The 57,671-nt window shown below is 62.8% G+C and carries 45 protein-coding genes and 4 pseudogenes (1 of these 49 running past the window's edge); 18 read left to right on the plus strand and 31 right to left on the minus strand.

The window, feature by feature from the left end; genetic code table 11:
- The first annotated feature begins 249 nt into the window (after positions 1–249).
- The gene (locus ABQJ48_RS21050; RefSeq protein WP_367839933.1) at positions 250–504 is read left to right on the plus strand and encodes a hypothetical protein; all 255 of its coding nucleotides are present in this window, start codon (positions 250–252) and stop codon (positions 502–504) included.
- A gap of 319 nt (positions 505–823) precedes the next feature.
- On the opposite strand, the gene ABQJ48_RS21055 is transcribed toward ABQJ48_RS21050, so the two are convergent.
- The 8 genes and pseudogenes from ABQJ48_RS21055 to ABQJ48_RS21090 all read right to left on the minus strand — a co-directional run bounded on the left by ABQJ48_RS21055 (position 824) and on the right by ABQJ48_RS21090 (position 11,947).
- Positions 824–1,414 (minus strand): hypothetical protein, encoded by a 591-nt coding sequence (locus ABQJ48_RS21055; RefSeq protein WP_367839934.1) that lies wholly within the window; start codon positions 1,412–1,414, stop codon positions 824–826.
- 13 nt (positions 1,415–1,427) lie between these two features.
- Positions 1,428–5,072: a type I restriction endonuclease subunit R gene (locus tag ABQJ48_RS21060; protein WP_367839935.1), complete on the minus strand. Its 3,645-nt coding sequence runs from the start codon at positions 5,070–5,072 to the stop codon at positions 1,428–1,430.
- A 9-nt stretch (positions 5,073–5,081) separates the two neighbouring features.
- A complete protein-coding gene (locus ABQJ48_RS21065; protein ID WP_367839936.1) occupies positions 5,082–6,362 on the minus strand; it encodes a restriction endonuclease subunit S in 1,281 nt (426 codons plus the stop codon).
- Positions 6,359–8,416 (minus strand): type I restriction-modification system subunit M, encoded by a 2,058-nt coding sequence (locus tag ABQJ48_RS21070; protein ID WP_367839937.1) that lies wholly within the window; start codon positions 8,414–8,416, stop codon positions 6,359–6,361. Before ABQJ48_RS21070 ends, ABQJ48_RS21065 begins: the two co-directional genes overlap by 4 nt.
- Before the next feature lie 395 nt (positions 8,417–8,811).
- Entirely contained in the window at positions 8,812–9,012 is a 201-nt protein-coding gene (locus tag ABQJ48_RS21075) for a hypothetical protein (protein ID WP_367839938.1), read from the minus strand.
- On the minus strand, positions 9,002–10,546 hold the full coding sequence (locus ABQJ48_RS21080; RefSeq protein WP_367839939.1) for an anti-phage dCTP deaminase: 1,545 nt from the start codon (positions 10,544–10,546) through the stop codon (positions 9,002–9,004). Before ABQJ48_RS21080 ends, ABQJ48_RS21075 begins: the two co-directional genes overlap by 11 nt.
- Positions 10,547–11,164: 618 nt before the next feature.
- The gene (locus ABQJ48_RS21085) at positions 11,165–11,440 is read right to left on the minus strand and encodes a hypothetical protein (RefSeq protein ID WP_367839940.1); all 276 of its coding nucleotides are present in this window, start codon (positions 11,438–11,440) and stop codon (positions 11,165–11,167) included.
- A gap of 7 nt (positions 11,441–11,447) precedes the next feature.
- Positions 11,448–11,947, minus strand: a pseudogene (locus tag ABQJ48_RS21090) (tyrosine-type recombinase/integrase).
- A 626-nt stretch (positions 11,948–12,573) separates the two neighbouring features.
- On the opposite strand from ABQJ48_RS21090, the gene ABQJ48_RS21095 reads away from it, so the two are divergent.
- From ABQJ48_RS21095 to ABQJ48_RS21130, 8 genes are all read left to right on the plus strand, one after another.
- A complete protein-coding gene (locus tag ABQJ48_RS21095) occupies positions 12,574–13,437 on the plus strand; it encodes a two-partner secretion domain-containing protein (protein WP_367839942.1) in 864 nt (287 codons plus the stop codon).
- Positions 13,434–13,640 (plus strand): hypothetical protein, encoded by a 207-nt coding sequence (locus ABQJ48_RS21100; protein ID WP_367839943.1) that lies wholly within the window; start codon positions 13,434–13,436, stop codon positions 13,638–13,640. Before ABQJ48_RS21095 ends, ABQJ48_RS21100 begins: the two co-directional genes overlap by 4 nt.
- A gap of 241 nt (positions 13,641–13,881) precedes the next feature.
- Complete coding sequence (locus ABQJ48_RS21105; protein ID WP_367839944.1) at positions 13,882–14,361, plus strand: DUF2846 domain-containing protein; 480 nt, start codon at positions 13,882–13,884, stop codon at positions 14,359–14,361.
- Between the two features lie 451 nt (positions 14,362–14,812).
- Positions 14,813–16,852: a filamentous hemagglutinin N-terminal domain-containing protein gene (locus tag ABQJ48_RS21110; RefSeq protein ID WP_367839945.1), complete on the plus strand. Its 2,040-nt coding sequence runs from the start codon at positions 14,813–14,815 to the stop codon at positions 16,850–16,852.
- A gap of 71 nt (positions 16,853–16,923) precedes the next feature.
- Positions 16,924–18,693, plus strand: coding sequence for a ShlB/FhaC/HecB family hemolysin secretion/activation protein (locus ABQJ48_RS21115; protein WP_473094168.1), 1,770 nt, complete (start codon positions 16,924–16,926; stop codon positions 18,691–18,693).
- 24 nt (positions 18,694–18,717) lie between these two features.
- Positions 18,718–19,593 carry a peptidylprolyl isomerase gene (locus ABQJ48_RS21120; protein WP_367839947.1) on the plus strand — a complete coding sequence of 292 codons (876 nt, stop codon included), beginning with the start codon at positions 18,718–18,720 and terminating at the stop codon, positions 19,591–19,593.
- Entirely contained in the window at positions 19,590–19,766 is a 177-nt protein-coding gene (locus tag ABQJ48_RS21125) for a hypothetical protein (protein ID WP_367839948.1), read from the plus strand. Before ABQJ48_RS21120 ends, ABQJ48_RS21125 begins: the two co-directional genes overlap by 4 nt.
- A gap of 644 nt (positions 19,767–20,410) precedes the next feature.
- Entirely contained in the window at positions 20,411–21,718 is a 1,308-nt protein-coding gene (locus ABQJ48_RS21130) for a solute carrier family 23 protein (protein ID WP_367839949.1), read from the plus strand.
- Positions 21,719–21,810: 92 nt separating this feature from the next.
- Here ABQJ48_RS21130 and ABQJ48_RS37870 read toward each other — a convergent pair whose 3' ends face one another.
- Together ABQJ48_RS37870 and ABQJ48_RS37875 are read right to left on the minus strand one after the other, a co-directional pair.
- Positions 21,811–21,984, minus strand: a complete 174-nt coding sequence (locus tag ABQJ48_RS37870) for a hypothetical protein (RefSeq protein ID WP_473094166.1) — start codon at positions 21,982–21,984, stop codon at positions 21,811–21,813.
- Positions 21,985–22,136: 152 nt separating this feature from the next.
- A pseudogene (locus ABQJ48_RS37875) lies at positions 22,137–22,721 on the minus strand (cation:proton antiporter domain-containing protein); the annotation flags it as partial.
- A gap of 253 nt (positions 22,722–22,974) precedes the next feature.
- Here ABQJ48_RS37875 and ABQJ48_RS21140 point away from each other — a divergent pair.
- Both ABQJ48_RS21140 and ABQJ48_RS21145 read left to right on the plus strand, forming a co-directional pair.
- On the plus strand, positions 22,975–24,252 hold the full coding sequence (locus tag ABQJ48_RS21140) for a sensor domain-containing phosphodiesterase (RefSeq protein ID WP_367839950.1): 1,278 nt from the start codon (positions 22,975–22,977) through the stop codon (positions 24,250–24,252).
- A 33-nt stretch (positions 24,253–24,285) separates the two neighbouring features.
- Positions 24,286–25,011 carry a copper homeostasis protein CutC gene (locus ABQJ48_RS21145; protein WP_367840085.1) on the plus strand — a complete coding sequence of 242 codons (726 nt, stop codon included), beginning with the start codon at positions 24,286–24,288 and terminating at the stop codon, positions 25,009–25,011.
- Between the two features lie 91 nt (positions 25,012–25,102).
- Here ABQJ48_RS21145 and ABQJ48_RS21150 read toward each other — a convergent pair whose 3' ends face one another.
- The 8 genes from ABQJ48_RS21150 to ABQJ48_RS21185 all read right to left on the minus strand — a co-directional run bounded on the left by ABQJ48_RS21150 (position 25,103) and on the right by ABQJ48_RS21185 (position 35,709).
- The gene (locus ABQJ48_RS21150; RefSeq protein WP_367839951.1) at positions 25,103–28,690 is read right to left on the minus strand and encodes an indolepyruvate ferredoxin oxidoreductase family protein; all 3,588 of its coding nucleotides are present in this window, start codon (positions 28,688–28,690) and stop codon (positions 25,103–25,105) included.
- Positions 28,691–29,061: 371 nt separating this feature from the next.
- Complete coding sequence (locus ABQJ48_RS21155; RefSeq protein ID WP_367839952.1) at positions 29,062–30,048, minus strand: ion channel; 987 nt, start codon at positions 30,046–30,048, stop codon at positions 29,062–29,064.
- 392 nt (positions 30,049–30,440) lie between these two features.
- A complete protein-coding gene (locus tag ABQJ48_RS21160; RefSeq protein ID WP_367839953.1) occupies positions 30,441–30,686 on the minus strand; it encodes a hypothetical protein in 246 nt (81 codons plus the stop codon).
- A gap of 61 nt (positions 30,687–30,747) precedes the next feature.
- On the minus strand, positions 30,748–30,978 hold the full coding sequence (locus ABQJ48_RS21165; protein ID WP_367839954.1) for a hypothetical protein: 231 nt from the start codon (positions 30,976–30,978) through the stop codon (positions 30,748–30,750).
- Between the two features lie 117 nt (positions 30,979–31,095).
- Positions 31,096–32,013, minus strand: a complete 918-nt coding sequence (locus tag ABQJ48_RS21170) for a carbohydrate kinase family protein (protein ID WP_367839955.1) — start codon at positions 32,011–32,013, stop codon at positions 31,096–31,098.
- Complete coding sequence (locus ABQJ48_RS21175) at positions 32,010–33,308, minus strand: AGE family epimerase/isomerase (protein ID WP_367839956.1); 1,299 nt, start codon at positions 33,306–33,308, stop codon at positions 32,010–32,012. The genes ABQJ48_RS21170 and ABQJ48_RS21175 overlap by 4 nt, the downstream gene beginning before the upstream one ends.
- Complete coding sequence (locus ABQJ48_RS21180) at positions 33,305–34,291, minus strand: LacI family DNA-binding transcriptional regulator (RefSeq protein ID WP_367839957.1); 987 nt, start codon at positions 34,289–34,291, stop codon at positions 33,305–33,307. The genes ABQJ48_RS21175 and ABQJ48_RS21180 overlap by 4 nt, the downstream gene beginning before the upstream one ends.
- Before the next feature lie 389 nt (positions 34,292–34,680).
- On the minus strand, positions 34,681–35,709 hold the full coding sequence (locus tag ABQJ48_RS21185; RefSeq protein WP_367839958.1) for a bile acid:sodium symporter family protein: 1,029 nt from the start codon (positions 35,707–35,709) through the stop codon (positions 34,681–34,683).
- Between the two features lie 463 nt (positions 35,710–36,172).
- On the opposite strand from ABQJ48_RS21185, the gene ABQJ48_RS21190 reads away from it, so the two are divergent.
- From ABQJ48_RS21190 to ABQJ48_RS21205, 4 genes are all read left to right on the plus strand, one after another.
- A complete protein-coding gene (locus tag ABQJ48_RS21190; protein ID WP_367839959.1) occupies positions 36,173–36,811 on the plus strand; it encodes a hypothetical protein in 639 nt (212 codons plus the stop codon).
- 842 nt (positions 36,812–37,653) lie between these two features.
- On the plus strand, positions 37,654–38,739 hold the full coding sequence (locus ABQJ48_RS21195) for a porin (RefSeq protein WP_367839960.1): 1,086 nt from the start codon (positions 37,654–37,656) through the stop codon (positions 38,737–38,739).
- 221 nt (positions 38,740–38,960) lie between these two features.
- The gene (locus ABQJ48_RS21200) at positions 38,961–39,893 is read left to right on the plus strand and encodes a LysR family transcriptional regulator (protein ID WP_367839961.1); all 933 of its coding nucleotides are present in this window, start codon (positions 38,961–38,963) and stop codon (positions 39,891–39,893) included.
- Between the two features lie 200 nt (positions 39,894–40,093).
- Positions 40,094–43,690, plus strand: a complete 3,597-nt coding sequence (locus ABQJ48_RS21205; RefSeq protein WP_367839962.1) for a methylmalonyl-CoA mutase family protein — start codon at positions 40,094–40,096, stop codon at positions 43,688–43,690.
- 19 nt (positions 43,691–43,709) lie between these two features.
- Here ABQJ48_RS21205 and ABQJ48_RS21210 read toward each other — a convergent pair whose 3' ends face one another.
- Positions 43,710–44,681: an NAD(P)H-dependent flavin oxidoreductase gene (locus ABQJ48_RS21210; protein ID WP_367839963.1), complete on the minus strand. Its 972-nt coding sequence runs from the start codon at positions 44,679–44,681 to the stop codon at positions 43,710–43,712.
- Between the two features lie 341 nt (positions 44,682–45,022).
- Between ABQJ48_RS21210 and ABQJ48_RS21215 the strand changes: the two genes are divergently transcribed.
- Positions 45,023–45,913, plus strand: a complete 891-nt coding sequence (locus tag ABQJ48_RS21215) for an alpha/beta fold hydrolase (RefSeq protein ID WP_367839964.1) — start codon at positions 45,023–45,025, stop codon at positions 45,911–45,913.
- Positions 45,914–45,969: 56 nt separating this feature from the next.
- Here the strand turns inward: ABQJ48_RS21215 and ABQJ48_RS21220 are convergent.
- A pseudogene (locus tag ABQJ48_RS21220) lies at positions 45,970–46,050 on the minus strand (Lrp/AsnC family transcriptional regulator); the annotation flags it as partial.
- Here ABQJ48_RS21220 and ABQJ48_RS21225 point away from each other — a divergent pair.
- Positions 46,047–46,166, plus strand: a pseudogene (locus tag ABQJ48_RS21225) (EamA family transporter); the annotation flags it as partial. The pseudogenes ABQJ48_RS21220 and ABQJ48_RS21225 sit on opposite strands and share 4 nt — an antisense overlap.
- Positions 46,167–46,535: 369 nt before the next feature.
- On the opposite strand, the gene ABQJ48_RS21230 reads toward ABQJ48_RS21225, so the two are convergent.
- The 6 genes from ABQJ48_RS21230 to ABQJ48_RS21255 all read right to left on the minus strand — a co-directional run bounded on the left by ABQJ48_RS21230 (position 46,536) and on the right by ABQJ48_RS21255 (position 50,719).
- Positions 46,536–47,456 (minus strand): MBL fold metallo-hydrolase, encoded by a 921-nt coding sequence (locus ABQJ48_RS21230; RefSeq protein ID WP_367839965.1) that lies wholly within the window; start codon positions 47,454–47,456, stop codon positions 46,536–46,538.
- Positions 47,453–47,926: a MaoC family dehydratase gene (locus tag ABQJ48_RS21235; RefSeq protein WP_367839966.1), complete on the minus strand. Its 474-nt coding sequence runs from the start codon at positions 47,924–47,926 to the stop codon at positions 47,453–47,455. Before ABQJ48_RS21235 ends, ABQJ48_RS21230 begins: the two co-directional genes overlap by 4 nt.
- Entirely contained in the window at positions 47,923–48,150 is a 228-nt protein-coding gene (locus ABQJ48_RS21240; protein WP_367839967.1) for a DUF1289 domain-containing protein, read from the minus strand. Before ABQJ48_RS21240 ends, ABQJ48_RS21235 begins: the two co-directional genes overlap by 4 nt.
- Before the next feature lie 4 nt (positions 48,151–48,154).
- Positions 48,155–48,676, minus strand: coding sequence for a YbaK/EbsC family protein (locus ABQJ48_RS21245; protein ID WP_367839968.1), 522 nt, complete (start codon positions 48,674–48,676; stop codon positions 48,155–48,157).
- An 87-nt stretch (positions 48,677–48,763) separates the two neighbouring features.
- The gene (locus tag ABQJ48_RS21250; RefSeq protein WP_367839969.1) at positions 48,764–49,690 is read right to left on the minus strand and encodes a hydroxymethylglutaryl-CoA lyase; all 927 of its coding nucleotides are present in this window, start codon (positions 49,688–49,690) and stop codon (positions 48,764–48,766) included.
- Between the two features lie 87 nt (positions 49,691–49,777).
- Positions 49,778–50,719 (minus strand): 2-hydroxyacid dehydrogenase, encoded by a 942-nt coding sequence (locus tag ABQJ48_RS21255; RefSeq protein ID WP_367839970.1) that lies wholly within the window; start codon positions 50,717–50,719, stop codon positions 49,778–49,780.
- A gap of 312 nt (positions 50,720–51,031) precedes the next feature.
- Between ABQJ48_RS21255 and ABQJ48_RS21260 the strand changes: the two genes are divergently transcribed.
- Positions 51,032–51,634 (plus strand): RBBP9/YdeN family alpha/beta hydrolase, encoded by a 603-nt coding sequence (locus ABQJ48_RS21260; RefSeq protein ID WP_367839971.1) that lies wholly within the window; start codon positions 51,032–51,034, stop codon positions 51,632–51,634.
- A gap of 9 nt (positions 51,635–51,643) precedes the next feature.
- Here the strand turns inward: ABQJ48_RS21260 and bioB are convergent, their stop codons facing one another.
- The 5 genes from bioB to ABQJ48_RS21285 form a co-directional block, all read right to left on the minus strand.
- Positions 51,644–52,723 carry a biotin synthase BioB gene (gene bioB / locus ABQJ48_RS21265; protein ID WP_367839972.1) on the minus strand — a complete coding sequence of 360 codons (1,080 nt, stop codon included), beginning with the start codon at positions 52,721–52,723 and terminating at the stop codon, positions 51,644–51,646.
- Positions 52,724–52,755: 32 nt separating this feature from the next.
- On the minus strand, positions 52,756–53,499 hold the full coding sequence (bioD, locus tag ABQJ48_RS21270) for a dethiobiotin synthase (RefSeq protein ID WP_367839973.1): 744 nt from the start codon (positions 53,497–53,499) through the stop codon (positions 52,756–52,758).
- Positions 53,496–54,680: an 8-amino-7-oxononanoate synthase gene (gene bioF / locus ABQJ48_RS21275; protein ID WP_367839974.1), complete on the minus strand. Its 1,185-nt coding sequence runs from the start codon at positions 54,678–54,680 to the stop codon at positions 53,496–53,498. Before bioF ends, bioD begins: the two co-directional genes overlap by 4 nt.
- On the minus strand, positions 54,680–56,041 hold the full coding sequence (gene bioA / locus ABQJ48_RS21280) for an adenosylmethionine--8-amino-7-oxononanoate transaminase (protein WP_367839975.1): 1,362 nt from the start codon (positions 56,039–56,041) through the stop codon (positions 54,680–54,682). Before bioA ends, bioF begins: the two co-directional genes overlap by 1 nt.
- A 651-nt stretch (positions 56,042–56,692) precedes the next feature.
- Positions 56,693–57,671, minus strand: partial view of a dienelactone hydrolase family protein gene (locus ABQJ48_RS21285; RefSeq protein ID WP_367839976.1) — the 3' portion only. The gene runs 305 nt beyond the window's last position; 979 of the gene's 1,284 nt are visible here — the last part of the coding sequence; its start codon lies beyond the right edge, outside the window — the gene reads right to left on this strand; its stop codon occupies positions 56,693–56,695.

A 57,671-nucleotide genomic window follows, 5' to 3' on the forward strand; every position in this document is an offset into this window, starting at 1 on the left:
ATGAAGCACCATTCGTCTTCGCCAATCCAACGGCCGTTTACTGGGCGGAGCCGACGTCTGAACGGCTGAACGACGCGACAGGCGAATGACGCTTCCTGGCCGATTGTTGCCGATCTCGGCACTTTTTGTGGTTGGATAGCTCCACGTAAATGCTGGGTCTGCTGCCCGCGTGCGGGCATTTGTTGCGTCGCGCGCGCGGCTTACGAGCGGCGAGCGAATTGGCCCACCAGCGCCCGACTTAGATCGTCAATGAGCGGCTCCAAGGCTGCGTCATCGAACCGTCCACAGTCGTTTGCGAGGTCCAGCGCACGCGAGAAGTACACCAAAGGCGTCGCGCACCGCGAGGCGAACGGAGGGCAATCGCTGACCGAGGCGGATGCACGTGCAGCCTGTGAACGTGGGCTTCTCAACGGCCTCGTTGATGCCGACGACGCGACGAGAATCGAGCACTGCCTGAACGAGCACGGCGCGATGCCGGTCGGGCTGGCTGTGCTATTCAACTGACGGAGCCGCAATGGCGAAAAAGGGCATCGCATCCCTGGGAGCGGCCCTTCATGCTGCTATGTTGTCCAGAGGGGACGTCTCTGCGCTGCGCGCTGAGATCGATGCGGATGAGCGCGTGCAGCGGGACTCAGCATCGATCCGGAGGTCGAGCGCTTGGTCGGCCGTTTTTCACTATCAAAGCTATGTCCGTCGGCCTCACCTTGCAGCATCACTACGACGGCCGGTTAACGCATCTGCTTGGCTGACCGCTTCAGGTTCGTATACGTGATATCCGAAAACGAATCATTGGGACGGCCTACGCGAGCTCGTTTGCGTCTGCTCAGCCATTAAAGAGATTCACACTGACGTGCACCACCCGAAACAGGTCATCGCTTGAATGCATATGCCTAGACTCATAGGCCCACTTCATCCCATGTGCTGCCGTATCGCCACGCTGATCGAGGGGCTTGTTCTTGTCTGCGTGCTCGCGCAGGCCCTTAACTAGAGTCGCGATTCCCTGATTCTTGACGTACTCGAACACGTACCCGGTTCGCATTCGCCCAGTGGAGTAACGCTTGATTAGTTGCTCTAGCGCTTTCGTATGGTAGGCCGGACCGTTGTAAATTTTCGCCTCCGCCAGTCGCTGCTGTCCACCAATGACGCCTTCCTGCCAGATGGTCAGATCAACCCGCCCATTGCTATAACTTTCTCGTCGCACGCAAAGGCCGGGATGCCGAAGCGAAGCCGCAAGGTAGGCGGAGAGCTTCTCCTCGCAGTCTTTGTTCAGGTGATGCGCTTCGGCCTCCATCTCGCTAATGCATTGTTCAATGTGCCGCTCGAGGTATTCATCGAAGGCAACGGAGTCACTTGCCTCCAGAATTCCGCGGAGCCCCGGAAACCAATCGAGTAGGGTTTTGAGATTGATCTGCATCGTATTTGACCGCCTACTTCGTGGAACCAAGCGTCCACCGAATGCTGAACTTGTCGGCCCATCCATCAGCCGGTTGAGTTTCCATCCGAGATTTGGCGCTTCGTAACACTTCGGTGATGCTGACTGGCCCGTCTGCACCGATAACCTGTCGCTCAAGGATTCCGACATCGTCGGCAGAAAGGAAATTCAAGACGGGGAGAAGCACGGATCGTGCAGGAATCCCAGCGTTCTGACTAACCGCGAGGAGCTCCGCGCGTGGCTGTTCAACCGATCGCGAATCCAACTCATCGAAGATAGCGTCCACAGCCCTCTTCCATACTGCATCTGTTCCGAATCGATCGTGCACTAGTTGCTGTGCTCGCCTTCGCGCAGCAGAAAGAACAGCATTTTCAGCAGCCCCCATTGATCGGACGCCAGCGACCTCTGATAAATCGATATCCTTGCCTTCTTTAAGCAGGTCGTAGATGAGCGCAGTGAATGGCGCCAGTGCTTGTTGGTCTTGTTTTAGAAGATGCTCCGCTTGTGCTTGGTGGGACAACATGGCCCGAACAACTGCCGCTTGGACCGTTCCCTTGATATTCCCATTCATGGCCACCTCGCGCGGGTTGTTTGCCACTTGGGCCATCGTGTTGGCATCCTCTCGGGCAATCATGGCGACCTGGTTGACCATAGCGACCTGATCGGCGAACGGAGTGGCCTCGCCAAAAATGGAGTTCAGCCGGGCGATAACCTGCGCTAGGTAAACCGGCACGGCCGCCTGACCGCCTCCGCCAGGTCCAATTGGCTTAAGGACGATCGAGTCGGGATCGAGCGTCTCTTCAGTGCCCGGTGCTTCCTTCGCCTTGATGTCGAATCCGGTGAGCACTATTGCGGATACATCAATCTGGTCTGGTGGTACGCCCTCTAGCCGCTTGGAGAGCAGCCTCGCGAAGCTGGCAAAGGCCTCCAAGTTGGCGTCGCCAAAATCGATGGTCTGCGCGATGTAGGTATAGAGCGTGCCGAACCGAGCCAACCCCGACTTGAAGTCAAGTAGCTGTTGGAGCACTTCGGCTGCCTCGTTGCGACGGGCGTCGGCGGCTTTCATACCGGTCTCGTTGCCTTGGGCCTTGGCGCCTTCATAGGCTCCCTCGGCCGTCAGGATTGCGGCGCGTGCTGCCTTGATCCTATCGTTGAACCTCTGGGTCGGTGCGCTGGTCGCAGCGTATAGCTCCTTGTGCTGCGCCCGCTCACCGGCTGCATAGGCTGCGGCCGATTTGAAGCGTACGACGGTGTAAGCCGCCACCTCGGCAGTCGTATAGATGCAGGCTTTGTCCAACTCAGTCTGCAGGTCGTAGACCACATTGGGATCCTGGACGGTCTGGATCCGGGCGCCGGCATCGTACTTGGCAAAGGCATCCAGTACCACTTGGGGCTCGTTGACGAAGTCGACGATAAACGTGGTGTCTTTGCCCGGGGCGATGCGATTGAGACGGGAGAGCGTCTGTACGATCTCCACCGGATTGGCGATCTTCTTGTCTAGATACATTGCAGACAGCTTGGGCTGATCGAACCCCGTCTGGAACTTGTTGGCCACGATCATCACCCGGAATTCAGGGCGGTCGAAGACCTTGCGCAGGTCTGAACCATACTGGCGCGGGTTCATCGTGCTTTCGGTGAACTGCTCGTCATTTTGGGCAGCGAAGGGGTCGTCTTTAAGCTGTTCGTCGGAGGGGTGCTTGACCTCCTTACCCGTCAGGGAGCCAGAGAAGGCTACTAGGGCTTGGAATGCCTTGTGCTGGGGGGTGGCCTCAATGTAGGCATCGAAGGCCCGTTTGTAGCGAACGGCAGCCGCACGCGAGGACGTCACGATCATTGCCTTGGCCGTTCCGCCCAAGAGCGGGGCGACGTTGGCGGCGAAATGTTCGACGACGAACTCCACCTTCTGGATGACGTTGGTCGCGTGCAGCGACAGCCACTTGGCCAAGGCACGCTTGGCGGCCTTGCTGTCCACGCGCTTGCCATCCTTGGCCGGTTCGCCCAAGTTGAAGGCGGTCTTGTAGGGCAAGTAGCCCGCCAAGACATCGAGGATAAAGCCTTCCTCGATGGCTTGGCGCATGGGGTACTTGTGGAAAGAGACGGGCAGGTTGTCATTGCTGGCCGGCCTAGTGGGATCGGCAGGCCGGCCAAACAAGGTCAGGGTGGCGTGCTTGGGCGTGGCCGTGAACGCGAAGTAGCTGACGTTGTTGGGCCGTACGCGCGAACTTTGGATCTTCTCCAGCAGTTCCTCGATGGTTAGGCCTTCCATCGCCTTGGCGTCACGCAGGGCAAGCGTGGCCTGCAGCTTGGAAGCGGCGGTGCCAGTTTGGCTGGTATGCGCCTCGTCGATGATGACCGCGAAGTTGCGATCAGCCAGCTTCCCGTTGGTCAGGATCTGCTCCATCGCGAAAGGGAAGGTCTGGATCGTGACCACGATGATGGGGGTCTGCCGTTCCAGGGCCCGGGCCAATTCGCCCGACTTGCTCTTGCCCGTATCCTTGTCGCCTATGGCGGCGATCATGTCGTGCTGGTGGTCGATCTGCCGGACGGCATCCTGGAGCTGTTTGTCCAGTACCGTGCGATCGGTGACCACAATAACCGAATGGAAAAGGTTGAGGCCATCTGCCGTACGCAGCCGGATCAGATCATGCGCCGTCCAGGCGATCGTGCTGGTCTTGCCAGAGCCGGCCGAGTGTTCGCACAAGTACGATTTGCCCGGACCATTGGCTTTGGCGTCGTCGATCATGCGCGTGACGGCATCCCATTGATGGAAGCGCGGAAAGATCAGCGTCTCCTTTTTATGGTGATTGCCGGCCAAGTCAACAACGTCCTTCTTCTCGGTATAGACGAAGCTGTAGAATATGCGAAGCCAGTTGTCGCGTTGACAGACCTGCTCCCAGAAGTAGGCCACCGGATATTCGCCATCGGCGCGTAGCGGGTTGCCAGCACGGCCTTCGCGGCCTTGATTGAAAGGCAGGAAGTAGCTGTTGGCTCCTGCCAACTTTGTTGCCATCTGGATATCGCTGTCCGACATCGCGAAATGGACGACCGCGCCGCGCTTGAAGGTGAGCAGCGGTTCGACGCGCCGGGTGGTCGGGTCTATTGGCAGACGGTCGCTCTTGTACTGCTCTACCGCGGCGCCCGCGGACTGGGTGAAATCGGTCTTGATCTCAACCGTCGCCACTGGGATGCCGTTGATGAAGAAGACCAGATCGATGGCCAACTGGCTACCAGGGCGGTACTTCAACTGCGGCACCACGCGCAGGATATTTGCCTTGTAGCGCTCCCAGGCTGAGGGGTCACGCTGGTCCTCAGGCAGGCCCTCGCTCAGGCTGATCTCGCCCGCGCCGGCCAGTTTGATGCCGCGGCGCAACACGTGGACCGTACCGTCTTTGTCCAAGGCTCGAGCCAGGCGGTCCATGAGCGTCGCGGTGGCCTTTTCTCCATTGCTCGATCGCAGCTTCTCCCAGCGTTTGGGCTGGGTGACTTGGATCCACGCTACCAAATCTTCTGGGTAGAGGGCATGATTCTGGTCGTAGCCCGAGGTGTCACCCGTGGACCAACCGCGGGTGACGAGCTGCTTGACGACGTAATCCTCGAAATACTTCTCGCGATGGGCGGTGTCGGTGAAAGCAGGGTGCATGGCGTGTCCTTAGGCGGCGATCCGCATGTCAATCTTGCCCGTGACGGCATCAGTGATTAGAGCGATGCGGTGTTCACGCAGAAGATCGATGGAGCGCTCGATCTTGGCGACTAGAGTGTCGATGCGCGAAGTAGCGCGGGCGAGATAGCTGGCAATGGCCTTTTGCTCTTCAATTTGAAAAGCTGGGAGCTTTACCTGACGGAAGTTGTTGAAATTGAGGTCTTGTCCGTCACGAATGAAAGTCGACGTCGCCTGCAGTCCGAAGATGTAGCCGGAAGACTTAAACAAATATGAGAAGTACGCAGGATCCACATGGGGACCAGCCACAAGCACGACATATGACGATCGGACGCAGCCCGGCGCCTTGACTCGCTCAATGCCGCCTTGGAAGCTCCGCATGCTGATGACGAAGTTATCGATGTCGGCATGCTTTCTCTTGTCGAGATGCATTTCCGCATGCGTTACCCGCCGCCCTTCCATTCTCTCGAACTCGGCTTTCGGAATCACCCCATACTTTTGAGTCGCAGAAAGCATCTCATCGTTTTCGTACGCGCGTGCGATGCTCTCCGAAAACAGCCACTGACTTGGGACTACGTTCCAATGAGCCGGCACCTCCCCCAGCCACTCGACCCCACTGTCCTTCATCGGCACTCCCGGGTTCAATCCTTTGGTCACGGCGTGTGTGATTAGGGCTTGGCGCTTTTCGCGCAGCAGCTCGATGAAGCGGGTCTTTTTTGCGACCAGGGTGTCGATGCGCGCTGTAGCGCGATTGAGGTGAGCAACAATATTTTGCTGAACCTCCCTTGGCGGAACATTTATAGGAATCGATCCAATCGTGTCTTGATCGAGACCAAATCGCGTTACGCCGGGCGTTTCGATCTCCAGATACTTGCGCGTCGTTTGCGCCTGAAGTGATCTGAAGAGGTACTCGGGAAGGATGCATGCATTGGCGCGAAGTTGCGTCAGGTGGTAGCCGCAAACCACGCCTGGGAGGCTCTCTGGAACCCACGCGGGTATGCCAATGTCATCAGCGGTTTCCGAGTCTTTCGTAATGATGACATCACCGGCCAATAGCTCAAATTTTTCGATCTCGGCTTGGCTAGCGGTAGCCTTCATCAACCCCTCTTTTGAGGTGATGCGTTCGTTGTAGTAGACATCGGTGTAATTGCAGAGAAGGACGGGGACCTGGTCGTCATACGATTTTTTGTCGACGTTGCTGTTCCGAATTGAGGCAACGAACCGAAGCCGGGTCGCGCGCCAGTCTTTCGGCATACTGTCCTGTTCGTTCATTCCGCCACCTCGTCGAGCAGCGTGGCAATCTCTTTTTCCACATTCTTCAATTCAGTGTCGATCTCGTGGAGGTCCCGCGGCGGAACGTATCTGAAGAAGTAGCGATTGAAGTTGATGTCATATCCGACCTTACCAATCCCGTGATCACGATCGTCGGTATAGCTGGCATCGATCCAGGCGTCGGGCACATGAGGCAGTACTTCGGTGGCCATGTATGCGTCGATGCTCTGATTTAGTGGCACCCTCTCGAAATCCTCCAACTCTTTGTCGGGGACTGGCGCGCCATCGACTTCCACGATGGACGCGTTGGGGTTACGCACGCCCAAAGAGCTTTCCAGCGCGGCGGCCAGGGGCTTGCCGAGCTTGCTGCTCAGGCCGGCTTTCTTGGCGGCGGCGGCCAAAGTGGCCAGCCATGCAAAGGGATGTACCTCGCCCAGATGCTTGCGGAGGAGGGCGAGCCAGCCGGCCTGCTCAGAGTCGTCCAGCTTGGCGAATGGTTTGCTTGCTTGGAGTGCCGCCAGGGCGTCCTCGGTGACGTGTACCGTGAGGCGGAGCGGACGCTGGACTTTGATACGGCGGTATCCGAAATCGCGGTAGTCCACGATGCGCGAGTTCTCGCTTTCCTCAAAGTCGGCATAGAGGCGGGCGATGACTTGGATTTGTTCGTCGCTGATGAAGCGCCGCTTGTTACCCTCGGATTTGCGCATCGGGGTGTGGAGGGAGGTCGCGTCGATCAACTGGACTTTACCCTTGCGGAAATCCGGCTTCTTGTTGGTCAGCAACCAGATGTAGGTGCCAATGCCAGTGCGGAAGAATATATCGGGCGGCAAGGCGACGATGGCGTCGATATAGTCGTTTTCGAACAGCCAGCGCCGGATTTCCGTCTCGCCTTGGCCGGCGTTGCCGGTGAACAGCGGAGAGCCGGACAGGACAATGGCCGCACGGCCACCGCCTTCGGCCGGGCGTTCCAGCTTGGCGACTAGGTGCTGGATGAATAGCATCGAACCATCCGACACGCGCGGCGTGCCAGCTCCGAAACGGCCCTCGAATCCTTTCTCTCTGGCCTCGCGCTCGACGGAGGCTTGGTCCTTCTCCCACTTCTTGCCGAAGGGCGGGTTGGAGAGGCAATAGTGGAAGCGCTTGCCGACAAAGGCGTCCTGGGACAGCGTGGATTTTGGGCCAGCGATGTTGGCCGAAAGGTCGCGGGCGGGCTCCGTCTCTAGGCGGCGCAACAGCATGTTAGCTAGGGCGACGGCGTGGGTCTCCGGTTCCAGCTCTTGGCCGAAAGGAATCAGCACGGGTGGCGCCTTACCCTGTGCTGTGTACCCGTCGACATGGTTCATCGCGTCGGTGAGAAAGCCGCCGGTGCCACAGGTGGGGTCGTAAAGGGTGCGGATCAAGCCCGGGTTGTTGCGGAACAGCTCGTCGTCCGGATCAAGCAACAGGGTCGTTGCCAGGTGGACCACGTCCCGCGGAGTCATGAAGTCTTCGGCCGCCTCGTTGACCTCTGCGCCGAAGCGACGGATCAGATGTTCGTAGATATTGGACATCACCCGGTCCGGAACGACGTCCGGATGCAGGTCAGTATTGGCGAAGTTCTGGCAGATTTTGAACAGGATGTCTGCTCGGGCCAGGCGGGTGATCGTATCGGAGAAGTTGAACTGCTCGAAAATGACGCGAGCGTTGTCCGAGAAGCCCGCGATGTAGGCGTCTAGGTTGGACTTGGTGTTGGTTGCACCCAAGGTGGCCAGCGAGTATTGCGACGTGTTGTAGAACGGCAGGCCCGCGGTCTGGCGGAGGATCAGGTCGATATCCAGACCTTTGACCTTGAACTTTTCGTGGGCTTGGCGAATGGCGTCGCGCGTAGGTTCGAGTACGCACTCGAGCCGGCGCAGCAGCGTGAACGGCAGGATGATCTTGCCGAAATCGGTGTGCTTGAAGTCGCCCCAGAGGTCCTCTGCGTTTTTCCAGATGAAGGCGGCTAAGGTCGTATCAGACGTTTTGGGGGCTTCGGCGGAGGTGGCAACAGTTTTGGTAGCTTGCTGATGGTTCATGTTTACTTCTGTTCCAGGGAATACTTCTTCGATGAGCGGGGCCGACCAGATCGGTTCGCCCGGCAATGGCGTTTCCCAAGTGAGCAAATTCAACCGTAAATTGTCGGCGTCGGCGTTGTGCTGCCAGCGACGGAATTGATTGAGCAGGAGCTTAACCGAACACGCCGAGCAGGGCCAACAATGAGGTTTTGCTGTTGCGCAATAATTAGGCAGCGGCGATTAGTCGCCGGTTTGCGCCCGTGTCTGGGCTTTGGGGGAAGGAAGTGTCCGTTCCCGATAGTCGCATGGAGCTTGCGCGAGATTGCGATCGCAAAATGTGATTGCAGTCACTAACGAACTGCTTTCAATGTATGATGAGAAAGCGAATAAGTAAAAAACCGCCTAAAGGCGGTTTTTTACTTTACCAAGTCTAAGATTCGTCTATTTATCGCTTCGACGTCCAAGGCTGCATTACGCCCCTTCATTTGCGAGCGATTCGAAAATGCAATTCGGATAACATTCGCCGAAAATTCCAAATCCGATTTCTGAGTTTCAATCGCCAACGCAGAATGACGATCAAAATCAAAAGATGCTTGCTTGTCATCTTTATTTTTCATCCTCATCTCCTTCGGACGACTTCACCAGACCTTGTTCCTTCAGCGACTGAGTAACCATTGCCTCTAACTTATACAAAGCCTCAAGCGATTTTTCGTGTCTTGGTTTTCGCTTATACTTTTGGACTTTTATAAGTCTACCAGATTCCTTCCTTTTTGTCGAGCCCATTTCAAAAAGCTCAAGGAAGCGCCGTGGTGCAACGCCCTCGTAGGCTACAATGCGCACCTTCTTTAAATCAGATGAATTCTCTGTGAGCGCATCGCTGTGCAATTTTATAGCGAGACTTTTTCTGTATGGTTCAATATAGTAAATATTTTTTATTCCCGCTGCAATTATATGGCGAGCGCAAGAGTGGCACGGATACGTAGTGCAAAAAAGACTTGCCCCAGAAATTTGTGAGCCCGCTACATGGCCGGCATTAATGATAGCGTGCATTTCCGCATGAACCGCTCTCGAGAACTCTATTAAACCCTTTAGGCGCGAGTTACCTTTAATGTTCTCGATAAGTTCCGCCTTCTTTGTCTTGTCTACAAATCCGGATTTAATTAACTCCCCCGAGATTAGTTTCGCTAGTTCAGCCTTTTCGTGATCGTTGTAACATTTTTCGCCATTATTCCAGCAGCGCTTGTCCTTTGTGTCGTCGGACAGATAAAGGCCGCCGCCGAACTTGGGCACATCGTTCCAGCCTACCGACAAGATATGCCCGTGACTGTCCGCAATCGCGGCACCTACTTGTCTCGACAGACAGGCGGAATTACTTGCAGCGGACCACGCCGCGTACATTGCTGCTTCATTCATGTGTGGAGTAACGACACTTCCCTCGAACAGAAGGCTAGCGAATCGGCCTACTTTTTGTTTTATCTCGTCGGCAGAGTTGTCCTCGACTCGGATGAAAAAATCTGCCTTTGGAAATGTGTCGGAAACTGTCTGTCCGTGTGCAATCTCCTCCCCTGAATCACGATCGATCAACGTATATACTTCGGCCGACGTCATTCCCATAGTTTCGAGGTTTTGAGCGCGCTGTTCTGGTGAGGAGAAGACGCCGACGAAGAACATTATCTCGGAGTAGACCAGGCGAAATATCTCGAGTTCGTGATTGTTCTTGATCGAATCGATGATGTAACATTTTCGACGAGACTGTGGTGAGTTGTCGGCCGCGGTCGCAGCTATACGATCAAATATGATCTTGTAAATTGCAAGTTCTGCAAGAACCCGCTCGCCATATTGATCGCGGAATTTATTTCCTAGCTCAATAAGGCTGTTAATTCGCTTGAATTCTGAGGATTCGTCTACGGTCGCTTGAAATACTTCTGGCGCTTTTAGGCTAAGAAATTCGCTTAATCTAATAACCTCAACATCATATCCATATTCGTGATTCAATATTTCTGCTATTTCTTGTCCGACGCGCTTAATGGGGGAGCCAATTGGGCCGCATAGCGCGATAACGAGCTCTTCGGTTTGCGTTTTTTTTACGCTGGCCGTCGAATCTGATGTCTTTTTGAAGTTGATAATCTGTGTTGCTGGCTGCGCACTCATTCTCGCTCCCCGAAAATCTTTGTTACACCGACTTTTTGCGGTGCAAGTTTGGTCATTAGATTAATATAGTACACGCTGCGGCGCTGGACGAGCACTACACGCTGATAGTTCGCGGAATCGGCCAACAACTGCGGAGCGAACGGTAAAAACGAATCTGAGCTCTGACGGGATATCGGAGAAACGCGCGGTAACTTGAGCCCCGGCTTGGACATGAGAGGCGGGTGCCAACGTGGCTCTTCTCTTAAAGACCAAATCTTTCGGCTGGCTGAGCGCAGCTCTGATGTGATCAAGCGCCATCACGCTCGACCAACTTGGTGCCATTGCTCGCGTCAAACGGAGCGAGAGTTGAACACTGCCTAACAGTGGCGCAAAGCGAAGAAAAGAGAAGACCACCGTCACTGCCAGCTCCTTGAATCTCACGGTGGAGTGTGATTGACGCCATTGAAACTGGGATGATGAGCCGTCGGTTTTCGCATAGTGCTGTAAAACGGGGGCGACTTTGGGGGTAAATCAGCAAAGGCGAGATTCCAGATGCCTGTCCAGAAGGGAATCTGATGGGTAGTTTGGTAGTCCTCCTCCCATCGCAGTGAAACGATTCCCCCCCGCGCATAGCTTTTTCTACGGCGAGCCGCCGGGTACGCGGTGCGCCAGGTGGTGCTCGATGACATCGGCAGGGAAGTGGCGACGCTCATGCAGAATCGTGCGCGCCATTGCGCGAAAACCATCGCCGGTGATTTCCATTTTCGTATCGTAAGCGAGTCGTTGAAGCGCGGCATTGATCGCCGCACCGCTCATCGGCTTTCTTCGATCGCGGCCCAGGAAAACGTAGCGGCACTGCCCGTAGAGCGCCTGGAATTCTCTCAGCATCTGGACTGACTGCGTAGCAAGCGGCACCAGATGCTCAGTCTTCGTCTTGGAAACGGTATAGCGCCATTGGGCCCTGCTCGAGGTCAACTTCCGCCCATTCGGCCTGCCTCAGTTCGCCGGGCCGCACGAACAATAACGGCGCTAACCGCAGTGCCGCGCGTACGACAAACGTGCCCGAACAGCCCTCAATGGCGCGGAGCATCTCGCCGACCTTCGCGGGATCCGTGATCGACGCGAAATGAGTATGCCGATACGGTCGCAGCGCACCACGTAAGTCGGCACTGACATCCCGGGCGGCGCGCCCGGTCGCAACGGCGTAGCGGAAGACCTGCCGGCAGGTCTGATGGAGCCGATGCGCGGTATCGTGAGCCCCTCGCGACTTTGCCCGACGCAGCACTTCGAGCACTTCTGGCGCGTGATGTCCGCAATCGGCCTCGACGCAAGCCACGGGAACAAGTCCTTCTTCAGGCGCCCCATAATCTTCCCGGAATGGCTGGCCGCCCAACGTGGAGCCTGTCTCTCAAACCACTCCAATGCAACTGCCTCGAAGGTCGGCTGGCAGGCTGATGGCGAGTATTACGTGAACTCTCGGCGGTATGGCAATCCGTAACACTGACCTGTAGGCACAGAGGAACCCACGGCAACACGGTTTCCTCTTTTTTGTCATCGCATCCAATGTCACACCACTGGCTATGCCGTCCCTTCGATCACCTTCGCTTCAGCGATATACACGATATTTTCGAATAGCTCGTTCTTGCAGATGTTGGGTTTGCCGAATACCGAATGAGATAGCGACCTGTCGATTAAAACGCGCTGAGGTTTAAATTAATGCGCATCGAATTATTAATCCGTCAGTTGTGCGCAACGTCATTTAACGAGTTCGTCAACCATTGTCACGCGCGGTCCTTGTAATGCGAATTGCGTGATAGCTTTGGCGCCAGCATGACGCGGTGAGTTGTTAAGGGAGCAAGGCACCGCAGTCAAAAAGTAAAAAGAACAAAGTAACCCACGCCATGAAGACGATCCATCGCGATATTTCGGCTCGGCTATTGCAGCGCGAGCTTGCACGCTTCAGTGCCTGGACTGCGCGCCGCTTTGCTGCGCCAGGGTGTGACGACGGTTCGCCGCGCGCACGATGGATGCGCGTGACGGCGTGCGTCATGGCAGTGGTGATGTATTTCGCGCCGGCCGTGCTGCTTGCCGATGCAACCGCGCATGCCGCGCCGATCGTCGATCCGCGTGTGCCGATTCCGTTCCAGCCGACCCTCACGCAGACGAGCACGGGCATTCCCGCCGTCAACATCACCGCCCCGAATTCGAACGGCCTCAGTCTGAACAGCTACCAGTCGTTCAATATCGACAGTCAGGGTCTTGTGCTGAACAACAGCCTGACCGGCGGAACACCGCTGCAGGGCGGCACGCTTGGCGCGAATCCGAATCTCGCGGGACGCACGGCTACCACGATCATCAATGAGGTGACATCCACTGGTCCTGCTTCCTCATTGCTGGGTCCACTCGAGGTGTTTGGAAACTCGGCCACGGTCATCATCAGTAATCCGAATGGTATTTCAGTCAACGGCATGGCGCTCACCAATATGCCGGGACTGGTGCTGACCACAGGATCGGTGCAATTTCTCACAGGCGTAGGCGGAACATCGACGAATTTCGCTAACGCTGGTGCGCTCGCCTATAGCGTGAATTCGGGCAACATTTCGATCAACGGGCCACCCGGGGTGAACGGGCCACGCGCTGGCATTGCAGGCACCGTCGGCAATATCGATATCATCGGCCAGACCCTTAACGTCAACGCACCGCTGCAGGCCGACAGTCGTGTCAACCTGGTCGCGGGCAGCCAGCTCGTCATGCCCACCGCGTCGGATTCCACCGGCACGACCTACGGCACGACGTCGAACGGGGCGGTCAACACGGCGACCGCAATCGGCAATGGCGGCGTCGCCATCGACGCGGACCAGTTCGGTTCGGTCACCCGGCTGCCGCGACCGGCATCACGTTCGTCACGGTGACGGGCGGAAACGGCAGCTTCAACAACACGGCGGGCCAGGTTCTTTCGCAGAACGTGACGACGCTGGCGCTGCCGAACCAGAGCATCGATCCGTCGACGGCCGCATTCGGAACGCTCAACGGTGGCAGCGGGGTGAACCTGTCCGCGCTGGTGGTGAACAACGCCGGTAGCCGCCAGGCGGCTTCACAAACCTTGACAGTTTGACCGGTGCAGCGCGGCTAGACTCGTGCATCCGCGGGCGGGAGACTGCTGCGCATTGCTCTTTAACCAAGCCGTGCGTGCGCTGGAAAAGTGTGTCGGGGCAAAAAATTCGATTAGCTGGACGGCAGGTTCATGAGGCCTGGCTGGTGCTCGCCGGTAACGAACTGGTTGGCTTTTACCTGCCCGGAGAATCGCATTTTTCCCCACTTGATAAACACGTTGTCATTACGCTAGGAGACCTTCAATGATTGCAAAATGCCGTGCTCTTTTTATCGCCAGTGCGGTTACGCTTCTGGGGGCTGGTTGTGCGTCGGGTCCGCAATATAAGGAAATGGCGAGTTCGATACCGACTCTGGCGCCTGATCATGGTCGGATTTACTTTTTCCGCTCGAATTCGATGTTCGGTGCGGCCATCCAGCCGCAAATCAAGCTGAATGGGACGAGCGTGGGTCAGTCGAAGCCCGGCGGATTCTTCTACGTTGATGAGCCCGCCGGACAGTATTCGGTTGCCACCGCAACAGAGACAGAAAAGACGGTTTCGTTTGCACTGGAAGCAGGCGCAACGAAATATGTACGTACCTCGATATCGATTGGTGTCATGGTGGGTCGTATCGTTCCGTCGCTGGAGGATCCAGCAGTAGCGATGAAAGAGATCGAGGAACTGAAGTACACGACTGGCGAAATTTCAACCTCAGATAATCAGGAGTCCAACCGGAAAAAATAGCGTACCGGTTGCGGATTGCAGACCTCCATCACGACACGCTTAGGTACGAGACACTTCTGAGTTCGTCAGGTCGCGTGGGGTCTGCATTCCTATGGGCGAGTGACGGAGTGGACTTGAATTCGTCGATTGCGTCGGTTCAATCATGGCCATCAATCTCGAATCAGCAATGCTGGACGTTTTGCCGTTGACGTGTCGCCCGACAGTTTGAATTGTTCAAATTTCAGTGTGATTTCTGCGTGATGATCAGTGCGTCACAGCGTACTGCTGAACGCAGGACGCGAAGCACAGCGAAATAGCACGATTGCTGTCGAATTAGTGAACGACTGGTCCACGCGTGAGGGCCACCACCCGAACAGCAAAACAATCCACGCACCCTATACGCGGCAAGCCACACGCAACACGCGCTCGGGAAACCTGTGAGGTTTTCCAGCGAAGGGGAGAGAACAACAACATGCGCATCAGACCGATACCGCTGTACCTGGTACTGGCAACCGCGGGTCTCTACAACCCGGCGAACGCCGCAGGGATTGTCGCTGACGGAGGTACAGCCACATCCATTGCAACCGCCGCCAACGGCCACCAGACCGTCAACCTCGCCGCGGCAGTCGGCGGCGTCTCGCGCAACACCTATTCGTCGTTCAACGTCAGCTCAGCCGGCGCCGACCTGAACAACACCGGCATCAACGCGAACACGATCGTCAACCAGGTTACCAGCACGAATCCCTCGCTGATCCAGGGCGCGATCTCAGTGTTGGGTCCACGCGCCAACGTGATTTTCGCGAACCCGAACGGCGTGACGGTCGACGGCGGCAGCTTCGTCAACGCGGGCCACGTCGTGCTCTCGACGGGACAGGTGAGCTTCAGCGACCTGACGCTCGCCCCCGGCGTCACGCACCGCAACGTCGTGCTGACCACGAATGGCGGCGCGATCACCATCGGTCGGGGCGGCCTGTCGGGCACGCTCGTGAATCTCGATCTGGTCGCGAAGCACCTCACGGTTAACGGTCCGGTCACGAACGATTACACCAGCTCCACAGGCGGCGTGCGCGCGACGGTCGGCGACAGCACCACCACCTGGGACACCAGCTTCTCTCCCTCGGACAACGGCCACGACTGGCTGGTCAGCAGCACCTCGCCTGGCACCACCAGCAACGCCCTCGCGATCGACATCACCGCTGCTGGCGGCCTGACGGGCGGCCACGTGCAACTGGTCGTCACCGACCAGGGCGCGGGCGTGCGCAGCCTCGGCAATCTCTACGCGAGCGCGGGCGACGTCGTCGTCAAGACGAACGGTGACGTGATGGCTGCAGACGGTTCGATCAAGGCCGAACGCGACATCGCGATCACAACACCTGGCACGGTATCACTGCAGGGCGCTCAGATGAGCGCAGCACACGACGTGACGCTCAGCGCCGGCGCGATTACGGTGAGCGACGATGCAACCGGCCCGTCGACGCTGAGCGCGCTCGCCGGCTCCGTCAAACTGACCAGCTCCGGCGACATCACGAACACCGGTAGCGTCATCCAGGCGGGCGCAGTCGCGACGGATGGCACCGCCACCGGTGGCAACGTCACGCTCACCGCCAGCGGCAGCATCACGAACCGCTCGACTCCCGCGAATCTCGGCATCATCTTCGCGGCGAACGGTGCGATGTCGCTGACGGCGCAGGGCGACATCACGAACGACAACGCGCGGATTCTCTCGAACCAGGGCGTGACGCTTGCCGCGCAGGGCGACGTGCAGAACATCATCGACCACACGGACGGTGCCAACGGCGGTGCACCGGTCGCCTGGTCGAACACCGGCGGCAGCTTCCTGTTCTTCACGCACACCACGAGCGGTTTCGACGTCGACTACGGCACGGTCAGCGAACCGGCGCAGCTTGCCTACATTGCATCGACTGCGGGTCCGGTGACGATCTCCGGCAACAACGTGACCAACAGCGGCGGCATCATCCAGTCGAACGACGGCGCGATCAGCATCACCGCGAAGGACACCTTCAGCAATGCCGCGGTGTTCTCCGGCCAGGCGAGCTATTCGCATGGCTGCTGGATCTTCTGTCACGGCAGCGCATCGAGCAGCGTGATGCCGTACGGCGGCACGGTTCAGGCCGGCACCAATCTGTCGATCACCGCGGGCAACGTCGCGCGCAACCTCGGCGGCAACGTGTTCGCGCAGGGCGACATCGACGTGACGGCGCCCATCACCTACGCGCAGGGCGTCACCGGCTATTCGGCAATTAACCAGGATCGCGGGTTCAAGGCGTTCTTCGGCAGCACGTGGGCTCAGATCATTGCGTCGGACGTCGGCGGCGGCTTCAGCGCGGATGGCGCCGTGCACCTCACGGGCGACGCCATCATCGATGGCGGTTCGATCAGCGGCGCGAAGGGTGTCAGCGCAACGGGCACGATCACGACCGTGCGAACTCCCTCGAGCACGCCGGTGCAGATTGGCCAGCATCTGGGTCTGACGACATGGATCGGCTACTGATGCGCAGGTCTCCACATCGCATACGTCAAAGCGTTACCCTGCTGACGGCAGCGGTCCTGCCGGTGGTCAGCATGCTGCCCGCGCTTGCGCAGACTCCGCCGCCCACGTTGCCACAGGGCGCTCCGGTGCGTCCTGTGCAGGATCCCGGCCAGCAGCTCATCGACGAGCAGCGCCAGCAGGCGCGGCAACGGCAGCTGGCACAGCCGCCGGCGTCGATCGCCGTTGCACCGTCGACGCCGGAGACGACTCTCGATATTCCGCTAAATACACCGATCGACCAGATCGTCGAAACTGGGCCGACGTTTGCGGTTAACCAGATCATGCTGGTGAGCGCGAATAACAAACCGGACAGCAAGCCGTTCGTGCCGCCCTCAGGCGTGGCGCAGGCGAAGCTCGACGCGATCGTCAAACCGTTCACGGACCACGCGCTCGGCTCGCATCGCATCAACGTGCTGCTGAAGCGGCTCACTGAGGCCTTCGTGGACGCGGGCTATGTGACCACCCGCGCGCTGCTCGGGCCGCAGAATCTCGGCAGCGGTACGCTGACGGTCACGATCCAGGTGGGGCGCATCGGCAGCTATGCGGTCAACGGCAAGCCGATCCAGCGCCTGCAAAAGGATGGAAAGGCCGCGGGCGGCGGCTGGCTCACGGATGCGGGCTACGAGAACGCATTCCCGGCCGCGCCCGGCGCTCCGCTGCGGCTCGAAGATATCGACCAGGGCGTCTCGCAGATCAACCGCCTGCGGCGCAATCAGGCGACGGTGCAGGTGCTGCCGGGGCAGAGTGTCGGCGATTCGGTCGTCGACATCAGCAACCGTTCGGGCGACGGCGTGTACTACAGTCTCGGCGTCGACAACTACGGCAGTGCAGCAACGGGCATCACGCGCTATCGCGCGGGCATCGAGGCGGACAACCTGATCGGCCTGCAGGAATCGCTGAGCCTGAATTTCATCGACAGCACCGATAGCAACGCGCTGGTCGGCTCTTTCGCGGTGCCGTTCGGCCGCCACACGTTCAGCTACACGCTGTCCGACTCGGAATACCAGGAGGTGGTCGGCACGACCGCGCTGCTCTACGGACGCACGCTCAGCCACATCCTCGGCTGGAACTACGCACTCGATCGCACGCAGGCCGACATCGTCAATCTCGATGCCACGCTGTCGTGGCGGCGCACGGATCGCGAGGTGAACGACATCGATCTCGATCCGCAGCACATCGCCGTGCTCCGGATCGGCGGCAACTGGCTGCACAAGTTCGTGCTCAACGATGCGCCGGGCAGCGTGACGCTCGATGCCGGTCTCTCGCAGGGACTGCCGTGGCTCGAGGCGGACCATGACGCACCGGACATCCCGCGTACCGACGCGCATGGCCAGTTCACGAAGTTCGACGCGACGGCGACCTTCACGGTGCCGCTGCCGTCGCTGGGCCACGCGCAGCTTGCGTATCGCGGCGTGCTGGGCGGCCAGTACACGAACGTCGCGCTGTACGGCTCCGAGCAGCTTTACCTCGGCGGCATGGAAACGGTGCGCGGGTTCCGCTCTGGTGAAATCGCCGGCGACCGGGGTCTGTACTCGCGCAACGAACTCACGTGGGTCAATGCGCCGACGTGGAAGGATGGCCGCATCGAGCCGTACGTGTTTTTCGATGCGGGTAAGGCGGGGCTCATCGCGGTGCCGGGTTTCCCGTCACTCGTCGGTGTCGGCGCGGGCGTGCGCGCGCAGTGGCAATGGCACAGACAGATGCTGTCGGGCGAACTGCTCGCGGGACGCGCGCTGACGCAACCCGCGGCGCTTGGACCCAAAGCGACACTCATTCTTGGCACAATCAACTGGACATACTGAAGGCGGAACATGAGAGTAGAAAAAATGAACAGGACTATTTATCGAACGGCGCTTGCTGCCGCATTGGCACTCGGCGTCGGTGTCGCCGTGCCAGGATTCGCGCAGACGGCCTCCTCGAGCGCGCCTGCGTCAGCGCTGCCGGCGGGTACGGTCGCGATCGTCAACGGCGTGCCGATCCCGCAGTCGCAATTCGACGAAGCCGTGCGGCTCGCCGGGCAGATGGGGCATCAGCCCGATACGCCGCAGTTGCGTCAGGTGCTCAAGCAGCAACTGATCGCGCGCGAACTGTTCCGCCAGGGTGCGGAGAAGGCGCATTACGACGCGAAGCCTGAAGTACAGCAGGCAATCAACGCGGCGAAGGTCAACGCCGAGACGCAGCTCTATCTGAAGGACAGTATCCATCCCGAGCCGGTGACGGACGCGCAGGTGAAAGCGCGCTATGACGAAATCGTCGCGTCGCTCGGCAAGGAAGAGTACAAGCCGCGCATCATCGCGGTCTCCGATCCGAAGACAGCTGCGACCGTGGTCAGCGAACTGAAGGCGGGCAAGGCGTTCGATGTGCTGGCACAGCGATATAGCGTCGCCCCGAGCAAGACGAGCGGCGGGCAGTTGCCGTGGGTCAGTTTCAAAACGCCTGTGACCGAAGGCAAGACCAACGGCCTGCCGCTTGCGGTCGCGCAGGCAATTACGCAACTTCCGGTTGGCGGCGTGAGCCCGGAGGCGATTGCCGTGGGCAATGCGCGCTTCATCGTGAAGCTCGACGCGAAGCGGCCGACCCAGGTGCCCGCGTTCGATCAGGCGAAGGACACGATCCGTCAGCAGTTACAGGCGCTGGCGGTGGAGAAAGCGGCGACGCAGTTCACGGCGGGATTGATGAAGGGTGCAGCGATCCAGCAATGACACAGCGCATACTCACGAAAGCGGTTCTGCTCGCGGAGACTGAGCTCGCCGCTGGAGCGGAAGAGGGGGGATCGCGCGGTATGGGGGCGGAGCAGGCAGTTATGGCGGTGCTGGCGATCGTCCAGATGATGCGCTTCGGCAGGGATTCCGTACTGCACCGGCGGGCAGTCTGAGAGGTCACAGGCCTCTCGATGTCGTGCGAAAGTATCAGGCGCGACACAAACATGCACCGACGCACCCTTTGGTGTCAACGCTGAGCGCGTGGCTGCGGGACCAGATGGTGCGCGCCCGTCACGAATGGCACCGCGCGCCGCGCAATGCGCAATGCGCATTGCGAGACCGTTATCGATGCTGCTGATCGACATGGATAGTTTCAAGCCCCCCAAAAAAAAGCTCACGCCGAAGCGTGAGCGAATACGGATAGCTATAGCAACATTGCATGCGCTTGGACCGCCGCGCAGCGAAAACTAGTCTAAGCACTGGCCGGAAAAAAGAACATCGGACAGATCCGAACCACTCGCTCGCCACACCCAACTCCCGCGCGCTGGCCTGCCACGGCGCACAGGCGGACAGAGCAACAACGCCGACCAACCACACGCCTCCAAACAAAACCCCGCCACCACCAACCCACCGCGCGAATCCCAACAAACCCAGCATTCCCGACGCCTTCGCAAGTCGCAATCACCCCCTCCCATCGCCGCTTTTTGCCGCGCTTGCCAGGCCCGATCCCACTCCGTACACTCGCGCGTACTTACCGGACCACGCCGTTTCACGCGCCGTCCGGCATGCTCACGCCCAACAGAGGAGAACCCCCGCCGTGGCCGATTCGTATTTCCCCCGCTGGCGCCGCCAGCCTGCCGCCGCCGAGGGCAGCATCGTCGGCATCGATGAGCGCCTCGCGTGGCCGCAGATGTTCGCCATGGGCGTCCAGCACGTCGTCGCGATGTTCGGTTCGACCGTGCTCGCGCCGCTCCTGATGGGCTTCGATCCGAACCTGTGCATCTTCATGTCGGGCATCGGCACGCTGCTGTTCTTTGTGCTGGTCGGCGGCCGCGTGCCGAGCTATCTCGGGTCGAGCTTTGCGTTCATCGGTCTCGTGATCGCGGTGACGGGCTACGGCGGTCAAGGTCCGAATCCGAACATTCCGGTGGCGTTGGGCGGCATCATCGCATGCGGCGTGGCGTACGCGATCATCGGGCTGATCGTGTCGGCGGTGGGCACGCGCTGGATCGAGACGCTGATGCCGCCGGTGGTGACGGGCGCGATCGTCTGCGTGATCGGCCTGAACCTGGCGCCGATCGCGGTGCACGGCGTGAGCGGCAGCAACTTCGATTCCTGGATGGCGCTCGTGACCGTGCTATGCGTGGGCGCGGTCGCTGTGTTCGCACGCGGCATGATGCAGCGTCTGCTGATCCTGATCGGCTTGCTGATCGCCTACGCGATCTACGCGATCGTCACCAACGGTCTTGGCATGGGCAAGCCCATTGAGTTCGCCATCGTCGCGAACGCCGCGTGGTTCGGGATGCCGCACTTCACGTCGCCCGTGTTCGACCCGCACGCGATGGCTCTGCTTGCGCCGATCGCAGTGATCCTGGTCGCCGAAAACCTCGGCCACATCAAGGCGGTAAGCGCGATGACCGGCCAAAACCTGGACCGCTATATCGGCCGCGCGTTTCTCGGCGATGGGCTGGCGACGATCGTCTCCGGTTTCGCGGGCGGCACCGGCGTGACGACTTACGCCGAAAACATCGGCGTAATGGCTGTCACCAAGATCTACTCGACGCTGGTGTTCGTAATCGCCGCTCTGATCGCGTTGGTGCTGGGCTTTTCGCCGAAGTTCGGTGCGGTGATCCAGACCATTCCGGGCCCGGTGCTGGGTGGTGTGTCGATCGTGGTGTTTGGGCTCATCGCGGTGACCGGCGCGCGCATCTGGGTGGTCAACAAAGTTGACTTCTCCGATAACAGGAATCTGATCGTCGCCGCAGTCACGCTCGTGCTCGGCGCGGGCGATTTTTCGTTGAAGCTCGGCGGCTTCGGTCTTGGCGGGATCGGCACGGCGACGTTCGGCGCGATCATTCTGTATGCGCTACTGCGCAGGAAGCCGGCGCAAGGTCCGGTGGCCTGATACGTGTCGATCCACACTGACGAGCTGCGCTCGGCTGCAGTCAGCGCCAGTTTCGCGATGTAGACAAAGCCACCGCCACCACATAAAAAGCGCTATTTTTTTCGTGCAGTCAGCGCCGTCTCCGACAAGTCGACCTCCTGCATCAGCTTGTTCAAGGTCTCGTCGTTGATCTGCTGGCTTGCGCGCAGCGCAAGCAATGTCTTGCGCTCCGCACGCATCGCCGCGAGTTTCATCCTGAACTCCAATGCAGCGGCGCGGCGCGCCATCGGGCAACAATTCGGGCAACGACAATACGCCCGCCAGCGTGACCGCGCCGCGCACGCCGGCCACCGTCTCACCGAGACGAGGCGCAAGCCCGGCACCGCGTTCGCCATGCCGTGCCTCGCCGCGCCGCGACTCGCGAACCAGCGCCGAGCCTCAGAAGATGCACGGACAGCAAGCTGAACAGCGCGCTGACCGCTGCGCCCGCCGCGAGGCCGCCCACGGCGATCACGACGAAACTGATCGACGCGTCGCGCAACGCAAACGCGCCGGTAAGCGCGGCGGCGATCGCGAACTTCAGCGCGACGAGACCGGACGCGTCGTCCATCAGCGCTTCACCTTCGAGGATATGCATGAGACTGCAAGGAATCTTGTTCTTGCCGACGCTGCCGGACAGCGCCACCGCATCGGTTGGCGACAACACGGCGGCGAGCGCGAAGGCGACGGGCAGCGAGATGGCCGACACCAGCGCATTGACGAAGTAGCCGACCGCCAGCACCGTCATGAACACGAGACCGAGCGCGAGCATCAGGATCGCGCGGCGCGCCATGAACAACTCGCGCTTGGGAATGCGCCAGCCGTCGGCAAACAGCAGCGGCGGGATGAACAGCACCATGAAGAGTTCGGGATCGAGCGTGACGTGCAAACCGAATCTCGGCTATGCGAGCACCGCGCCCATCGCGATCTGCAAAAGCGGCAGCGGCACATTGAAGGGCAGCGTGCGCTTCAGAACGCCGGACATGCGACGACCGGCGCTGCACCCCCATGGCGCACTGCCCGGCTTGCACCGCGCACTTCAACGGTGCGCGCGACGCCCCCTCGGCGCGCATCGGCTGATCTGCCTGCGCAATCGCGAGAACAACTTTCAATGCAATGTGCGGCAGCGTGCGCATGGAGCTTGCTTAAGCAGTAGCGATAACGCACATTAGAAACGGCGCCGCAGGCATGTTCGCTTCCGCGTTCACACCGGGCCGGCTCTTGCGTGAGAGGACTGCATGACGATTGCGCAACAGGATAGAACCGCCAGCGTGCCGCATGGCTTCGACGTCGAGGTGACGTCGGGGCTCGAACGCTTTTCGGTTCAGCATGGCGAGTTGACGCTGACCAGCGTATTCCAGCCGATTTTCAGCCTCTCGCATATGCGGGCGGTCGGCTACGAGGGGCTCTTGCGCGCGCACGATGCGCTTGATCGCCCGGTGTCGCCGCTCGACGTATTCGGCGAGGCGGCGCGTCTGGGCGAGGTGCTGCACGTCGACCGGCTCGCGCAGACGCTGCATCTGGAAAATTTCAAGGTGCTCGGTGCCGAGCGCGAGTGGCTGTTTCTGAACGTCCATCCCGGCGTGCTCACCGATCCGTATCACGCCGCCGCGTTGCTGGCCAATCTGCGCCGGCTCGCGCTGCCGCCTCGGCGCATCGTGCTCGAGGTGCTCGAACAGCGCGCCGAAGACCTCGAACGTCTCGCCGAAGCGGTGCGCCAGTTCCGCGAGCGCGGCTTCCTGATCGCACTCGACGATTTCGGCGCGGGGCACTCGAACATCGAGCGCATCTGGCAACTGAATCCTGACATCGTGAAGCTCGACCGCATGATGCTGTCGCACGCCGCGCATCGCGCGGACATGGCGACGATTCTGCCGGGACTGGTCGCGCTGCTGCACGAAGCGGGCAAGCTGGTGCTGATCGAAGGTGTCGAAACGGAGCACGAAGCGCAGATGGCGCTCGCCTGCAACGCGGACTTCGTGCAGGGCTTTTTCTTCGGCCGGCCGAACCCCGGCGCGGTCGATGCGGCGCACGCGGTAGCCTGCATCGACGAACTCACCGAGCGCTACCGCGAGCAGACCGAAGCGCGCGAGCGGCGCAGCGCGAGCCGTCTCGCGCCGTACCTGCGCGCCTTCGAGCGCGCCGCAGAGCGGCTTGCCGCGGGCGAGCCGCTCGACGAAGTGTGCTGGAACTTCCTCGCGCTCGATCACGCCGCGCGCTGCTTCCTGCTCGACGCGAAGGGCAAGCAGGCGGGCCGCAACGTGGTGCTGCGCGCCGATCGCGCGGCGCATGAGACCCGCTTTCTACCGCTTGCCGACGCCCAAGGAGCGAACTGGCTGCGCCGTCCGTATTTCCGTGACGCGATCAACGCGCCGGAGCGCGTGCATGTGACGCGCCCGTATCTGTCGATCAACGAGGCGCTGCCGTGCGTGACGCTGTCGGTGGCGACGCGCGTCGGCGAGCAGACCTGCGTGTTGTGCGGCGACATCGATTGGGTGGGCGAAGAGCGGTTCTGAGATGATGTCGTCTTGACGACACCTTTCGCGCTCATGTCCATCCTGCTCGAAGTCATTGCCACCACGGTCGCCGATGCACGCATCGTCGCGCAAGCGGGCGCCGACCGGATCGAACTCGTCACCGCGATGGGCGAGGGCGGGCTGACGCCGAGCATCGGCCTGATCGAAGCAGTGGTGGCGGCTGTGCGGATTCCGGTGAACGTGATCGTGCGGCCGCATAGCCGCTCGTTCGTGTACGACGGCGACGACTGCGCGGTGATGCTGCGCGACGTGCGCGCGGTCAAAGCGGCGGGCGCGAACGGCATCGTGATCGGCATGCTGAACGCCGATGGCACGATCGACCGCGAAGGGCTCGCACGTGCGATCGATGCAGCCGATGGTCTGGCGATCACCTTCCATCGTGCATTCGACGAAACGCGCGATCTGCGCGAAGCGCTCGATCTCTTGCTCGAATTCGACGCAGTGACGAATGTGCTGACCTCGGGCGGCAAGCCGTCCGTGCTGCACGCCGATGTGGCGCTCCGCGAATTGCTGCAACAGGCGCGCGGCTCGCATTGCACGGTGTTAGCCGGCGCCGGATTGACGGTCGATGCGGTTGCGGGCTTCGTGCGCAGAACCGGTGTCGAAGCGGTGCATTTCGGCTCGGGCGTGCGGATAGGCGGCAAGGGTCTGGCGCCGGTCGATACGGCAAAGGTCGCGCAAGTGAGGGCCTTGCTGAATGCCAACGCCGATGACATCGGCGCGGCTGGCATTGCATAGCGGAACCGCCAGATAAAGTAAAAGCCGCTTCGAGCCGACACCCGAAGCGGCTTTTTCCATTCACGCTGCGCAGCGCGTTGGCCAGCCGGTGTTACTTCGCCACCACCACCGGAATCCCGCGCAACTGTCCGGCGCCCTTCATCTCCTCCAGCGATTTCTTCACCGCATCGCCCGTTGCCGCATCGATCTGCAAGCGTGCCGCCAACTCACGTTCGCCTCGCTTCACACCGGCCAGATTCGCCAGCTTCACGTGACCGTAACCGCGCACCCGCGCATGCAGGTCCGCGAGCTTGGCGACGTCTTCCAGATGGGTCGCGTCGAGCTTCGCGAGCGCGCGCTGCAACGTGCTTTCGTAGTCGCTCGCCAGTTCGCGCTCCATCTTGCGCTCGAGCGTGCGGCCGAACGGATCGAGCGCCGTGCCGCGCAGCCCGCGCCATTTCGCCAGCATGCCGAGCACCGGCCACATCCACTGGCCAAAGGTTTTTTTGGTGGGATTGACGCCGGGCTGGGCGCGCGTGAGCGTCGGCGGCGCGAGGTTGAACTTGATACCGAAGTCCTTGCCCGCCACACCTTCGAATTGCGCTTCGAGCGCTTCACGGAATGCGGCGTCCGTATGCAGACGCGCCACCTCGTATTCGTCTTTCACCGCAAGCAGGCGATAGAACGTGGTTGCCACCGCACGCGTCACGCGCTCGCTTGTCTGGTCTACGGCGGTTTCCGCGCGGCGTGCGGCATCGACCAACGTGCGGTAACGCTTCACGTAGGCAGCGCCCCCGTAAGTCTGCAGGCGTCCTTCGCGATGCGCGATCAGTTCGTCGAGCGTGTCGACGCGCAAGGCCTGCTTCGCCAGATGCCGCGACTGCCATAGCGCTTCGAGCGCGGCGGGATCTTCGGCGGCCAACCGGCCGATCGAAAACGCCAGCTGGTTCATCGGCACGGCGACGTTGTTCAGTTCGATCGCGCGCATCATCGCGCCGAACGACACCGGCACCAGACCGAGTTGCCACGCGTAACCGAGCATCAGGATATTCGCGCCGATCGTGTCGCCGAGAAAACGCGTGGCGAGCGCCTGCGCGTCGCAGGTCGACATGCGCTCGGCGCCCGCCGCGTGACGCATCTTGTCGATCAGTGCGTCGGCGTGCAGCGTGGCGTCCGGATTCTGCACGAAGGTCGCGTTCGGAATGGCATGCGTGTTGACGACGATGCGGGTGCGGCCGTGACGCACCGTTTGCAACGCATCGGCACTCGCGCCGACCACCATGTCGCAGGCGAGGAGCACGTCGGCCTGTTGCGTGTCGATGCGAACCTGGTTGAGCCACTCGTCCCGCGCGGCAAAGCGTACGAACGACAGCACCGCGCCGCCCTTTTGCGCGAAACCCATGAAGTCCAGCACGGACGCGCTCTTGCCTTCCAGATGCGCGGCCATGCTGATCAACGCACCGACCGTGACAACGCCGGTGCCGCCGACGCCCGTCACGAGGATGTCATACGGCGCGGCATCGAGCTGCGTCGCCGGAACCGGCAGCGCGTCGACGCGGGCGGCGAGTGCTTGCGGATCGAACGCGGCGCCCGCGGCTTTTTTCAGCTTGCCGCCTTCCACCGTGACGAAGCTCGGGCAGAAGCCATTCACGCATGAGTAATCTTTATTGCAGGACGACTGATCGATACGGCGCTTGCGCCCGAGGACCGTTTCGACCGGTTCCACCGACAGGCAATTCGACTGCACCCCGCAGTCGCCGCAGCCTTCGCAGACTTCCTCGTTGATAAAGAGACGCTTGTCCGGATCGGGGAACTCGCCTTTTTTGCGGCGCCGCCGTTTTTCGGCCGCGCAGGTCTGGTCGTAGATCAGCACGGTCACGCCGTCGGTGTCGCGCAACTGGCGCTGCACCGCGTCCATTTCGCTGCGATGGTGGAACGTGGTGCCCTTCGGGAAGAGATCGTGATGGCCGTCGTATTTCTCGGGCTCGTCGCTGACCACGACGAAGCGCGACACACCTTCGGCTTCCACCTGGCGCGCGATCTGCGGCACGGAAATGCTGCCGTCGACCGGCTGGCCGCCCGTCATCGCGACCGCGTCGTTATAGAGAATCTTGTACGTGATGGTGGCTTTCGCGGCGACCGCCTGGCGAATCGCGAGAATGCCGGAATGGAAGTAGGTGCCGTCGCCGAGGTTCTGGAACACATGCCGCGTTTTCGTGAACATCGAATGCGAGGCCCAGTCGACGCCTTCGCCGCCCATCTGGATCAGGCCGGTGGTGTCGCGCTCCATCCACGACGCCATGAAGTGACAGCCGATACCCGCCTGCGCGATCGACCCTTCCGGCACTTTGGTCGACGTGTTGTGCGGGCAGCCGGAACAGAAGTACGGCGTGCGCTTCACGCTGTCCGCCGCGTTCGAGAGGATTTGCGGCGCGACCAGGTCGACCACGCGTTCGCGCCGGTCGAGCGTCGGCTTGTGTTGGGCGAGCCAGTTGGCAAACACCGGCAGAATGCGCGAAGGCCGCAATTCACCGAGCGACGACAGCAGCATCGAGCCGTCCTCGGCCTGCTTGCCGATCACCACCGGCCGCGCACCTTTCGTACGGTTGTACAGGTAGTCCTTGATCTGCTGCTCGATGACCGGGCCTTTTTCCTCGATCACCAGCACCTCGGACAAGCCGTCAACGAACGTGTCGATGCGCGTCATCTCCAGCGGAAACGACAAGCCGACCTTGTAGATGCGCACGCCGGCCGCGTTCAGATCGGCGACCGTCAGATCGAGCCGGCGCAGCGTTTCCATCAGATCCAGATGCGCCTTGCCGCACGTGACGATTCCGACGTTCGCGTGCGGGCTCGGCGCGATCCATTTGTCGATGCTGTTCACGCGCGCAAAGTGGCGCACCGCATCGAGCTTCGCGTGCATGCGCGACTCGATCGTCAGGCTCGGCAGATCGGGCCAGCGGTTGTGCAGGCCGCCAGCGGGCCCCGTGAAATCCTGCGGCACCGTCCATGAGGATTGCAGCGCATCGAGGTCGACCGTCGAGCCCGATTCGACGGTTTCGGAGATTGCCTTGTAGCCGACCCATGCGCCCGAGAAGCGCGACAGGGCCCAGCCGTACAGCCCGAACTCGAGCATGTCGGCGATGTTCGACGGATTCACCACCGGCATGTGCCAGGCCATCATCGCGAAGTCGCTTTGATGCGGCATCGACGACGACACGCAGCCGTGGTCGTCGCCCGCCACCACCAGCACGCCGCCGTGGGGCGACGAGCCATACGCGTTGCCGTGCTTGAGCGCGTCGCCAGCGCGGTCCACGCCCGGGCCCTTGCCGTACCACATCGCGAACACGCCTTCGACGGTGCGCTCCGGGTCCGCTTCGACACGCTGCGTGCCGAGCACGGCGGTGCCGGCGAGTTCTTCGTTGATCGCGGGCAGGAAGCGGATGTCGCTCGCGGTGAGCAGCTTGCTCGCCTTCCACAGCTGCTGGTCGACCATGCCGAGCGGCGAGCCGCGATAGCCGCTGATGAAACCGGCGGTGTTCATGCCGCGCGCCTTGTCGAGCGCGCGCTGCATCAACGGCAGGCGCACCAGTGCCTGGGTGCCGGTCAGGAAGATGCGGCCGCGCGTCGCGGTGAGATTGTCGGACAGCTTGTAGTCGGCGAGAGCGGGCGTGCCGTCGATGGGCAGGCGAGCGGTCATGAGTGAATCTCCAGTTGTCGATCCGCGTGGTTGCTTTGGCATGCCGATCCGGAGCTGGCGCTTTAGCGCCTACTCCGGTCCTATGCTTTGGCACTTACCGAATCCCATAAAGCGGTTGCCGTTTCGAATCCGCGCCAAAGCGGGGTCCAGAAAGGCACTTTGCGGAAGAGACTCTATTTTTCAGCGCCGAGGCGAGAGGATTTTTTCTACTTTGCAGAGCCGTTGGCGAATGAGCGCGAGGAGCCGCGCGTTTTAATCAGGTTTTGAGTTGGATTTGCCAGGCTACCGCGCGATTCGGGTATGCCCTGGTGCCGCAGCGCCGTTGCGGGCGGCACGGGCGGCGCGGTTTGGCGCGTGACCGGGCACGCCGCCTATCGCGCCACCTGGTGTGCCGCCACGTTGGCCGCCAGGTCATGCTGAAGAGGCGCAGCGTCGAGCGGCACGACTTCGTCGAAATGCGAATAGTCGATGTGGCTCACGCCATCCTGCTCGCTCATGATGTCCACGAAACGATAGTGCCAGTAGAGCTGGTCGCAGGTCCACAGGTGACGCGCCTGCATGGTCTGCGAGGTCGATTCGTCGACCCCTTCGAGCGTGAGCAACAGCGACGTGTCGCTCCCTTTGAGCGTCTCGGCGGTTTCGCCGAACAGCGGACTGCTCTCGTCGATGATGTGCATCAGCGTCCAGCCCAGCTTGAACACCGGGTGCTGATCGCGCACCAGCGTGAGGTCGTAGAGCTTGCGCAGCATGTAGCCTTCGGCGGACGTTTCCTGGCGCAGAATGCGCAGCTTTGCGCGGGCCTCGGCGATCACGTTCTGGCGCGCGTTGGCCGCGCGCACCATCAGCGTCATGCGGCCGTCGAGCGGGCGGACGATCGCATAGCGGGCGAACATGATCTTCGCGTGCGGCCGCGAGAAGCGCGCGAAGATCAGCCCGGTCGCCAACGCAATGCCCGACATCCCGACGAAAATTTCCAGCGTCGCTATCGTGTGCGCGTAGACGGTCTGCGGATGCATGTCGCCGTAGCCGACCGTCGCGAGCGTCTCGACGCTGAAGAAAAACGCGCCGCCGAAGCCCGCCGGAAACTGATTGGCGATGGGCGCGCGGCCGAGCATATAGAGTGCGGCGAAGGTGGTGTTGAGCAGCGCGAACAGCACCGCGAGCGAGATAAAAAACATCGGCCAGCTCACGACCAGCGCGCGGTGATACAGGTCCTGCCAGAACGGTGTCGGCATGCCGTGCGCGATCACCACGCGATCGTCCAGACGCAGTTCACGGCTGCCGCGCGCGCGGCGCTTTTGCGCGCCCGCTTCGGCTTCGCCGATGCCGGAAAAACGGTCCGACTGTTCAGTGACCATTGCGTGCTCGGGGAGATGAAGACGGGCCAAGCGTAGCACGGCATTCGGCGTGCGAAAGCTGATTTTGGGCGGGCGAGTGGGCGATGGAAGTGGCGGCGTTATGGCGTTCGCGGTCGTGCTGGGGCAGTGCGGACAGCGGGGTTGCTGCGGGCGTTGCTGCACCGCGTGCTATGGGCTTCACGGTGGCGTCCTCGCGGCGCGCGCAACTGCGTTCGCAGTCATGTTCGCGCGGCACGCGCAACGTGCGTGACATGCGTCGCATGTTCGGGGATCGTTCAGGCATCGCGGTGCCGCTGCGCTGTGACGGTGCGCGTTTTGTGCACCGAGTTACGGCGAGCGCCCCTGCGAAGCTTCGCCTTTAGCCGGATACCGCATCGCCCGAAGACCGCCTCCTAAGGAAACGCCCGCGGCTTTGGGATTCCCGCGCCGTGCTCGATATCGTCGAGCGCTTGCTGATGTGCGGCCGCTACCGCTTCGGCTTCGTCGGCGTATCCGTCGTCGCCGCCGACCGTGGTCCACGATTTCACTGCTTTGTCGCGATGGCGGATTTCATACTCCGCATCCCAGCGTGCGCCGCTGAGTTCTATTGGGCGGACATGTATCGAGTACACGCCGTAGAGGAAGAGCTGTTCAGCCATGAACGCCTCCTGCGGGTTGATTCGAGATGGCCCGGCGCGACAGCGCGCGGCGCCCCTCCACCTACAGTTCGATTTCCCCGAGAATCCGATGAGCGAGCGCCTTGGCTTCCTCGAGCGCTTCCTGCACCGTCGACGAGGTCGCTTCGACTTCGTAGAGCGTGGTCTCCTGATCGGCGTTGGGGTCGCCCTCGTCGCGTGAGAGGGTCACCACGCCCTGCCACGTATCGGAGCCGACTTCTCTTGCCGTAGCCGTTGCAGTGTAGATGCCCTTGGTGTAGGTGATGTCTTCCATGACGTCGCTCCCTCCAACGGTTTCGGTTTTTCATCCTAGCACGATGACGGGGCTTCGGTTTCACGCTCGCGCGACGCTCCCTATGCACGACACTGCACGCCGAACAAGGCAGGACGATTACAGCAGCGCAACGACCTCATCAAGCGAAGGCGCATGCGCACCCGAATGCCGGCACGCGGCCGCGCCGGCCGCCAGCGCGAACGCCAGATGCTCGGGCCACCCGCGCTGCGGCGCGGCCATCAGGCTGAACAGCAGACCCCCGATCGACGCATCGCCAGCCCCGACGGTATCGACCACCTCGACACGCGGCGGGCGCGCCTCGATCACCGAATCGCCTTCGATCAGCATGGCCGGCTCCGGTCCGCGCGTCACCATGACGGTGGCGGCCGGATTCATCGCGCGCAATTGCGCGAGCGCGGCGGCCTCGTCGTCGGTCTTGAACAGCAGGCGCAGATCCTCGTCGGATACCTTGATCAGATCGGCGAGCGCCGCCATTTTGCGCAGCGTCGGCTCGTAGCCGTGCGCCATCAGATTGCGGTAGTTCGGATCGAAACTGATCTTCACGCCGCGCGAACGCAACTCGGCCGCCAACGTGGCGAGCGTATCGCCGAGCGGTTGCCGCACGAGGCTGATGCAACCGAAGTGCGCCCACTTCACGTGGCCGATCCAGCCTTTCGGCAAATGCGCCGGATCGAACGCGAGGTCGGCGCCGTTCTCGCCCATGAAGAAGTACGCGGGCGGATGTGTCTGATGCACGATTGCAAGCAGTGGCGGACGCTCCACGCGCTGCATGAAGCGCATGTCGAGACCCGCGGCGACACTCGCGTTCCACAGGTCGTCGGAGAAGTTATCGACGCCGAGCGAGCCGGCGCACGCGGTCGGCAAGCCGAGCCGCGCGACGCAGCGCGCCACGTTCCAGCCGGCGCCACCGGGGCGCGAGAGCCACTGCGACGCGCCGGTGCGCACGAGATCGGTGAGGATGTCGCCGGCCGAGACGAAGAGGGGGAATTCGGGGCTTGCGCTGGTAGTGGTCATTGTGTTTTCTCCGCCGATTCAGGCGCTATGGACGGGGTGGACGGGGCGGCCGCGGCATCGGGCAGCGCATGAGCGAGCACTTCGTAGCACGCGCCCATGGTGTGATAGTCGGTCTTGCCCGCCGGGCTTTTTTCGTCGCTGTACTTACGGTTGTCGCAGGTGAGGATGCGGTACCACGCGCCGTATTTGTGATCGACGAAGTGCGCCCAGCTGTAGCGCCAGATCTCGTCGTACCAGTCCCAGAAGCGTTCGTTGCCCGTGCGCTTGCCGAGCAGCGCGGCGGTCGCCAGGGTTTCGGCCTGGACCCAGAAATACTTGTCGTGGTCGCACACCGTGCCGTCCGGGCCGAAGCCGTAGTAGAGGCCGCCGTGGTCGTCGTCCCACGCATGCGTCATCGCGGCGTCGAATAGTTCGATCGCGCGCGGCAGCAACCACGGCAACGGGCGGAAGCGTTCCAGGATCAGCAGCAGCTTCGCCCATTCCGTCTGATGTCCGGGCTGGAAACCCCACGGGCGGAAGATATTCGAGCTGTCTTCCTCGTTGTAGTGCCAATCGACCGACCAGTCTGCGTGAAAATGCTCCCACACCAGACCTTGCGACAACTTCGCTTGCCGCAGCGTGATGTTCGACGCGACCCGTTCGGCGCGGTCCAGATAGACGAGATGGCCGGTCGCTTCGTGCGCGGCCAGCAGCGCCTCGGTGGTGTGCATGTTCGCGTTCTGCCCGCGGTACGAGCTGACCCGCCACTCGGGCGACGCTTCGTCGGCATAGAGGCCGGCGGCGGCATCCCAGAAGCGGTGCTCCATCAACTCGAAGGTCGCGCCGATCATAGGTTTCGCTTCCTCGATGCCGGCCATCGCCGCGTGCGCATAGGCGAGCAGCACGAACGCGAGACCGTAGCAGTGGCGCGTCGCGTCGAGTGTGCGCTTCTTGCCGTCGCGCCATTCGAGTTCCCAGTCGTAGCCTTCGCGCTGCGCGTCCCAATGGGCCTCGCGCAGGAAGCGCAAACCGTGGCGCGCGTATTCCAGATGCTGCGGGTCGCCAAACTGTCGATACGCCATCGCGTAGTTGAAGATGTAGCGGCAAGTGCTCACCAGATGCCGCGTGGTCTTGTCGTAGACGGAACCGTCGTCGCGCAGGAAGTGGAAGAAGCCTCCGCTCGGATCGAACACGTTGGGCGCGTAGAAGCGCAGCGTGTCCTGCACGTGCGCAAGCAGAAACTCGCGGCTGCGGAAGCTGTCGACGGACGGCACCGTGCCGGCGTTGGCGGGCTGAAGCGGGACGGGTTGCGTCATGGCATTTTCACCAAAGTGCTGGCACGGGCAATCAGTTGAACAGGCAAGCGGACTTCCAGCTCGGCGGGTGTGTCTTCAAGCAGCAACTCGACGCCGCGCCGGCCGAGCGCTTCCTTGTCGACCGAAATGGTCGACAGCGGCGGCGTCGCATGCGCGGCGGCGGGAATATCGTCGAAGCCGATGATGGCGATGTCCTCGGGCACGCGCAGGCCGCGCGCGAGGCACGCGCGCAGCGCGGCGAGCGCGGCGGCGTCGTTGTAGGCGAACACCGCGTCGGGGCGCGGACCGGGCGCGTCGAGAAGGCGCAGCATGGCGCGCGCGGCGCCGGTGTCGGGATCGAGGCCGGCGTCGATGGTGACTTCGAGCGACGGGTCGAACAGCAGCCCCGCTTCGAAGAATGCCCGCCGGTAACCGAGCGCGCGCTGCGCAATGCTGAAGTGCGCGAGCGAGCCGCCGATGAACGCGACGCGCTTGCGCTGCTGTTCGAACAGATGCCGCATGGCGAGCGTGGCGCCCGCGGCGTTGTCCAGATTCACCGAGCGCAGGCCGGGCGCCCACAAGTCGATCAGTACGAGCGGGCGTTGCATGGCGACCAGCGTGGTCAGCGTTTCGGGTTCCACGAAGCCGGCCACCGCGACTGCGTCCGGCGCATGCAGGCGCATCTGCTGAATCACGTCTTCGGTGGGACCGGCGGTCAACACGGAAGGCACGATGCCGCGCTCGCGGCAAGCGTCTTCCACGCCGTGCAGCACATGCGAAAAGAACGGACTGGCGGCGAAGTTGTTGTGCTGGCGGTGCAGCAGGAAGGTCAACCGGCGGATGCGCGGACGCAGCTGGGCGGCATCGTAACCGAGCTGCCGCGCCGCTTCCACCACGCGCTCGCGGGTGGCATCGGACAGGCCGGGCTGATTCTTGAGCGCGCGTGAGACGGTGCCGATCGACACGCTTGCCACGCGGGCGATGTCGCGGATGGTCGTGGCCATCGGATCAAACGGCCGCCGCAGAGCGGCCGTGCAGGTGATTGGGTTCGGGCGATTGTATAGTAAAACACGGCGCGAGCCGCCCTTCGCGAGTCGGTAATTACCCGGAAAGCCCAGCAGACCCTAAGGTTGGCCCGCAATATGCTGTTTAGTAAAACGACTAAACAATGGCGGATTTTGCCGGATGTCTCACCGGTATTCGTTCGGCGCTCAGCCGAAGTTCGTGGACTTGCTTCCCCCAGTGCCCGGCCAGGAATCGTCCTATGCCGTCCGGCTGAGGCGACAGCGCCCCCGTTTGCGCGTGAAATAACAAAAAGCCGCACAAGGCGGCTTTCTTCAAACGACGCTCAGGGAGGGCGCTTATGAATGTCCTGTTTGCATTGCGCGCGTATTCAACGGCGCGCGACGGCGGCGGCAGGCCGCTTGCGCGAGGCGAGCGGGGCCTCGCCACTCATGTCGCGCGCGCCCCAGCGCTGCGCGAGCGCGGCGCAGACCATCAACTGGATCTGGTGAAACAGCATGAGCGGCAAGACCACGGCGCCCACCGCGTGCGACGCGAAAATCACCTTGGCCATCGGCACGCCGGCGGCGAGACTTTTCTTCGAACCGCAAAAGGTGATCGTGATCTGGTCGGCCCGGTTGAAGCCGAGGCGCTTGCTGACGAAGATCGTCACGCCCAGCGCGAGCGCGAGCAGCACGGCACTTACGAGCAGCAGGCCGCCCAGCGCGGACAGCGGAATCTGGTGCCACAGGCCCTCGGTGACGGCCTCGCTGAATGCGCCGTACACCACGAGCAGGATGGAGCCCTGATCGACGAACTTCAGCACGCCGCGATGGTGCTCGATCCACTTACCGATCAGCGGGCGCAGCAGCTGCCCGGCTACGAACGGCACCAGCAGTTGCAGCACGATGTTGCCCATTGTGTGCCACGGCGAGGCGCTGCCGCCCGCGGCCTGATTGGTGACGACGACGCTGACGAGCGCGGGGGTGATGAAGATGCCGAGCAGGCTCGAAGCGGACGCGCTGCATACGGCGGCCGGCACATTGCCTTTGGCAATGGACGTGAACGCAATCGACGACTGAACCGTCGACGGCAATGCGCAGAGGAAGAGGACCCCCGTGTAGAGCGTCGGCGTGACAAGTGGCGAAAGGAGCGGCTTAAGCGCGAGGCCGAGCAGCGGGAACATCGCGAACGTGCTGATAAGTACCAGCAGATGAAGACGCCAATGCGTCGCCCCCGCAACGATCGCTTCGCGTGAAAGCTTGGCGCCGTGCAGGAAAAACAGCAGACCGACCGCCACGTTGGTCACCCAGTTGAACCCGACGGCCGCCTGCCCATGCACGGGCAGGAGGCTGGCAAGGATCACGGCGCCCACCAGGCACAGGGTGAAGTCGTCGGGAAGCAGTTTGGGGCGGGGCATGTCGGGATCTCGTTTCGGTGATGCGCAATGGTGCGGCGCGTTCGCGCGCGTACACGCGTGAAGAAGTCGCCGCCCGTTCAGGGCAAACACCTATTGTGGTCGCAATCCGATTCAAAACGCAAATTCATTTGCTGAATTGATTAATGAAATGCTTGCATCAGACCCGAGTGCGGGCGCTGAACCTCGCGGTCTGCCTTGATGTCAGTATTGGCGAAGCATGGTCATGGGTCCACTTCGATCTTGCGATTCACGCGAAAAGGCAACGCGCAATTTCTTCGATCGCAAAGCGCGATGCAAGACGCTCCACCACCGCGTACTCAGGCTGTTGGTTCGCCTCGGCGCAAGCACTCTGCCGTCAAAAACGCCGCAGTAACAAGGTGTTACATCAACGGTTGAGGCATAACACTTTTTGGCTCGACACCCCCTGCCGCCGCCCATAAATTACCGTTCAAAGGCCGCCGGGATGACCCGCGTCGTGATATCAACGCGGCGTCTCTACCAGTCCCACGACAAGTCCATCGCAGCTCGAACGGTGGTCTTCAGGCAAGTCTTCGGGCATGAGAGTCACCAGGTGGACGGGTCGTCGAGAAGGAGGCACTGGGCGTGGGGCGCGGTCATCACTGCGCTGTGTTCGTTCGCCGTTGCAAAAGCGCCGGGCATGCCGCACGGCAGCGCCGCCGCCGGTCACGCGCAAGTCGCTCCAGACCGCGCAATGCATGGTCAAGCGCGCAACGGCGGCCATCAGTCCTACCGCACCTCTGCGGCAGGATCCGCGCGTAACCCGCTTCACGGGCGCAGCTATGTACTCTCGGGCGGCCCATACGCCGACGGCTTCAATGTCTATCGCCCCGGCATGCGGCGTGTGGCCGGACCGCCCGGTTATGCCGCCGACGACGGTGGCCGTCTGCAGTACGCCGGCGCCATTACGCCCGTCAGCGCCGAATCACGGTCGGTGCCACGGCCGCCACCCAATGGGCCCGTGCGTAGCGGGTCGATTCGCGCTGACGTCGCTCGCTACAACGAAGAACGCGGCTCCGCGCGGGCAACGCAGCGCTCCACCGGCGACCCGCGTCAAGCGGAAGGCTCGCCGTATCGCAACTAGCGGCTGCTTGCTCGCCGCTGAGCAAACGCCGGCGGGCATCCAGCCGGCAGGAGCCAGCCGGGAGCCGCGAACACCCACTCGCGAACAACCACCCCACCCGCCATCAACCGCCCGGCAGCGGCAATCACCCGCCAGCAACCGCCCGCCAGGCAACCACCCAGCAGCAATCACCCGCCAAAAACCTGCCGCGAGGACATAGCCGCGAACAGCCACCGGCGACGCCCTGGCCGGGAGCAAACATCCGCCAGCATCGCGGGGCGTGCCGCCGACAGACGTTGGCAATAAAGCGTGTTGTCACTCAGCCACGCCGGCCAAGACGTCACCCTTCTGCTTACCCCACCAAACGATCTCGTTCAGCATTCCTGCCGAACTCCTCTGCGTCCCCAACCGCCTGCGTTCGGTCGCGGCGCTCACGCATGCGCACGTCGTCCGAGCTTCGGGACCCACCCAATGTGACGTTTCGACGCCACACTTTTTTGAAAACGCTCGCAGGGAAAACCCCTGTCGTCGTCAAATCGGGGCGTTTCCAGCTCGGCGCCCATTTGCACGTCCGTCACATGCTCAGTCGCCGGGCCAGCATGGCGTTGGCGCCGCTAGTCCGTTGCGAGGGCTAGCGCCGCTCGCACAGGAAGTCCGCGGGCCGGGCCAATATCAGACCGATAAGCGACCAAACTAATCAGATCGCTATACCCGCAATAACCGCCCATATTTTTGTCCATAAAAATGGTCCGCAAAGATGGGTCCGCCCAGATTGGCTCGACGATCCAACGGACGATAACCCCTGCTTCGCGCGAGCCCCCTTTCGCACAGCCGCACCCTTTTCAAAAAAGACTGGAGAACCCATGAAAACAAGCATCAGCAGTGCGCTGAAGACCACCCTCAAGGCAACCGCGTGTGCCGCTTTGCTGGCCAGTGCATCGTCTGCTTTTGCGCAATCGAGTGTGCAGCTGTACGGTCAGGTCGACGAATGGGTCGGCGCGCAGAAATTCCCCGGGGGAAAGACCGCTGTGGTGGTGTCCGGCGGAGGCATGTCGACGTCATACTGGGGCATGAAGGGAACTGAGGATCTGGGCAACGGCTACAAGGCGATCTTCACGCTCGAAGGCTTCTTCCGCGCGCAGAACGGCCAGTACGGTCGCTTCACGGGCGACACTACGTTCTCGCGCAATGCTTACGTCGGAATCGAATCGCCGTATGGCACGGTGACCGCGGGCCGCCTGACCACGCCGCTGTTCGTCTCGACGATCCTCTTCAATCCGTTCGTCGACTCGTACGTGTTCTCGCCCATGGTCTATCACACGTACCTCGGTCTGGGTACGTTTCCGACCTACACGACCGATCAGGGCGTAACCGGCGACTCCGGCTGGAACAACGCGGTGTCGTATGCGTCGCCGAATTTCAGCGGCCTGTCGGCCACCGCGATGTACGCGCTCGGCAACACGACGCAGAACGGCGCGAAGAAGTGGAGCGGTCAGGTGCTGTACTTCCACGGCCCGTTCGCGGCGACCGCGGTCTACCAGTACGTGAACTTCAACAACGTGCCGGGCGACCTGGGCAGCTTCGAAACGTCGGGCGTCCCCGGACTGCGCAGCCAGAGCGTCGCGCAAGCGGGCGTGTCGTACGACCTGAAGTTCGTGAAGTTGTATGGCCAGTACATGTACACGTACAACAATCAGCAGGTCACGAGCTGGCACGTGAACACGGGACAAGGCGGCGTCACCGTGCCGTTCGGCCCGGGCTCGGTGATGGCCTCATATGCATATTCCCGTAACGGCGGCGGGTCCAACCAGACCCGGCAGACGGCCGCCATCGGCTACGACTACCCGTTGTCCAAGCGCACGGACGTGTACGCGGCGTACCTTTATGACCACATCACCGGTCAGTCGAGCGGCAACACGTACGGTGCGGGCTTGCGCGCGAAGTTCTAGGCGTTGCCTGGAAGCTGAGCGAGTGCGCCGGCTCCGGCCGCCCTCGCGGGCAAACGGGCGCCATAGCAAGCGCACACAGAAACGAGCATCAATTGCGAAGCCCGCCTTCCGTTGGAAAGCGGGCTTCGCCGCTTCTAGCCTCCGAGCCGTGCGGGTTTGCTGCCCCGCTCTTGATAAACCCGGCAAAATGGCGTCCATTGATTCCTCAGCGAGCGATTCGGATGGACACGCTGGTCAGCATGAAAGTGTTCCGCCATGTGGTGGAAGTCGGCAGCTTCGTCGGCGCGGCGCAGCGCATGGAGATGTCGGCGGCCATGGCGAGCAAGCATGTGATGCACCTCGAACAGCAGCTCGGCGCGCGCTTGCTGAACCGCACCACGCGGCGCGTTGCGCCGACCGAGGCGGGCCGCGAATACTACGAGCGGCTGAGCCAGGTGCTGACCGAACTCGACGAAGCGGAGCAGGCCGTCGGCGCGGCCAGCGTCGTGCCGCAAGGGCGCTTGCGGGTGTCGTCGCTCTCGGCATTCGGCTTGAGCCAGGTGATGGCCGCGGTGGCGGACTATGCCGCGCAGTACCCGCAAGTGACCGTCGACATCACCTTGTCCGACCGCGTGGTCGAACTGATCGACGAAGGCTTCGACGTCGCGATCCGCGCTTCGCCTGGCGGTCTGAAGTCGTCGTCGCTGATCGCGCGGCAGATCGCGACCGCGCACCTCGTGCTCTGCGCGTCGCCCGCCTATCTGCGGCGGCACGGCGTGCCCGCGAGCGTCGCCGATCTCGCCAACCACAACTACTTGCAGTACGCGGGCGTGTCGGCGCTCGAAGTCGCCACCGGCGACGCGTCGCCGCGCGTGCGCCTGTCAGGCAATCTGATCGTCAATCATCTGGAAGCGCAGCGCGTGATCGTGCTGCAGGGCGCAGGTATCGCGACGCTCGGCACCGAGGTGATCGGCGACGACCTGGCCGCGGGACGTCTCGTGCCGCTCCTCGTCGACGAATTGCCGCCGCGTGAATTGCCGATTCATGTGGTGTACGCGAGCCGGCGGCATCTGTCGGCCAAAGTGCGCTCGTTCGTCGATTTTCTGGCTGAGCGGTTCTCGAACGAATCGCTGTGGCCGTCTCTTGAGCAGATCAAGGCGTTGGCGGCGCGGTAGCTGACGCGCCGGAAGCCGGCGCGCGGGCAGGTGCGCGCGTGTTTGAGCGACGCGTTGGTGTTCATGCGCTGTCGAGAGCCGCCGAGCGCGCTTATCTCGTTCAGCAGCGCGGCCCAAAGCGCGGCAAGACCGGGCAGGGCACCGTGACCCGTTTCGCTATACTGGTTGCGAGCACCCACGCGTCACGATCTGGGGGAGACATGACCGATCTGTCCATGCCGCAGCGCGCGGGCGGCCACAAGCTGCCTGCGGGCCGGCGCCTGCGCTTTGTGACCGCCGCGGCACTGTTCGACGGCCACGATGCGTCGATCAACATCATGCGGCGCATCCTGCAGGCGAGCGGCGTCGAGGTGATCCATCTCGGCCACAACCGCTCCGTCGCTGAAGTCGCCACCGCCGCGCTGCAAGAGGACGCCGACGGCGTCGCCGTATCCAGCTACCAGGGCGGTCACAACGAGTATTTCCGCTATCTGGTCGACTTGCTGCGCGCGCGCGGCGGCGAGCGCATCAAGGTGTTCGGCGGGGGTGGCGGGGTAATCGTCCCCGAAGAGATCGCCGAACTCGAGCACTACGGCGTCGAAAAGATCTATTCGCCGCATGACGGTCAACGGCTGGGTCTGCAGGGGATGATCGACGACATGATCGCGCGCTGCCCGCAAGGCGCGCGCGCGGCGGCGGACGCGGAGCGGTTGACGTTGGACGAGCGGGTCGCGGGTCTGTTGGCGCGGCGGCTGCCGCGGTTCGAAGCCCGCGATGTGGAGCGTGCAGACGATAAGTTGCGCGCCGACGGTGGTTCAAGTCCGGACACCGCCAACACCGCCAACACCGCCGATCCCACCTTCCGCATGCTCGCGCAACTCATCAGCGCGTTCGAAGCACAGGCCGCCGATCCCACCCGCAGTTCAACCCTGTCTGCGCTCGCCCAAGCCGCCGCTGTTCCGGTCCTCGGCATCACCGGTACGGGCGGCGCCGGCAAATCGTCGCTCACCGACGAGCTGATCCGCCGTTTCCGGCTCGACTACGGCGACGCGCTCACCATCGCGGTGCTCGCAATCGATCCGTCGCGCCGCAAATCCGGGGGCGCGCTTCTGGGCGACCGCATCCGCATGAACGCGATCGGCGATTGGGGCAACGGCGCGCGCGTCTATATGCGTTCGATGGCGACGCGCGAAGCGTCGAGCGAACTCTCCGACGCGCTGCCCGACGCGCTGATGCTGTGCAAAGCGGCGGGCTTCGATCTGATCATCGTCGAGACGTCCGGCATCGGGCAGGGTGACGCGGCGATCGTGCCGTTCGTCGACGAATCGCTGTACGTGATGACGCCCGAGTTCGGCGCGGCGAGCCAGTTGGAGAAGATCGACATGCTCGACTTCGCGGATTTCGTCGCGATCAACAAATTCGATCGCAAAGGCGCGCAGGACGCGTTGCGCGACGTCGCCAAGCAGGTGCAGCGCAATCGCGCCGACTTCGCGAAATCGCCCGACGCGATGCCGGTGTTCGGCACCATCGCTTCGCGCTTCAACGACGATGGCGTGAGCGCGTTGTATCGGCACATCGCCGATGCGCTGCGCGCGCACGGGCTGCGCTCGGGGGACGGCCGTTTGTCCGCGCCGGAGGGTCTGCGCTTCTCGAGCGTCAGCCACGCGATCGTGCCGCCGGCGCGCGTGCGCTATCTGGCCGAGATTGCCCAGACAGTGCACGCCTACCGCGAGCGAGCCGATGCGCAAGCGCAAATCGCGCGCGAGCGTTGGCAACTGATTGAGGCGCGCCGCATGCTTGGCGAAGCGAGCGACGATGCGAAAGCGGACCCAAACGTGGGCCAACGCGTCGACGCGAAAATGGGCCGTACTGGCACAGAGCGCGTTGCAACTGGCACTGTCGGCACAACCGACCCAACCGACCCAACCGACCCAACCGACCCAACCGACCCAACCGGCGCAGCAGCCGAAGCCGCCGCAGCGACCGCACCCGCAACGCACGAAATCCGATCGTCCCTCGACACCCTGATCGCCCAGCGCTCCGCAGCGCTAGGCGAACGCGAACGCAAACTGCTCGACGCGTGGCCGCAAACCGTGGCTGCCTATTCCGGCACCGAGCACGTCGTGCGCATTCGCGACCGCGACCTTCGCACGGCGCTCACCGTGACGACACTGTCCGGGTCGGAAGTCCGCAAGGTGTCGTTACCGAAATTCGTCGACCACGGCGAAATCCTGCGCTGGCTGATGCTTGAGAATCTGCCCGGCTACTTCCCGTTTACCGCCGGCGTGTTTCCGTTCCGCCGCGAGAACGAAGACCCCACGCGCATGTTCGCCGGCGAGGGAGATCCGCAGCGCACCAACCGCCGCTTCAAACTGCTCTCCGAAGGCATGCCCGCCAAACGTCTTTCGACGGCGTTCGACTCGGTCACGCTGTACGGCGAAGAACCGCACGAGCGTCCGGACATCTACGGAAAGGTGGGCAATTCGGGGGTGTCGGTCGCGACGCTCGACGACATGAAAGCGCTCTACGACGGCTTCGACCTGTGCTCGCCGCAAACGTCGGTGTCGATGACGATCAACGGCCCCGCGCCGACCATCCTCGCGATGTTCTTCAACGTCGCCATCGATCAGCAGATTGCGCGCAGGCAAGTGCAACAGGGCCGCCCGCTCACGGAGGACGAACTCGTCGCGGCCCGCCGCGTGGCAATTGAGAACGTGCGCGGCACCGTGCAGGCCGATATCCTGAAGGAGGACCAAGGCCAGAACACCTGCATTTTTTCGACTGAATTCAGCCTGAAAGTGATGGGCGATATTCAGGCGTACTTCGTCGAGCACCGCGTGCGCAATTTCTATTCGGTGTCGATCTCCGGCTATCACATCGCCGAAGCCGGCGCGAATCCGATCTCGCAACTCGCCTACACACTGGCGAACGGCTTTACCTATGTCGAGGCCTATCTGGCGCGCGGCATGTCGATCGACGACTTCGCGCCGAATCTGTCGTTCTTCTTTTCGAACGGCATGGACCCCGAGTACACGGTGCTGGGCCGCGTCGCGCGGCGCATCTGGGCGATCGCGATGCGCGAGCGCTACGGCGCGAACGAGCGTAGCCAGAAGCTCAAGTATCACGTGCAGACTTCGGGCCGCAGCCTGCACGCGCAGGAGATCGACTTCAACGATATCCGCACCACGCTGCAGGCGCTGATCGCGATCTACGACAACTGCAATTCGCTGCATACCAACGCCTTCGACGAAGCCATCACCACGCCGACCGAGGACTCGGTGCGCCGCGCGGTCGCGATCCAGTTGATCATCAACCGCGAATGGGGGCTTGCGAAGAACCAGAATCCGAACCAGGGCAGTTTCGTGATCGACGAATTGACCGACCTGGTGGAAGAGGCCGTGCTTGCCGAATTCGACCGGCTGACCGAGCGCGGCGGCGTGCTCGGCGCGATGGAAACCGGTTATCAGCGCGGGCGCATCCAGGACGAGTCGATGCTGTACGAGCATCGCAAGCATGACGGCTCGTATCCGATTGTCGGCGTGAACACGTTCTTGAGTGCGCATCCGCATGAGGCGCCGCAGCCGATCGTGCTGGCCCGCTCCACCGACGCCGAAAAGCAGAGCCAGTTGCAACGTCTGCGCGCCTTCCAGGCGCGGCATCGCGAGGCGGCGCCCGCCGCGCTCGAACGTCTGAAGCGCGCGGTGATCGACGACGCCAACGTATTCGCGGTGTTGATGGACGTGGTGCGCGTGTGTTCGCTCGGGCAGATCACGCACGCGCTCTTCGAGGTGGGCGGACAGTACCGCCGCAACATGTAGGCGGGCGCGTTGGCCGTTGTCAGCGCGAAGCGTGGCCCGCAATTCCCAGGCGCGCCTTCGCATCGTCGTATTCCTTCGACAAACGCTGCACTAGCTCGCTCACGCTCGGGATATCGTCCATCAGGCCGACGCCTTGGCCTGCGCCCCAGATGTCTTTCCACGCCTTCGCCTTGTCGCCGGCGAAATTCATCTTGCTCTTGTCCGACTCAGGCAGTGCGTCCGGGTCCAGCCCCGCATTCAGAATGCTCTCGCGGATGTAGTTGCCGTGCACGCCGGTAAACAAGTTCGTATAGATGATGTCCGACGCCGTGGAGTTGACGATCGCCTGCTTATAGCTGTCGACCGCGTGCGCCTCTCTGGTCGCGATGAAGCGCGTGCCCATGTACGCGAGGTCCGCGCCCATTGCCTGGGCGGCGAGAATCGAACCGCCGTTGGCGATGGAGCCGGACAGCACGATCGGGCCGTCGAAGATGCGCCGCACCTCGCCGACCAGCGCGAACGGCGAGGTCGTGCCCGCATGTCCGCCCGCGCCCGATGCCACGAGGATCAGACCGTCGACGCCCGCGTCCAGCGCCTTTTGCGCGTGCCGCAGGTTGATCACGTCGTGCAGCACGATGCCGCCGTAGCTATGCACGGCGTCGACGATCTCGCGGGCGGGCGCGCGCAGGCTCGTGATGAAAATCGGCACCTGGTGTTCGACACACACGCGAACGTCGTGCTCCAGCCGCGTATTCGACTGATGGACGATCTGATTCACGGCGATGGGCCCAATGAGCGCAGCGGGGTTGGCCGCCTTGTGCTCGGCGAGTTGCCCCTGGATTTGGGAAAGCCATTCGTCGAGCAGTTCAGCGGGGCGCGCATTGAGCGCGGGGAACGAGCCGACGATCCCGGCCTTGCACTGGGCCAACACCAGTTCCGGGTAGCTGACGATGAACATGGGCGAAGCGACGACGGGCAGCGCAAGGTTTTGCAGGACGGCGGGCAATGCCATAGTGCGAGTCTCCTGATCTGGACGAGCCGGTGCCAGCTTGAGCGCCCGGCGTTGAGTGTTGAGTGTTGAGTGTTGAGTGAGTTTAGCGGCACACGGGTTGCGGCGTATCGCAGTGGACGGTTCGCACTGGGATGATCCTCGCCGGCCTCGGCCGAAGCCGTTCCGCTGTTTAAGAACGATCGTTCGATTATAGGCTAAGGGCACAGAATGCGCCCGCGGTTTGGCTTCGAATGGTTGGAAGGAGTGTTCGGGTTCAATGCGTGCGTGGGTTGCACCACCCCGTGCATGCATTCGCGGCCCCTACAATGCAGTCAGTGATCAATGACCTGGAGACAGACGCCATGGCCTTCGAGGATTTCACGCCCTTTCGCGTTGCCTTGGACGACGTCGATATCTTCGGAATGAAGGGCGGATCGGGGCCGCCTCTTCTGCTGCTGCATGGGCATCCGCAATCGCATCTGATCTGGCATCGTTGCGCCGCGCAATTGGCTGCACATTTCACCGTGATCGCGACGGATCTGCGTGGCTATGGTGCATCGGGCAAACCGCCGAGCGACGCCACCCACATGCCGTATTCCAAACGCACGATGGCCGCCGATCAGGTCGCGGTGATGCGCCATTTCGGCTTCGCGAGATTTCTCGTATGCGCGCACGATCGTGGTGCGCGCGTCGCGCATCGGATGGCGCTGGATCATGCGGACGCTGTCGAGCGTCTGATGCTGCTCGACATCGCGCCGACGCTCGCCATGTACGAAGCCACCGACCGCACGTTCGCGACGCACTACTTCCACTGGTTCTTTCTCATCCAGCCCGAGCCGTTGCCCGAAACGCTGATCGGCATGAACCCGGCCGCCTATGTCGATGCGGTGATGGGCAGTCGCCACGCGGGCCTTGCGCCATTCGAGCCTGCCGCACTCGAAGCCTATCGCGCCGCACTCGCTCAGCCGGGCGCCGTGCATGCGATGTGCGAGGACTACCGCGCGTCGGCGAGCATCGACCTCGAACACGATCGTGCCGACATCGAACGCGGGGCGAAGATCGGCTGTCCGCTGCGCATACTGTGGGGCGATCAAGGCGTGATCGAGAAGTGCTTCGACGCGCTCGCCGAATGGCGCCAGGTTGCGCGCGATGCCAGCGGTCGCGCGCTGCCGTGCGGACATTACATCCCGGAAGAGGCGCCGGACGAACTGCTTGCCGAAATGCTGTCGTTCTTCGCAGCGGTCGAACGGTAATAGTCAGTCCGTCGCTCTTTTCATGCGCTGTCGCAAGGCGAGCCAGTGCGCGCCGTTTAGCCGGGCGGCGGCAAGCGGCGCTCGAGCGGCGTCGTCTTGACGATCGCGGTGCTGGTCTCCGCGCGCTCGGTGACTCTATCCGGTGGTGGCGATCGTCGTCGATCGCGTCGCCTTTGGGCAGAGCCTCGCGTGGATTCAGGTGCTGGGCGCAGCGCTGATTCTGCTGGCAGCTGCGGGCGTCAACCTCGGCTAGCGGATCGTGCCGCAGAAACGTTTTTCGTCGACATAACGAACGCGGTGTCTATTTGCGCAGCGAAAATGATCTGGATTCCAAATTAATTTGCGCGGGCTATGGGATCTGTTGTGCGATTATTGTTCATATTCGGGGACCCATTGCACACAAGCGGCGCTACGTGCGGTTTTACACCACCGAAGGGGGCGCAAGCTTCCGTAGGGAAATCACCGATGCGGTCAAAAATCCGCCACGCGTATCATTCATAGCGACGCTGATCACGTCCGACAAAATTTCCGCCGCTCGCCTTGATGGTCGAGCGGTTTTCTTTTTTTGGGGCGAGGTTTTTGTGCGCCGCTGGTCGTTGCGGCACTATCACGCACCGGCGCGTCATACGAGGCGCGCGACGATCAGCGTGCCATCCGTTTGCAGCGGTCCATTTTTCGCCACCAACTCGCCGACGATCTCCTTCACCAGCGCAGGCCATTGACGGCGCGGCTCGAGCATCGACGCGGCGGCGCGCATGACGGCGGCGCCGTCGAGCATGTGCAGCAGCGCGTCCCAGCGCATCGCGCGCACTTCCAGAAGCTTGAACACGATCAGCACCTTCAAGGCGTTCCTCGCATTGCGCGTGGGATCGGCGCGCAGCCACGCGACGCGCGAAAAGGCCCGCTCCAGCGCCTGTTCCACGTTCGTGAACGGCGCACCGTGGCCTGGGATTACGACGCGCACGTCTAGCGTCGCAATCGCGTCGAGCACGGCCTGTTGTTCGGCGAACCCGCTTTCGCCTTGCAACTCGGGAAAAATGACACCGAAACCGTTTTCCCACAGTGCGTCCGCGCTGATCAGGATGCGCTCGTGCGCGCAGTACAGCATCAGCGAATGCGGATCGTGACCGGGCGCGCCGAGTACCTGCCAGTCCAGCTCGCCCAGCCGCAGTTGCGCGCCGGGCAGAAGCGTGCCGGTGAAGTCGAAGCGCTCGCAAGCCTGACCGGTCGCGCGGAAAGTGAGGCGCGCTTCGTCCCAGTCGCGCACGGCGTCGGCTTGCGCGGCGGGAATCATGGTGCGGCATCGCCAGGTCGCCTGCAACAGCGCATTGCCGCCGCAATGGTCCGAATGCAGATGCGTGTTGACGATCAGATCGAGCGGCCGTGCGCCGAGCATCTGCCGCAGCAGCGCGAGCGTTTGCGGCGCGTGCGTCGCATAGCCGGTGTCGACGAGCGCAGCGCAGGCGTCGTCGACCAGCAGCACGTTGTTCGACGAAAGCCAGCCACGTTCGAACACGCGGACGGATTCCGGCAGCGTGATCATGACGCGGCGTTCCGTGCGTTCGCGCGCTCGGATGCTTCAGGCTTGGGCATCACCAGAATGGTGGAGCTGCCGATCAACACCATCTCGCCGCGCTGATTGATCACCATGCCTTCGAGGTGTGTCAGATCGCCGTTCAGGCTCGGCTTCCAGTACGCGTCACGCACGCGCCAGCGGATGGTCAGCGAGTCGTTTGCATGGACGGCCTTCTTCAGCTTGATATCGAACTCGAGGCCGAGCGGTTGCGCGTAGGTCGAGAAATGCGTCGCGAGCAGCGCCATGAAATGCGCGGTGGGCTGCGTGCCGGATGCAATCAGACCGCCGAAGCGGCTTTGCGCGGCATAGCTTTCGTCGTGGTGCAACGGGTTGAGATCGTTGACGAGCGTGGCGAACGATTTGACCGAGTCCGCCGACAACTCGAACGTCGAGCTGAACGTCTCGCCGATCTCGACGATGCGCGGCGGCGCGTTCATCGTTTTGCCCTGCTACGATCCGCCGGCCACTGCGCGTGGCGCAGCGCGAGGGCGTCCCATACCGCGCGCTTCTCGCGGTCGTCGAACAGCGACCAGCCGGCGATCTCCTCGATGGTGCGCAGGCAGCCTTCGCACCAACCGGTCGATGCATCCATCGTGCACACGCCGATGCAAGGCGATGACACGGCGCCGTGTTCGTCTGAGTGATGCATGCGTGCGCTCATCGTGTCACGCCGTCTCGCGCAGTGCCACGTCCGCGACTGGCGCGCCCGTCAACGCGATCAACTCCTGCGCGGTAAGGTGGAACACCGCATGCGGATGACCTGCGGCGGCCCACAGGCTGTCGAGCGCGAGCAGGTCGGCGTCGATCAGCGTGAGCGGTTCAGTGGCGTGGCCGATCGGGCACACACCGCCAATCGCATAGCCCGTCTTTTCGCGGACGAACTTCGCGTCCGCCCGGCCGATCGCGCCGACCCGCGCGGCCACCTTCTTTTCGTCGACGCGATTCGCGCCGCTTGCGATCACCAGCACCGGCGCATCGTCGTCGCGGCGGCGAAACAGGATCGACTTGGCGATCTGCGCCACCGAGCAGCCGAGTCCGGCCGCGGCTTCAGCGGAAGTCTTGCCGGTCTCCGGCAGCATCACGACTCGCCCTACGTGACCGCGTTCGCGCAACAACTGAGCGACGCGGCGTGCCGAGTCGGGCAGCGCGGTGAGATCGTCGGATTCGCGGGACAAGTGGTCGGTCATCGCTTCAGGTCCTGATTGAGAGTGGGATATGTTCAACGAGCGGGCGAGGTGCAATCGATACATGCCCGGTGCGCCGGGCGGACATGCTCAAACGCAGTTGGCCGCTTCGCTGCGCGCCTTCGCGAGCAGCGCTTTACCGGCGCGCGACACGTTGGGGCGGCCGATCTGCGTCGAGATGAAGTCGCCGATCGCCACGACCTGCGCGAGATCGATGCCGGTCTCGATGCCGAGCCCATTCATCAGATACAGCACGTCTTCAGTCGCGACGTTGCCGGTCGCGCCCTTCGCATACGGGCAGCCGCCGAGCCCGGCCACCGACGCGTGATAAATCTCGATGCCTTCCTGCAACGCCGCGTAGATATTCGCGAGCGCCTGGCCGTAGGTGTCGTGGAAGTGGCCCGATAGACGCTCACGCGCAAACACGCGGGTCACCGCTTCGAATACTTCGCGCGTGCGCTTCGGCGTGCCCACGCCGATCGTATCGGCGATATCGATTTCATCGCAGCCGAGCGCCGCGAAGCGCTCGACCACATCCACCACCGAGGCGACCGGCACCTCGCCCTGATACGGGCAGCCGAGCGAGCACGACACGCTGCCGCGAATTCGCAGGCCATGCTGCTTCGCGGCGGCCGCGACCGGCGCGAATCGATCGATGCTTTCCGCGATGCTGCAATTGATGTTCTTCTGCGAGAACGCCTCACTGGCGGCGCCGAAGATCACGATCTCATCGGCACGTGCGGCGAGCGCGCCTTCGAAGCCGCGCAGGTTCGGCGTCAGCACCGAGTAGAGCGTGCCCGGCCGGCGTTCGATACCGGCCATGACGTCCGCGCCGTCGGCCATCTGCGGCACCCACCTGGGCGACACGAACGAGGCCGCCTCGACATTGCGGAAACCCGCCGCGGACAAGCGGTTGATCAACTCGATCTTGATGGCGGTCGGCACGAATTCTTTTTCGTTCTGCAGTCCGTCGCGCGGACCGACTTCGACGATCTTCACTTGCTGCGGTAAGGCCATGATCTGTCTCCTGCCGCGCGTGGCGGCGCTTTTTGCGCTATTTGAATTGGCGGGTTCATTGCGCGGGTTCAATCGGGTTCGCTGCCATCAGTAGCCGCGTTCGAGATTCACCACGCCGCCAACTGTCTCGCCCCGCATGAGTGCTTTGATTTTCCGCGCAACCTGTTCGACGCTTTCTTCGCGCAGTGTCAGCGCGGACATGTGCGGCGTGATAGTGATGCGCGGCGTTTGCCAGAACGGATGATCGGCGCGCAACGGCTCGTCGCGAAACACGTCGAGCGTGGCGGCGGCAAGCTGGCCGCTCGCGAGCGCGTCGAGCAGGTCCGCTTCGACCAGATGGCCGCCGCGCGCGACGTTGATCAGATACGCGCCGCGCGCGAGCTTCGAGAAGGTCCGCGCGTTCAACACGTCGTGGGTATCCGGCGTATGCGGCAACAGATTCACCAGCACCTTCACGCCGTCGAGAAACGCGTCGTATTGAGCGGCGCCGGCGAACGTGGTGATGCCGTCGATCTGCCGCGCGCTACGGCTATAGCCGCGCACCGGCAGGCCGAACGCCGCCACCGCTTGCGCCACCTGAGCGCCGAGCACGCCCAGGCCGAGCACGCCGACCGTAAAGGTTTCGCGCGGATGCGGATCGAGCACTTGCCAGCGGCGTTCGTTTTGCAGCGTCTGATATTCGTCGAAACGGCGCAGGTAACGCAGCACTGCGTGGGTCACATACTCGGCCATTTGCGGACCCATGCCGGTGTCTTCAAGGCGGATCAACTGGGCATTGCGCGGCAGTGTGCCGGGTTGCTCGTGTTCGAGCGCGAGGAGCGCATCGACGCCCGCGCCGAGATTGAAAACGGCGCGCAGGTCGTCGCGGCCGGCCAGCATGTCATGCGGCGGACGCCACACGATCGCGAAATCGGCGGGTGCGGTGTCGCCCGGCTGCCATTCGCGCAGATCGGCCTCGGGCAACGCGCGCGCGAAGTCGTGCAACCATTGGTCGGCGTCGGTCTGCGGTAGGTAGAAGAGGATTTTCATACGTTCGAGAAGGCGCACGCGTTGTCGGGTCGGCGGACGACGAAGCCCCGTCGCAACGGCTGCGGCACTTCTGACGACGCTCGCTGCATGAGGCCTCCTCACTCCAAGGATAGGCCTCATTCTACTTTTTCGACGCCGATCGCGCGCGTTTGCGCACGAGCGTACGGCATCGCGGTCCGCGTGCCCGCCGAGGCGTGCCGTGTTTGCCACGACTTGTCCACGGTTTGGCGATAACCAAAGCACAAAAACCTGGTTCGTCTGCGCGACTCGCCGCGAGACAATGGCTGCCCGGTTTCCCGTGATGAGGCACCTATGCTTTCATGCACCAGATCGACATGGCCGCCCCGGCTCGTCACCGTGCCGGGCCTGCACGGCAGCGACGGCGCGCACTGGCAAACGTGGCTTGAGCGGCAGTTTGCGCGCTCGCTGCGGGTCGAACAGGCCGACTGGGATGCGCCGGATATCGCGTGCTGGGCGCAGTCGCTGCGCGACCTGCTCGCGCGCGAGCGCGGCCCGTTCGTACTCGCCGCGCATAGCTTCGGCTGCCTCGCGACGGCGCATGCTTTGCAGCAGGCGTCCGATGCGAAGAATGTGGTCGGCGTGCTGCTCGTGGCGCCCGCGAGCCCACAGAAATTCGCATTCGCGGGATCGTTCGACGCGCGCCGTCTCGGGGTGCCGTCGATCCTGATCGGCAGCGAAACGGACCCGTGGATGCCGCTCGCCGGCGCGCGCAATCTTGCGCAGCGTTTCGGCAGCGCGTTCGTCAATCTCGGCGACGCGGGCCACATCAACACCGCGGCCGGTTTCGGCCCATGGCCGCGCGCCAGGTATTTCGTCGATACGCTCGTGCATCGCGCGGCGCCGCTGCGCTTTCGCGAGGCGGCGTTCGAGGCCGCGCAGCGCGCGTTCGCGTGATTGATGCGCTCAGTTCGACGCCGCGGGCCTATCGCAGCCGTGTTCACAGCCGCTCTTATCCATCGGCATCTGCTGCGCCGCTTCGGCACGCATCCCCAGGCGCGCCAGCAGTGCCCGGTCGGCTTCGGCCTGCGGATTGCTGGTGGTCAGCAACTGGTCGCCGTAGAAAATCGAGTTTGCGCCGGCGAGGAAGCACATTGCCTGCAATGCTTCGTTCATCTGCTCGCGGCCCGCCGACAGACGCACCATCGCCTTCGGCATCGTGATGCGCGCAATCGCAATGGTGCGCACGAATTCGAACGGGTCGATCGCTTCAGTGCCGGTGAGCGGCGTGCCTTCCACCTGCACCAGGTTGTTGATCGGCACCGATTCCGGATACGGCTCCATGTTCGCCAGTTGCGCGATCAGCCCCGCACGTTCGCGGCGCGATTCACCCAGCCCGACGATCCCGCCGCAGCATACGTTGATGCCCGCGTCGCGCACGCGTTCGAGCGTGTCCAGACGGTCCTGATAAGTGCGCGTCGAGATGATCTGGCCGTAGAACTCGGGCGACGTGTCGAGGTTATGGTTGTAGTAATCGAGGCCCGCTTCGCGCAGACCTTGCGCCTGATGGGCTTCCAGCATGCCGAGCGTCACGCAGGTCTCCAGACCCATCGCCTTGACGCCGCGAATCATGTCCTTGATCGGTTCAAGGTGGCGGTCTTTCGGATTGCGCCACGCGGCGCCCATGCAAAAGCGCGTCGCGCCGTTTTCTTTCGCGACCTTGGCGGCGGCGAGCACGTCGTCGACCGGCATCAGCTTGTCCGCTTGCAGGCCCGTATCGTGATGCACCGACTGCGGACAGTACGCGCAGTCTTCCTCGCAGCCACCGGTCTTGATCGACAGCAGCGTCGAGAGTTGCACGGTGTTCGCGTCGAAATGCTCGCGGTGCGTTTGCTGCGCGCGGAACATCAAGTCGTTGAACGGCAGTTCGTACAACGCGACGATGTCGGCAACGCGCCAGCGCGCGAGCCGCTGTGCGCGGCTTGCTGCGGAGTTGGCATCGTGGCTCACGTCGGCGGGCGCGGGAGCGATGTTCAGTTGCGTCATGGGTCGATCCTCATGAATGAATGTGATGTGATTTAGTACTGCGTATGGTGATGCGTCTCGCGCAGCGTCTGCAAAAGCCGGTCGATGTCGAGCTTGTCGGCCGCGAGCTCTGGCGAAGGCGGACTCAGATGCGGCACGCTGCCGAGCAGCGGTGCAGCGTATTCGTGTGCCAGATGCTCGCGGATGGACGCGATGTTTTCGTCGGCAAACGTCATGTCCGGATCGATGCGGTTCGCGACCCAGCCGGCCAGCGTGAGCCCGCGCGCGGCGATGGCTTCCGCAGTGAGCCGCGCATGGTTGATGCAGCCGAGGCGCATGCCGACCACCAGCACGACCGGCAGCTTCAGCGCAACCGCGAGGTCGGCGGTGTCCTGCGTCGGGGTGAGCGGCACGCGAAAGCCGCCGACACCTTCCACCACCACGACCTGTGCGCGCTGCACGGCCTGTGCATGACACGCGACGATGTGCTCCAGGTCGAATGTGACGTTTTCCAGCGCGGCCGCGATGTGCGGCGCGGCCGGTTCCTTCAGCAGGTACGGCGTGCGCAGCGTCGGCGGCAGCAGCACGTTGGACCCGGCGTCGAGTTGATCCGCGTCCTCGTTGTGCAGCACGCCGTTCAGTTCGAATGCGCCGGCGGCGATCGGTTTCATCGCGGCGGCCTGCAGGCCTGCGCGAACGAAGCCGCGCAACAGTGCGGTGGACACGAAGGTCTTGCCGATTTCGGTGTCGGTCCCGGTGACGAACAGCGACAGCGCGGGTGGATTCGCGAGCGTCATGCGGCGTTGGCTCCGAGTTGTTGCAAGCCGGCTTCGAGCCGGTCGAGGTCCGCGTGCGAGTGCGCGGCGGACAGCGAAATGCGCAAACGCGAGGTGCCGGCCGGCACGGTCGGCGGCCGGATCGCGGGCACCCAGAGCCCCGCGCGATCCAGCGTGGCAGCGACCTCGAGCGTCGCCTCGTTCGCGCCGATGATGAGCGGCTGCACGGCGGTGTGCGAATCGACTGGAATCCACGGCGTCGCTTTCAGCATGGCGCGCGTGCGCTCGATCAACTGTTGAAGATGCGCGCGCCGCGCGTCGCCCTCGTCGCTGCCGATGATGCGCAGGCTCGCCGACACCGCATGCGCGGCCGCAGGCACCGACGCCGTCGTGAAGATGTACGGACGCGCGCGCTGCACGAGCCATTCGATCACGGTGCCATGCGCCGCGACGAACGCGCCCGACACGCCCGCTGCCTTGCCGAGCGTGCCGATCGAAATCAGGTTCGGCGAACGCAGCGCGGCTTGCGCGATCGCGCCGCGGCCCTGCGGGCCCAGCACGCCGAAGCCGTGCGCGTCGTCGACGATCAGCCACGCGCCGTGCCGCTCCGCGAGTTCCAGCAGACGCGGCAGCGGGGCGACGTCGCCGTCCATGCTGAACACGGTATCGGAGACGATCGCCTTCACGTTTGCGTCGGAGGCGTCGAGCATCGCGCTCAGCGCGTCCATGTCGCAGTGCGGATAGATCTGCACGTCGGCCCGCGACAGACGCGCGCCGTCGATCAGCGACGCATGGTTCAGCGCGTCCGAGAACAGCGTCGTGCCGCGTCCCGCGAGCGCGGTGAGCGTGGCCAGATTCGCCATGTAGCCGGTGCTGAAGTAGAGCGCACGCGGCGCATCCACGAAGCCGCCGGCGAACTCGGCCAGATCGTCTTCGAGTTGCGCATGCGCGCGCGAATGGCCCCCGAGCAGATGCGAACCCCCGCTGCCCGCACCGTAGCGCCGCGCGCCTTCGGCGATCGCTTCGATCAGCTGCGGATGCGCGGCAAGGCCGAGATAGTCGTTGCTGGCGAAGCCGATGATCGAGCGGCCGTCCACGGTCATGTGCGCGGCGCACGGCGTGTCGGCGGTGCGGCGGCGCCGCCGCAGGCCGCGCTCGTCGATTTCGTTCAGCCCTTGGGCGAGTGTGTCCAGCAAATGCATTAGCGGGTCTCCGCGAGCGTGGCTTCGAAAGTCTCACGAGTGCGCGATGCGAGCAGCGCGAGTTCTTCGTCGTCGAGAATGTATGGGGGCATCAGATAAACCGTGGTCGCAATGGGGCGCAGCAGCAGTTCGCGCTGCAACGCGTTTTCAAAGAAGCGGCGCGAGAAACTCCTGGCATGCGCGGGGTCGTCGATCACGGCGTCGAACGCGAAGATCGTGCCGCACTGACGCAGATTGCGGACCTGTTCGTGTTCGGCGAGCGGCGCAAGTGCGCCCTTCAGTTGTGCCGACTTTTGCGCGTTGCTGGTAAGGACGTTGTCGCTTGCGAACAGATCGAGCGTAGCCAGCGCCGCGCGGCAAGCGAGCGGGTTGCCGGTGTAGGAGTGCGAATGCAGGAAGCCACGGGCAAAGTCGTCGTGATAGAAAGCGGCGAAGATTTCATCGCGCGACAGCACGATGGAAAGCGGCAAATAGCCGCCGCTAATACCCTTGGACAGACACAGGAAGTCCGGCCAGATGCCGGCTTGCTCGCACGCGAAGAAAGTGCCGGTGCGCCCGCAACCGACGGCGATTTCATCGGCGATCAGATGCACGCCGTGTTGATCGCATAGCGCGCGCAGACCGGTGAGGTATGACGCGTCGTGCATGGCCATGCCGGCTGCGCACTGCACGAGCGGCTCGACGATCAGCGCGGCGATTCGCGCGGCGCGCGCTTCAAACAGCGAGCGAACCTGATCCAGCGCGCGGCGTGCAACATCGGCGGCCGATTCGCCGGGCTGCGCAACCCGGGCGTCCGGCGACGCCACGACGTGCGCATGGCGAATCAACGGATCATAGGCGTCCTTGAACAGCGCGACATCCGTCACGCCCAGCGCGCCGATGGTCTCGCCGTGGTAGCTGTTGGCGATGCAGACGAATTCCTGCTTGTCCGCGAAACCGCGATTGCGCCAGGTGTGGAAGCTCATCTTCAGCGCGATTTCGACGGCGGATGCGCCGTCCGACGCGAAGAACGCATGGCCGAGCGTGTTGCCGGTGAGCGCGCTCAGGCGCTCGGAGAGTTCGATGGCCGGCTCGTGCGTGCAACCCGCGAGCATCGCGTGCTCGAGCGTGTCGAGCTGGTCTTTCAATGCCGCGTTGATGCGCGGGTTCGCGTGACCGAAGAGGTTGACCCACCACGAGCTGATGCCGTCCAGATAGCGACGACCGGCGCGATCATAGAGCCACGCGCCTTGGCCGCGCGCGACGGGGACGAGCGGCAAGCGCTCGTGGTGCTTCATCTGCGTGCACGGATGCCACACGGCACGCAGGCTGCGGGCCACCCAGTCTTCAGAGGCGGCTGAGGATGCGGCTGGTTTTTCCAACGGGTACTCCAGGGTGCGTCAGGGTGCTTGGGTTGCCGCTGCGCGGGCTGGCTTTTAGGGCCGTTTCCGGCGCGCTGCGCGCATCGTTTTGCGGCGCTGCGCGCGCTTTCGCGGGGCGTGTGGGGTCGAGATTAGCGGTTTATCTGGCGCTGTGCACTAGTGCCTGAAGAGCCGATTTCGCTTGCGCCGTTGGGGTTCGGCGCGGTTCGGCGCAGGTCGTTTCTGTTCGGTCGCAAAGGTCGCTGATGGGCGCAGTTGACGACGGCAAAGTAGTGGGCGGTTGTGGGCGGGAATCGGAGCGAGCGGCGCGTTTTTAAGCCGGTGCGATGAAAAGCAACAGCGACGAAACGGGCGTCGCTCTCGTCGCACGACGATAACGCCCCGACGCTTTGCAGCAGCTTTTCAGATGGCAGATTGGACGATGGCAACAACACCCGAGCCGTCGCTTATCGGCGCCAGCGACAGATGAAAGGAGAACAAAGCTTGGAGATTTCGACGCCACGAATGCGGCGGATATGAGCGCGGCCGCAGGCACACGCAATAACGCAGGGACACGCCTGGTGATACTCGCGCGCAAGCCGCGACGATTGCTTCGTGCCGATCACGCGCGACGTGCGCGATCGGTGCACGGCGCTAGATCCGGGCCCTCATTCACTCGCGACTGGCAATTGCCGGCCGTCCTTGCGCGTTGCCGGCTGAGCCTTGCGTACCGTCGGCCGCCGTCTGCGTAGACTGCGTGCCCCAAACCACCGAGTTGTCCACCGCGTACAACCGGCAAGGGTCCGAGCTCTGCTTCTGGCAATTGGCGATCGCCACCGACATCGGGTTATCTCCCCCCTCGGCCCACGACCACGCACCCGAATCCGACACCGCAAACGCGCGGCTTGGGTACTGATGCAGGAAGTTCCGATACCCGCTGCGCCCGGCTTCATCGAGGAACGGCACGGCGTCGACCGCATCGAGCGCGGCGAAGCCACTCGCCTTCGGCGCCGAAGGATCGGCGACCCGATACTGCACGCCGGTCGGCATGCCCACGCGAGCCAGGAAGGCTTCGACGGCCGGCCACCACACTCGCACGCCGTCGCGGTCCCCGACCAGCCGATGCGCATCGTTCTTGTAGCTGCCGAAATCGACCATCCGCGCGGCCGCACCGTGCGCGCCGTACGCCGAGTACATGGCAGTCACGAGCGGCGCGCTCCACACCGAATCATTGTCGCCGTACATCCACAGCGACGGGACCTTGGTCTTCTCGCCGTAGGCGCCGAAAGCGCGCGTCAGATTGCCCTGCCAGTCGGTGCAGGCGTCCTGCCGCAGGCCGCCCGAGAAGTTGATCAACGCCCGCACGCCCGGGGCCGCCTCGGTGCCGTAGGCCATCGTCGCAAGGCCGCCATGCGAAGTGCCGGCCACGACGATATGCGCGGCGTCCACGTAAGGTTGCTTCGACATGTAGCTGATCGTGGCCGCGACGTCGCCCGCCTGCCCAAGGCCGTTGCGTTCGATGTCGCAACCGTCCTGCTGATACACGCCGTCGGAATTAGCGAAGCCCTGGCGGTTCGGCGCGACCACGACGTAGCCGCGGCGCACGAATTCGCGCGCGAGCGGTAGCGGATCGCTGCGTTCCTGCGCGTGC

Origin of the sequence: Paraburkholderia suaedae, from assembly GCF_040812055.1 — a bacterium.
In the GTDB taxonomy this organism is placed as follows: domain Bacteria; phylum Pseudomonadota; class Gammaproteobacteria; order Burkholderiales; family Burkholderiaceae; genus Paraburkholderia.

Coding starts and splice junctions, on each gene's coding strand:
- ABQJ48_RS21145 (WP_367840085.1), top strand. CDS start 24,286: ATGTCCATCCTGCTCGAAGTCATTGCCACCACGGTCGCCGATGCACGC.
- ABQJ48_RS21215 (WP_367839964.1), top strand. CDS start 45,023: ATGGCCTTCGAGGATTTCACGCCCTTTCGCGTTGCCTTGGACGACGTC.
- ABQJ48_RS21175 (WP_367839956.1), bottom strand. CDS start 33,308: ATGACGCAACCCGTCCCGCTTCAGCCCGCCAACGCCGGCACGGTGCCG.
- ABQJ48_RS21155 (WP_367839952.1), bottom strand. CDS start 30,048: ATGGTCACTGAACAGTCGGACCGTTTTTCCGGCATCGGCGAAGCCGAA.
- ABQJ48_RS21160 (WP_367839953.1), bottom strand. CDS start 30,686: ATGGCTGAACAGCTCTTCCTCTACGGCGTGTACTCGATACATGTCCGC.
- bioF (WP_367839974.1), bottom strand. CDS start 54,680: ATGCATTTGCTGGACACACTCGCCCAAGGGCTGAACGAAATCGACGAG.
- ABQJ48_RS21205 (WP_367839962.1), top strand. CDS start 40,094: ATGACCGATCTGTCCATGCCGCAGCGCGCGGGCGGCCACAAGCTGCCT.
- ABQJ48_RS21170 (WP_367839955.1), bottom strand. CDS start 32,013: ATGACCACTACCAGCGCAAGCCCCGAATTCCCCCTCTTCGTCTCGGCC.
- ABQJ48_RS21210 (WP_367839963.1), bottom strand. CDS start 44,681: ATGGCATTGCCCGCCGTCCTGCAAAACCTTGCGCTGCCCGTCGTCGCT.
- ABQJ48_RS21115 (WP_473094168.1), top strand. CDS start 16,924: ATGCTGCCCGCGCTTGCGCAGACTCCGCCGCCCACGTTGCCACAGGGC.
- ABQJ48_RS21110 (WP_367839945.1), top strand. CDS start 14,813: ATGCGCATCAGACCGATACCGCTGTACCTGGTACTGGCAACCGCGGGT.
- ABQJ48_RS21190 (WP_367839959.1), top strand. CDS start 36,173: ATGACCCGCGTCGTGATATCAACGCGGCGTCTCTACCAGTCCCACGAC.
- ABQJ48_RS21125 (WP_367839948.1), top strand. CDS start 19,590: ATGACACAGCGCATACTCACGAAAGCGGTTCTGCTCGCGGAGACTGAG.
- ABQJ48_RS21070 (WP_367839937.1), bottom strand. CDS start 8,416: ATGAACCATCAGCAAGCTACCAAAACTGTTGCCACCTCCGCCGAAGCC.
- ABQJ48_RS21060 (WP_367839935.1), bottom strand. CDS start 5,072: ATGCACCCTGCTTTCACCGACACCGCCCATCGCGAGAAGTATTTCGAG.
- ABQJ48_RS21120 (WP_367839947.1), top strand. CDS start 18,718: ATGAACAGGACTATTTATCGAACGGCGCTTGCTGCCGCATTGGCACTC.
- ABQJ48_RS21195 (WP_367839960.1), top strand. CDS start 37,654: ATGAAAACAAGCATCAGCAGTGCGCTGAAGACCACCCTCAAGGCAACC.
- ABQJ48_RS21255 (WP_367839970.1), bottom strand. CDS start 50,719: ATGAAAATCCTCTTCTACCTACCGCAGACCGACGCCGACCAATGGTTG.
- bioB (WP_367839972.1), bottom strand. CDS start 52,723: ATGACGCAACTGAACATCGCTCCCGCGCCCGCCGACGTGAGCCACGAT.
- ABQJ48_RS21080 (WP_367839939.1), bottom strand. CDS start 10,546: ATGAGTGCGCAGCCAGCAACACAGATTATCAACTTCAAAAAGACATCA.
- ABQJ48_RS21240 (WP_367839967.1), bottom strand. CDS start 48,150: ATGAGCGCACGCATGCATCACTCAGACGAACACGGCGCCGTGTCATCG.
- ABQJ48_RS21200 (WP_367839961.1), top strand. CDS start 38,961: ATGGACACGCTGGTCAGCATGAAAGTGTTCCGCCATGTGGTGGAAGTC.
- ABQJ48_RS21235 (WP_367839966.1), bottom strand. CDS start 47,926: ATGAACGCGCCGCCGCGCATCGTCGAGATCGGCGAGACGTTCAGCTCG.
- ABQJ48_RS21050 (WP_367839933.1), top strand. CDS start 250: ATGAGCGGCTCCAAGGCTGCGTCATCGAACCGTCCACAGTCGTTTGCG.
- ABQJ48_RS21230 (WP_367839965.1), bottom strand. CDS start 47,456: ATGATCACGCTGCCGGAATCCGTCCGCGTGTTCGAACGTGGCTGGCTT.
- ABQJ48_RS21105 (WP_367839944.1), top strand. CDS start 13,882: ATGATTGCAAAATGCCGTGCTCTTTTTATCGCCAGTGCGGTTACGCTT.
- ABQJ48_RS21185 (WP_367839958.1), bottom strand. CDS start 35,709: ATGCCCCGCCCCAAACTGCTTCCCGACGACTTCACCCTGTGCCTGGTG.
- ABQJ48_RS21260 (WP_367839971.1), top strand. CDS start 51,032: ATGCTTTCATGCACCAGATCGACATGGCCGCCCCGGCTCGTCACCGTG.
- bioD (WP_367839973.1), bottom strand. CDS start 53,499: ATGACGCTCGCGAATCCACCCGCGCTGTCGCTGTTCGTCACCGGGACC.
- ABQJ48_RS21065 (WP_367839936.1), bottom strand. CDS start 6,362: ATGAACGAACAGGACAGTATGCCGAAAGACTGGCGCGCGACCCGGCTT.
- ABQJ48_RS21250 (WP_367839969.1), bottom strand. CDS start 49,690: ATGGCCTTACCGCAGCAAGTGAAGATCGTCGAAGTCGGTCCGCGCGAC.
- ABQJ48_RS21140 (WP_367839950.1), top strand. CDS start 22,975: ATGACGATTGCGCAACAGGATAGAACCGCCAGCGTGCCGCATGGCTTC.
- ABQJ48_RS37870 (WP_473094166.1), bottom strand. CDS start 21,984: ATGGCGCGCCGCGCCGCTGCATTGGAGTTCAGGATGAAACTCGCGGCG.
- ABQJ48_RS21245 (WP_367839968.1), bottom strand. CDS start 48,676: ATGACCGACCACTTGTCCCGCGAATCCGACGATCTCACCGCGCTGCCC.
- ABQJ48_RS21150 (WP_367839951.1), bottom strand. CDS start 28,690: ATGACCGCTCGCCTGCCCATCGACGGCACGCCCGCTCTCGCCGACTAC.
- ABQJ48_RS21180 (WP_367839957.1), bottom strand. CDS start 34,291: ATGGCCACGACCATCCGCGACATCGCCCGCGTGGCAAGCGTGTCGATC.
- ABQJ48_RS21055 (WP_367839934.1), bottom strand. CDS start 1,414: ATGCAGATCAATCTCAAAACCCTACTCGATTGGTTTCCGGGGCTCCGC.
- ABQJ48_RS21095 (WP_367839942.1), top strand. CDS start 12,574: ATGGCAGTGGTGATGTATTTCGCGCCGGCCGTGCTGCTTGCCGATGCA.
- ABQJ48_RS21075 (WP_367839938.1), bottom strand. CDS start 9,012: ATGAAAAATAAAGATGACAAGCAAGCATCTTTTGATTTTGATCGTCAT.
- ABQJ48_RS21165 (WP_367839954.1), bottom strand. CDS start 30,978: ATGGAAGACATCACCTACACCAAGGGCATCTACACTGCAACGGCTACG.